This window comes from Aromatoleum evansii (genome assembly GCF_045689615.1).
Classification (GTDB): Bacteria; Pseudomonadota; Gammaproteobacteria; order Burkholderiales; family Rhodocyclaceae; genus Aromatoleum; species Aromatoleum evansii.
Genome location: NZ_CP141259.1, coordinates 4431261 through 4488931, shown reverse-complemented (window position 1 = coordinate 4488931; position 57671 = coordinate 4431261). Strand labels below are relative to the sequence as shown.

48 protein-coding genes and 1 tRNA gene (2 of these 49 cut by a window edge) are annotated in these 57671 nt (G+C 67.5%); 32 read left to right on the top strand and 17 right to left on the bottom strand.

Features of this window, described 5'->3' with window-relative positions:
* The 4 genes from secA to U5817_RS20990 all read left to right on the top strand — a co-directional run.
* Positions 1–732, top strand: partial view of a preprotein translocase subunit SecA gene (gene secA / locus U5817_RS21005; RefSeq protein WP_407278695.1) — the 3' portion only. 1992 nt of this gene lie to the left of the window's left edge; only the last 732 of its 2724 coding nucleotides appear in the window; its start codon lies beyond the left edge, outside the window; its stop codon occupies positions 730–732.
* Between the two features lie 92 nt (positions 733–824).
* Positions 825–2372 (top strand): HDOD domain-containing protein, encoded by a 1548-nt coding sequence (locus tag U5817_RS21000; RefSeq protein ID WP_407278694.1) that lies wholly within the window; start codon positions 825–827, stop codon positions 2370–2372.
* An 84-nt stretch (positions 2373–2456) separates the two neighbouring features.
* Positions 2457–3695 (top strand): bifunctional glutamate N-acetyltransferase/amino-acid acetyltransferase ArgJ, encoded by a 1239-nt coding sequence (argJ, locus tag U5817_RS20995; protein WP_169126758.1) that lies wholly within the window; start codon positions 2457–2459, stop codon positions 3693–3695.
* Between the two features lie 99 nt (positions 3696–3794).
* Complete coding sequence (locus tag U5817_RS20990; RefSeq protein WP_407278693.1) at positions 3795–5360, top strand: PAS domain S-box protein; 1566 nt, start codon at positions 3795–3797, stop codon at positions 5358–5360.
* A gap of 9 nt (positions 5361–5369) precedes the next feature.
* On the opposite strand, the gene apaG is transcribed toward U5817_RS20990, so the two are convergent.
* On the bottom strand, positions 5370–5753 hold the full coding sequence (gene apaG / locus U5817_RS20985) for a Co2+/Mg2+ efflux protein ApaG (RefSeq protein WP_169126756.1): 384 nt from the start codon (positions 5751–5753) through the stop codon (positions 5370–5372).
* A 108-nt stretch (positions 5754–5861) separates the two neighbouring features.
* Between apaG and purB the strand changes: the two genes are divergently transcribed.
* Positions 5862–7229: an adenylosuccinate lyase gene (gene purB, locus U5817_RS20980; RefSeq protein ID WP_169126755.1), complete on the top strand. Its 1368-nt coding sequence runs from the start codon at positions 5862–5864 to the stop codon at positions 7227–7229.
* Between the two features lie 89 nt (positions 7230–7318).
* Entirely contained in the window at positions 7319–7636 is a 318-nt protein-coding gene (locus U5817_RS20975) for a DUF2322 family protein (protein ID WP_407278692.1), read from the top strand.
* A gap of 125 nt (positions 7637–7761) precedes the next feature.
* Here U5817_RS20975 and U5817_RS20970 read toward each other — a convergent pair whose 3' ends face one another.
* From U5817_RS20970 to queA, 6 genes are all read right to left on the bottom strand, one after another.
* Positions 7762–8382: a MarC family protein gene (locus U5817_RS20970; protein ID WP_169126753.1), complete on the bottom strand. Its 621-nt coding sequence runs from the start codon at positions 8380–8382 to the stop codon at positions 7762–7764.
* A gap of 19 nt (positions 8383–8401) precedes the next feature.
* Entirely contained in the window at positions 8402–9331 is a 930-nt protein-coding gene (gene secF / locus U5817_RS20965; protein ID WP_169126752.1) for a protein translocase subunit SecF, read from the bottom strand.
* A 38-nt stretch (positions 9332–9369) separates the two neighbouring features.
* A complete protein-coding gene (secD, locus tag U5817_RS20960; protein WP_407278691.1) occupies positions 9370–11229 on the bottom strand; it encodes a protein translocase subunit SecD in 1860 nt (619 codons plus the stop codon).
* Positions 11230–11313: 84 nt separating this feature from the next.
* Positions 11314–11640 carry a preprotein translocase subunit YajC gene (gene yajC, locus U5817_RS20955; protein ID WP_169126748.1) on the bottom strand — a complete coding sequence of 109 codons (327 nt, stop codon included), beginning with the start codon at positions 11638–11640 and terminating at the stop codon, positions 11314–11316.
* A 235-nt stretch (positions 11641–11875) separates the two neighbouring features.
* Positions 11876–12988 (bottom strand): tRNA guanosine(34) transglycosylase Tgt, encoded by a 1113-nt coding sequence (gene tgt / locus U5817_RS20950; protein ID WP_169126746.1) that lies wholly within the window; start codon positions 12986–12988, stop codon positions 11876–11878.
* Entirely contained in the window at positions 12978–14015 is a 1038-nt protein-coding gene (gene queA / locus U5817_RS20945; RefSeq protein ID WP_169126744.1) for a tRNA preQ1(34) S-adenosylmethionine ribosyltransferase-isomerase QueA, read from the bottom strand. Before queA ends, tgt begins: the two co-directional genes overlap by 11 nt.
* 48 nt (positions 14016–14063) lie before the next feature.
* Between queA and U5817_RS20940 the strand changes: the two genes are divergently transcribed.
* The 3 genes from U5817_RS20940 to U5817_RS20930 all read left to right on the top strand — a co-directional run bounded on the left by U5817_RS20940 (position 14064) and on the right by U5817_RS20930 (position 15521).
* Positions 14064–14148 (top strand) — tRNA-Leu (locus U5817_RS20940).
* A gap of 318 nt (positions 14149–14466) precedes the next feature.
* Positions 14467–14814, top strand: a complete 348-nt coding sequence (locus U5817_RS20935) for an HPF/RaiA family ribosome-associated protein (RefSeq protein WP_169126742.1) — start codon at positions 14467–14469, stop codon at positions 14812–14814.
* Between the two features lie 41 nt (positions 14815–14855).
* On the top strand, positions 14856–15521 hold the full coding sequence (locus U5817_RS20930) for a Bax inhibitor-1/YccA family protein (RefSeq protein ID WP_169126740.1): 666 nt from the start codon (positions 14856–14858) through the stop codon (positions 15519–15521).
* A gap of 154 nt (positions 15522–15675) precedes the next feature.
* On the opposite strand, the gene U5817_RS20925 is transcribed toward U5817_RS20930, so the two are convergent.
* Positions 15676–18366, bottom strand: a complete 2691-nt coding sequence (locus U5817_RS20925) for a cation-translocating P-type ATPase (RefSeq protein ID WP_407278690.1) — start codon at positions 18364–18366, stop codon at positions 15676–15678.
* 45 nt (positions 18367–18411) lie between these two features.
* Positions 18412–19746 carry a hemolysin family protein gene (locus tag U5817_RS20920; RefSeq protein WP_407278689.1) on the bottom strand — a complete coding sequence of 445 codons (1335 nt, stop codon included), beginning with the start codon at positions 19744–19746 and terminating at the stop codon, positions 18412–18414.
* Between the two features lie 450 nt (positions 19747–20196).
* Here U5817_RS20920 and U5817_RS20915 point away from each other — a divergent pair, with 450 nt between their 5' ends.
* Together U5817_RS20915 and tilS are read left to right on the top strand one after the other, a co-directional pair.
* The gene (locus tag U5817_RS20915; RefSeq protein WP_169126734.1) at positions 20197–21165 is read left to right on the top strand and encodes an acetyl-CoA carboxylase carboxyltransferase subunit alpha; all 969 of its coding nucleotides are present in this window, start codon (positions 20197–20199) and stop codon (positions 21163–21165) included.
* The gene (gene tilS / locus U5817_RS20910) at positions 21134–22468 is read left to right on the top strand and encodes a tRNA lysidine(34) synthetase TilS (RefSeq protein ID WP_407278688.1); all 1335 of its coding nucleotides are present in this window, start codon (positions 21134–21136) and stop codon (positions 22466–22468) included. Before U5817_RS20915 ends, tilS begins: the two co-directional genes overlap by 32 nt.
* Before the next feature lie 27 nt (positions 22469–22495).
* On the opposite strand, the gene U5817_RS20905 is transcribed toward tilS, so the two are convergent.
* The 3 genes from U5817_RS20905 to U5817_RS20895 form a co-directional block, all read right to left on the bottom strand.
* Positions 22496–22867 carry an RNA-binding S4 domain-containing protein gene (locus U5817_RS20905; RefSeq protein ID WP_407281116.1) on the bottom strand — a complete coding sequence of 124 codons (372 nt, stop codon included), beginning with the start codon at positions 22865–22867 and terminating at the stop codon, positions 22496–22498.
* Between the two features lie 81 nt (positions 22868–22948).
* Positions 22949–23566: a response regulator transcription factor gene (locus U5817_RS20900; protein ID WP_407278687.1), complete on the bottom strand. Its 618-nt coding sequence runs from the start codon at positions 23564–23566 to the stop codon at positions 22949–22951.
* Positions 23563–25533 (bottom strand): two-component system sensor histidine kinase NtrB, encoded by a 1971-nt coding sequence (locus U5817_RS20895; protein ID WP_407278686.1) that lies wholly within the window; start codon positions 25531–25533, stop codon positions 23563–23565. Before U5817_RS20895 ends, U5817_RS20900 begins: the two co-directional genes overlap by 4 nt.
* 158 nt (positions 25534–25691) lie before the next feature.
* Here U5817_RS20895 and U5817_RS20890 point away from each other — a divergent pair, with 158 nt between their 5' ends.
* The 18 genes from U5817_RS20890 (at position 25692) to U5817_RS20805 (ending at position 45959) form a co-directional block, all read left to right on the top strand.
* A complete protein-coding gene (locus tag U5817_RS20890; protein WP_407278685.1) occupies positions 25692–26696 on the top strand; it encodes a TRAP transporter substrate-binding protein in 1005 nt (334 codons plus the stop codon).
* Between the two features lie 94 nt (positions 26697–26790).
* On the top strand, positions 26791–27492 hold the full coding sequence (locus U5817_RS20885) for a TRAP transporter small permease (RefSeq protein ID WP_407278684.1): 702 nt from the start codon (positions 26791–26793) through the stop codon (positions 27490–27492).
* Positions 27489–28772, top strand: coding sequence for a TRAP transporter large permease (locus U5817_RS20880; protein WP_407278683.1), 1284 nt, complete (start codon positions 27489–27491; stop codon positions 28770–28772). Before U5817_RS20885 ends, U5817_RS20880 begins: the two co-directional genes overlap by 4 nt.
* Positions 28773–28896: 124 nt before the next feature.
* Positions 28897–29850, top strand: coding sequence for an ornithine cyclodeaminase family protein (locus U5817_RS20875; protein WP_169126710.1), 954 nt, complete (start codon positions 28897–28899; stop codon positions 29848–29850).
* 25 nt (positions 29851–29875) lie between these two features.
* A complete protein-coding gene (locus U5817_RS20870; RefSeq protein ID WP_407278682.1) occupies positions 29876–30646 on the top strand; it encodes a PP2C family protein-serine/threonine phosphatase in 771 nt (256 codons plus the stop codon).
* Positions 30647–30673: 27 nt separating this feature from the next.
* Entirely contained in the window at positions 30674–31375 is a 702-nt protein-coding gene (locus U5817_RS20865) for an FHA domain-containing protein (RefSeq protein ID WP_407278681.1), read from the top strand.
* 115 nt (positions 31376–31490) lie between these two features.
* The gene (locus U5817_RS20860) at positions 31491–32258 is read left to right on the top strand and encodes a 3',5'-cyclic-nucleotide phosphodiesterase (protein WP_407281114.1); all 768 of its coding nucleotides are present in this window, start codon (positions 31491–31493) and stop codon (positions 32256–32258) included.
* Between the two features lie 80 nt (positions 32259–32338).
* Entirely contained in the window at positions 32339–34696 is a 2358-nt protein-coding gene (locus U5817_RS20855) for a GspE/PulE family protein (RefSeq protein ID WP_211166998.1), read from the top strand.
* 146 nt (positions 34697–34842) lie between these two features.
* Entirely contained in the window at positions 34843–35538 is a 696-nt protein-coding gene (rpe, locus tag U5817_RS20850) for a ribulose-phosphate 3-epimerase (RefSeq protein ID WP_407278680.1), read from the top strand.
* Positions 35535–36212 carry a phosphoglycolate phosphatase gene (locus tag U5817_RS20845; RefSeq protein WP_169126702.1) on the top strand — a complete coding sequence of 226 codons (678 nt, stop codon included), beginning with the start codon at positions 35535–35537 and terminating at the stop codon, positions 36210–36212. The genes rpe and U5817_RS20845 overlap by 4 nt, the downstream gene beginning before the upstream one ends.
* A gap of 216 nt (positions 36213–36428) precedes the next feature.
* Complete coding sequence (trpE, locus tag U5817_RS20840; RefSeq protein ID WP_169126700.1) at positions 36429–37916, top strand: anthranilate synthase component I; 1488 nt, start codon at positions 36429–36431, stop codon at positions 37914–37916.
* A 10-nt stretch (positions 37917–37926) separates the two neighbouring features.
* Entirely contained in the window at positions 37927–38502 is a 576-nt protein-coding gene (locus U5817_RS20835) for an aminodeoxychorismate/anthranilate synthase component II (protein ID WP_169126698.1), read from the top strand.
* A gap of 13 nt (positions 38503–38515) precedes the next feature.
* Positions 38516–39547 (top strand): anthranilate phosphoribosyltransferase, encoded by a 1032-nt coding sequence (trpD, locus tag U5817_RS20830; protein WP_407278678.1) that lies wholly within the window; start codon positions 38516–38518, stop codon positions 39545–39547.
* Positions 39548–39560: 13 nt separating this feature from the next.
* Positions 39561–40349, top strand: coding sequence for an indole-3-glycerol phosphate synthase TrpC (trpC, locus tag U5817_RS20825; protein ID WP_407278677.1), 789 nt, complete (start codon positions 39561–39563; stop codon positions 40347–40349).
* 12 nt (positions 40350–40361) lie between these two features.
* Positions 40362–44366, top strand: coding sequence for a translocation/assembly module TamB domain-containing protein (locus tag U5817_RS20820; RefSeq protein WP_407278676.1), 4005 nt, complete (start codon positions 40362–40364; stop codon positions 44364–44366).
* 57 nt (positions 44367–44423) lie between these two features.
* Positions 44424–44987 carry a peptide-methionine (S)-S-oxide reductase MsrA gene (gene msrA, locus U5817_RS20815; RefSeq protein ID WP_407278675.1) on the top strand — a complete coding sequence of 188 codons (564 nt, stop codon included), beginning with the start codon at positions 44424–44426 and terminating at the stop codon, positions 44985–44987.
* Between the two features lie 32 nt (positions 44988–45019).
* Positions 45020–45364, top strand: coding sequence for an FKBP-type peptidyl-prolyl cis-trans isomerase (locus tag U5817_RS20810; RefSeq protein WP_169126688.1), 345 nt, complete (start codon positions 45020–45022; stop codon positions 45362–45364).
* A gap of 136 nt (positions 45365–45500) precedes the next feature.
* Positions 45501–45959: an Lrp/AsnC family transcriptional regulator gene (locus tag U5817_RS20805; RefSeq protein WP_169126686.1), complete on the top strand. Its 459-nt coding sequence runs from the start codon at positions 45501–45503 to the stop codon at positions 45957–45959.
* Positions 45960–45994: 35 nt separating this feature from the next.
* Here U5817_RS20805 and U5817_RS20800 read toward each other — a convergent pair whose 3' ends face one another.
* The 5 genes from U5817_RS20800 to U5817_RS20780 all read right to left on the bottom strand — a co-directional run bounded on the left by U5817_RS20800 (position 45995) and on the right by U5817_RS20780 (position 50836).
* Positions 45995–46744, bottom strand: a complete 750-nt coding sequence (locus U5817_RS20800; protein WP_169126684.1) for an ABC transporter ATP-binding protein — start codon at positions 46742–46744, stop codon at positions 45995–45997.
* Complete coding sequence (locus U5817_RS20795; protein ID WP_407278674.1) at positions 46734–47504, bottom strand: ABC transporter ATP-binding protein; 771 nt, start codon at positions 47502–47504, stop codon at positions 46734–46736. Before U5817_RS20795 ends, U5817_RS20800 begins: the two co-directional genes overlap by 11 nt.
* Positions 47501–48589 carry an ABC transporter permease subunit gene (locus tag U5817_RS20790; protein WP_407278673.1) on the bottom strand — a complete coding sequence of 363 codons (1089 nt, stop codon included), beginning with the start codon at positions 48587–48589 and terminating at the stop codon, positions 47501–47503. Before U5817_RS20790 ends, U5817_RS20795 begins: the two co-directional genes overlap by 4 nt.
* A gap of 18 nt (positions 48590–48607) precedes the next feature.
* Complete coding sequence (locus tag U5817_RS20785) at positions 48608–49540, bottom strand: branched-chain amino acid ABC transporter permease (RefSeq protein ID WP_407278672.1); 933 nt, start codon at positions 49538–49540, stop codon at positions 48608–48610.
* A gap of 162 nt (positions 49541–49702) precedes the next feature.
* Positions 49703–50836, bottom strand: coding sequence for a branched-chain amino acid ABC transporter substrate-binding protein (locus U5817_RS20780; protein ID WP_407278671.1), 1134 nt, complete (start codon positions 50834–50836; stop codon positions 49703–49705).
* Between the two features lie 385 nt (positions 50837–51221).
* On the opposite strand from U5817_RS20780, the gene U5817_RS20775 reads away from it, so the two are divergent.
* From U5817_RS20775 to U5817_RS20765, 3 genes are all read left to right on the top strand, one after another.
* Positions 51222–52493: an Hsp70 family protein gene (locus U5817_RS20775; protein ID WP_407278670.1), complete on the top strand. Its 1272-nt coding sequence runs from the start codon at positions 51222–51224 to the stop codon at positions 52491–52493.
* 332 nt (positions 52494–52825) lie between these two features.
* Positions 52826–56428: an indolepyruvate ferredoxin oxidoreductase family protein gene (locus U5817_RS20770; protein ID WP_407278669.1), complete on the top strand. Its 3603-nt coding sequence runs from the start codon at positions 52826–52828 to the stop codon at positions 56426–56428.
* Positions 56429–56769: 341 nt separating this feature from the next.
* Positions 56770–57671 carry the 5' portion of a Glu/Leu/Phe/Val dehydrogenase dimerization domain-containing protein gene (locus U5817_RS20765; RefSeq protein ID WP_407278668.1) on the top strand. It continues 151 nt past the right edge of the window, so the window shows 902 of its 1053 coding nt (coding positions 1–902); the start codon lies at positions 56770–56772; its stop codon lies off the right edge, out of view.

Here is a 57671-nt window from a genome sequence, read left to right as displayed (position 1 = left end):
ATCTACCAGCAGCGCAACGAGCTGCTCGAGAGCGAGGACATCTCCGACACCATCCACGCCATGCGCCAGGGCGTGCTGCACGACGCCTTCCGCATCTACGTGCCGGTCGACAGCGTCGAGGAGCAGTGGGACATTCCCGCGCTGGAGCAGGCCCTCGCGGCGGAATTCCAGCTCCGCCTCCCGGTGGGCGAGTGGCTGAAGGCGGAGTCGAATCTCGACGACGAGACCATCCTCAAGCGCATCCTCGGCGCGGCCGACGAGGCCTACGCAGCGAAGATCGCGCAGGTTGACGCGGGGGCGTGGCACAAGTTCGAGCGCGACGTGATGCTGCAGAGCCTCGACACGCACTGGCGCGAGCACCTGGCAGCGCTCGACCATCTGCGGCAGGGCATCCATCTGCGCGGCTACGCGCAGAAGAACCCGAAGCAGGAATACAAGCGCGAGGCCTTCGAGCTTTTCGAAGGCCTGCTCGAGTCCGTGCGCAGCGAAGTCTCCAAGCTGCTGATGACGGTACAGGTCCGCACCGAGTCGCAGCTTGAGGAGGCAGAGCGTCCGCCCGAGCTGGACAACGTCCAGTATCACCACGCCGACTACGACGAGGCGCTTGGCGCCGGCGCGCAGGCGCAGGAGGGCGGCACTGCCGTTGCGCAAGCACCGAAGGTCGGGCGCAACGATCCCTGCCCCTGCGGCTCCGGCAAGAAGTACAAGCACTGCCACGGCAAGCTGAGCTGAGGCAGGATGGGCGGCCCGACGACCCTTTTCCGCCGCATCCCTGAACGGCCCCGCGCGGGCCGTTCTTGGCTTTGCGTGGAGCGTTTTCGCGCATGACCGGGCCGGCTGATCCCAAGGGCAGGCGCCCCGGCGAGTCCGTGCTGTTTCCCGAGCTGCAACTCGGCGTTCCGGCCGATGCCGCCGCGCCGTCGGAGCGCGAGCCGCGCGGACTCGGGGAGTGGGTCGCTTTCATCCGCGACCAGGAGATGCCCGCCCTCGGTGCGACGGTGGCCTTGATCCATTCCGTCACCGAGGATGAAAAATCCCCGACAGGCAAGCTCGCCCAGGCCATCCTGCAGGACGCGGCAATGACCGCAAAGGTGCTCAAGCTCGCCAACAGCGTCTTGTACAACCCTTCGCGCCAGGCGGTGAGCACCATCAGCCGCGCCATTGTCGTGCTCGGCTTCAATGCCGTCGCCGAGATCGCGGTTGCGATCCGCGTGATCGATGCCCTGTTGACCGGCGGCATCCGGCAGCGTGTCGTGACCGAGATGGCGCGCGTGTTCCATGCGGCGGTTCAGGCGCGCGCTCTGGCCGCGCTGCGACGTGACGGACGCAGCGAAGAAGTCTTCATCGCCGCGCTGCTGTCCCGGGTTGGCGAGATGGCGTTCTGGTGCTTCGGCGGCAAGCTCGCACAGCGGCTGGACGAGGCTCTCGCCGCCGGGCAGTCCGACGACGAGGCGCAGATGAGCGTGCTCGGCTTTCGCTTGCGCCAGCTCTCGCAGGGGCTGGCGCGCGAGTGGAAGCTCGGTCCGCTGCTTCAGTCCGTGCTCGATGGCAGCACTCGCGCAAGCGTGCCCGAGCAGGCCATCCACTTTGCCCACCGCTTTGCGGCAGAAGTCGAGAACGGGTGGGACAGCCCGGGCCTTGAAAAAATCGTTCGCGGCCTGGCGACCTTTGCCGGACTTTCGTCCGAGGCGATGCGCGAGGAGCTTGCCGCGAATAGTGTCGAGGCGGCACGCATCGCCGGATATTTCGGTGCTGCCGAAGTGGGCGAGCTGATTCCGCGACCGACGCCCGCTGCAGGAGTCGTGGAGCCCGTCGAGCCCGAGGTGGTCGAAATCCTCGCGATGGAGCCCGACCCCCATCTCCAGCTCAGGATCCTGCGCGAGATCTCCGGCCGCATCGCAGCGGGTGCGAACCTCAACGAAATCCTGCAACTCGTTCTCGAAGGGATCTATCGCGGCGTGGGCTTCGACCGCGTGCTGTTCGCGCTGTTGTCGCCGAACCGGCTGCAACTCATCGGCAAGACGGCGCTCGGTGGCAGTGCAGAGGGATTGCGGCAGGCGTTCATCTTCTCGCTCGACGGCACCCCCGGCGATCTGTTCAACGAATTCTTCCGCAACCCGCGCGCGATGCGCTTCGGCCCCGGCCAGACGCCGCCCGGGATCCGCCTCGATCGCCTGCAGCAGGTGGCCGATGCCGCCAACGCCTGCATCGCGCCCATCCTCGCGCAGGGTCGCCCGATCGGCCTCTTCTATGCCGACCGCACCCACGCCGCGGAAGGGGTCGATGACGAACGTTTCGAAGCTTTCCAGCTGTTTGCGCAGCAAGTCTCGCTCGCCGTCACGGCAGCCTCGTCGTCCCGCCAGAACGGATGATGCGTGGCCTCGCTGCCGATGAGCTTGCCGACATCCGATTAACCAAGGGCGGTACCCGCCGCCTGTGCCCGATGGAGACCCGTCATGCCCGTTAACCTCTCGACCCCGGTTGCCGCTGAACTGCGCCCGGTCGCAGGCGTCCGCCTCGGGGTTGCCGAAGCCGCGATCCGCAAGCAGAACCGTCGCGACCTGACCCTCATCGAAGTGGCCCCTGGCAGCCGTGTGGCGGGGGTGTTCACGCTCAACCGCTTCTGCGCCGCGCCGGTGCAGGTATGCAAGGATCACCTGCCGGGCGGCGACATGCGTGCGCTCGTCATCAATACCGGCGTCGCGAACGCGGGGACGGGCGAAGAGGGGCTGGCGAACGCGAGAGCCACCTGCGCCGCCGTGGCCGGGCTGCTCGGCATCGCTGCCGAGCAGGTGCTGCCGTTCTCGACCGGCGTGATTCTCGAGCCGCTGCCGGTCGATCGCCTGGTGGCCGGGCTTCCCGCCGCGCAGGCCGATCTGCGTGCCGATGGATGGTTCGACGCCGCGCATGCGATCATGACGACCGACACCATCGCCAAGGCTGTGTCGCGCCAGGTGACGATCGCGGGGCGCACGGTCACGCTGACCGGTATCAGCAAGGGGGCGGGCATGATCAAGCCGAACATGGCGACGATGCTCGGCTTCCTCGCCTGCGACGCGGCGATCTCGCAGTCGCTGCTGGACGCGCTTGCGCGTGAGGCGGCGGACCTGTCGTTCAACAGCATCACCGTCGACGGCGACACCTCGACCAACGACTCCTTCATCATCATCGCGACCGGCAAGGCCGGTAACGCCGAGATCAACGACCCCCTGGGCGAGGACTTCCGCGTGCTGCGCGAAGCGATCGTCGACGTGTCGATCCGGCTCGCCCAGGCGATCGTGCGCGACGGCGAAGGGGCCACCAAGTTCATGACGATCGCCGTCGAAGGCGGCAAGGACCGTGCGGAATGCCGCAAGGTCGCCTATGCGATCGGCCACTCGCCGCTGGTCAAGACCGCCTTCTTCGCCTCCGACCCCAACCTCGGGCGCATCCTCGCCGCGATCGGTTATGCCGGCATCGACGACCTGGACGTGAGCGGACTGCGCGTATGGCTCGCCAGCGCCAGCGAGGAGGTGTTGGTCGCCGAGGACGGCGGTCGGGCGGCGACGTACCGCGAGGAAGCGGGAGCGCGGGTGATGAAGGAAGCGGAGATCACCGTACGCGTCGATCTCGGGCGCGGCCTCGAGCGCGCCACGGTGTGGACCTGCGATTTTTCCTACGACTACGTGAAGATCAACGCCGACTACCGCAGCTGATGTTCGGCCGCAAATCGCGCACTGGCTGCATTGCTATGCTGTACGTATAATCCGGAGAGCGGCTCGACCCGGATCAAGATGGCAGACTATCAGCAGTCAATGCGCGAATCGCGGGGTCAGGAAGACCTCTCGCCCCTGTTCGACATCATGCTCGAAGGGGTGGTCGTGCGCGACGGCGCAGGCCGCATCACCGCGTGCAATCGCACGGCGCAGCAGATCTACGGCCTGTCCGCCGCCGAGCTCGAAGGGCATACCCCCGAGAACCTGCCGGTCGACTTCCTGTACGAGGATGGTTCTCCCTGTCCGCCGGAGCAGCATCCGGCGATGGTCACGCTGCGCACCGGCCTGCCGCAGCGTGGCGTCGTAATGGGGATTGCCCATCCGGGACAGGACCCGGTGTGGATCCAGGTCAATAGCCAGCCGATTGCCGACGCGGCGGGGCGGATCGCGTCGGTGATCACCAGCTTTGCCGACATCACGCCGATCAAGCGTGCGGAAGACGCGCTGCGGGCGAGCGAGGCGCGCAACCGGACGCTTGCCGAAGCGATCGCGCAGTCAGGCTGCTCGGTCATCATCACCGACGGCGACGGGCGTATCGAATACGTGAATCCCGCCTGCTGCCGGGCCTACGGTTACTCCGAAGCGGAGCTGATCGGCGCGCGCCCGAGCATCTTCAAGTCCGGCGAAACGACCGAGGAGGAATACGCGGGTCTGTGGCGCACGATTCTCGCCGGCGAGACCTGGCGTGGCGAGATGTCCAATCGCAGTCGCGACGGCCGGCTCATCCGCGAGGCGGTTTCCGTGTCGCCGGTGCGCGACGAGAGCGGTGAAGTGCGGCATTTCGTTGCGCTGAAGGAAGACATCACCCAGCTGCGCGAAGACGAGCGCCGGCGGCACGAATTGTTCGAACGCGTTGCGCGCCTCGAGCGCATGGAGCTCGTCGCCACGCTGGCCGGCGGCATCGCGCACGACTTCAACAACGTGCTCGCCGCGATCCTCGGCTATTCGCAGCTTGCGGCCACACAGCTCAAGCAGGAAGGCGGCCAGGCACGCGTGGTGAAGTACATCGAGGAGATCCGCGCGGCCGGCCAGCGCGCGCGCGAATTGATCCAGCAGCTGCTCAGCTTCCGCCGCGGCGGCGCGGTGCAGCCGGGTAGCGCCGAGCTCGCCGCGATCGGTCGCGAGGCCGTCGGCCTGCTGCGCGCGACGCTTCCCGACACGCTCGCGGTGGTTGCCGATCTCGATGCCGGCCTGCCGCGCCTGTCCGTCGATCCGGCGCATCTTCATCAGATCATGATGAATCTGCTGATCAATGCGCGCGACGCGATCGCGGGCATCGGCACCATCCGGCTGACGGCCCGCCGCGAGTCCTTCGCCGGCGTGCAGCGTTGCGACTCCTGTGGCCACGAGTTCCGTGGCGATTTTGTCGCGATCACGGTCACCGACGTCGGCGTCGGCATTGCGCCCGAGCACCGCGAAAAACTGTTCGAACCCTTCTTCACGACCAAGGATGTCGGGCAAGGCACCGGCATGGGGCTGGCGGTCGTGCACACCATGACCCACCTCTACGATGGTCATGTCCGCGTGGAATCGGAGCCCGGCAAGGGCACCGCGGTGCAGGTCGTCCTGCCGGTGCGGCTGCTCCAGGAGGGCGCTGCCGCGTAGCGGCGTGCCTCAGTGCAGCACGCGCGGCATCGCAAGCACGAAGGTCGGAATCTCGGCGTCGAAGCGGTGCCCGTCCGCAGCCACCATCTGGTAGCTGCCCTGCATCGTCCCGACCGGGGTTTCCAGAACCGAGCCGCTCGAATAGCTGAACTGCTCTCCGGGGGCTAGCGCCGGCTGTTCGCCGATCACGCCCTGGCCGCGCACTTCCTGCACCTTGCCGGCGCCGTCGGTGATGATCCAGTGGCGGCTCAGGAGTTGTGCGCCGACCGTGCCTACGTTGGTGATCGTGATGTGGTAGGCGAACACGTAGCGGTCTTCTTCCGGCGCGGACTGGCCGGGGACGTATTCCGCCACCGCGGTCACCTTGATACGGTATTTTTCCGATTCGCTCATTGACGGGTCTCTCTGGTGGGCGCCGTCGTCCGGGGCACGTTCGGGACCGTGGAACACGCGAAGGCGGCGCAGGAGGTTAAAATAGCACTTTTGTCCGGAAATACCGCCATGTCCGTTTCGCCCCTGACCGCTCTTTCCCCGCTCGACGGCCGTTACCACGAAAAGGTCGCAGCTCTGCGCGAGCACTTCTCCGAGCATGGTCTGATCCGCAATCGCGTGCGCGTGGAGATCGAATGGCTCAAGGCCCTGGCGGGCGAGCCGGGGCTGGCGGAGATCGCGCCGTTCTCGGCCGCGACGGTGGCGGAACTCGATGGTGTCGTCGCGAAGTTTTCGCCGGCTGACAGCGCCGCGGTGAAGGCCATCGAGGCGACCACCAACCATGACGTGAAGGCGATGGAATACTGGCTCAAGGAGCGTCTGGGCCACAACGCCGAAGTCACCAAGGTGTCCGAGTTCATCCACTTCGCCTGCACCTCGGAAGACATCAACAACACCTCGCACGCGCTGATGCTGCGCGAAGGCCGCGACGCGGTGCTGCTGCCCGTGCTCGACAAGGTGATCGCGCGCTTCCGCGAACTCGCGCACCTGCTCGCCGACCTGCCGATGCTCTCGCGCACGCACGGACAGCCGGCCAGCCCGACCACGCTGGGCAAGGAGATGGCCAACATCGCCGCACGCCTGTTGCGTGCGCGCGCCGCCATCGCCGCGGTGTCGCTGACGGCCAAGTTCAATGGCGCGGTCGGCAACTACAACGCGCACCTGTCGGCCTGGCCGGCCTTCGACTGGGAAGGTTTCAACCGCCGCTTCATCGAATCGCTGGGTCTGGAGTTCAACCACTACACCATTCAGATCGAACCGCACGACGCGATGGCCGAGCTCTTCGATGCCATCGCGCGCACCAACACGATCCTCATCGACGCGTGCCGCGACATCTGGATGTACATCTCCTTCGGCTACTTCAAGCAGAAGCTCAAGGAGGGCGAGGTCGGCTCGTCGACGATGCCGCACAAGGTCAATCCGATCGACTTCGAGAACGCGGAGGGCAACCTCGGAATCGCCAACGGCGTGCTGCGCCACTTCACCGAAAAGCTGCCGGTGTCGCGCATGCAGCGCGACCTCACCGATTCGACCGTGCTGCGCAACATGGGCGTCGGCTTCGGCCACACGGTGCTGGCGCTCGATTCCTGCCTGCGCGGACTGAACAAGCTGGAAGCCGATCCGGCACGCCTCGCGGCCGATCTCGACGGCGCGTGGGAAGTGCTCGCCGAGCCGGTGCAGACGGTGATGCGGCGCTTCGGCATCGAGAACCCGTACGAGCAGCTGAAGGCGATGACCCGCGGCAAGGGCATCACGCGCGAGGCGCTGCAGGATTTCGTTCGTACCCTGGCGATTCCCGAGGCGGACCGCCAGCGCCTGCTCGACATGACCCCCGCGAGCTACGTCGGCAAGGCTGCCGAACTCGCGAAGCGCATCTGAGCGCCGGCCGGCCGCGGCCGGCACGGACTGCGACAACGAACGCCACCTGCGGGTGGCGTTTCCATTGCAATACTGGAAAGGAAACAGGAATGGCGTTTGCCGACAATCTCAAGCAACTGCCCAAGATATCGCACCTCGCAGCCCTCAATCTTCTCGATGCCGAGGGCGCGACCGTTGCCACCATCGAGAACAAGCCGGGGCAGGCAGGCTCCCTGGCGGTGTACAACCACCTTGCCCAGCTCTATGGCTCGATCAACGGCGAAGCGGCGAAGAAGGGGCTGGAACTGTATGCGGAGCACACCGACGACGCACGCCTGAATCCGGGCAAGCATCCGAACATCGACCGGCTGATCGGGGTCATCGAGCGCGGCGAGGCGCTGCGCGTGAAGCAGGTGTTCGCGGTGTGAATCGTCGCTAAGCCACTGCAGTTCGGGCGGAGCCTCGCGAAGCCCGGCAGACGCCCCCCCCCGACAGGCCTGTCCTGCGCTGGTCGAAGGGCTCAGGGCGGACGGGGGTTGTTTCCCCGTCTCGTTCAGGCGCCGCCCAGGCCGAAGAAATCGCGGATGCCCAGCATGCCGATCTGGAAACCGATGGCGACCAGGATCAGGCCCATGAAGCGGGTGAAGATGCGCTCGACGCGCGGCGTGGCCAGACGCTGGCGCACGAGCGCGAGGCGCAGCGTCGCCCACAGCACAGCCGCGGTGGCGACCGACGCGAGCAGCGCGACGACCGGCAGGTAGAGGCGGGACGGGTAGGCGACCGACAACGTGATCGCGGTCGTGATCGCGCCCGGGCCTGCGACCAGCGGCATCGCGAAGGGCACGACGATGCGGTCCTCGGCGTCCTCGGGCGAAGCCTCGTCGCGCTGGATGCCGCTCGGGCTGCCGCGCAGCATGTCGAGGCCGACGAGGATGATGACGAGCCCACCTGCGGTGCGGAAGGCGTCGAGCGAGATGCCGAAGAGTTCGAGGATGTAGCGGCCGCCGATGGCAGCCCCGGCGAGGATGGCCAGCACGGCCATCGCCGCCTGGCCGGCCGCGCGGCGTCGTGCGGCGACGGACATGCCGGCGACGATGCCGAGGAACATCGGTGCGGCGATGATCGGGTTCGTGATCGCCAGAAGGCTGACGAAGGCCTGCAGGAACTCGTTCATCGCCGGGCAGGGGAAGAGGTCAGACGACCGCCTCTTCCTTTTCCTTCTTGGGCTTGATGAACTGCTCGCGCGAGACGCCCAGCCACATCACCAGCGGGGCGGCGACCAGCACCGAGGAATAGATGCCGAACAGGATGCCGATGGTCAGCGCCATCGCGAAGTAGTGCAGGGTCTCGCCGCCGAACAGCAGCATCGCCAGCACCATCATCTGCGTGCTGCCGTGGGTGATGACGGTACGCGAGATCGTCGACGTGATGGCGTGGTCGAGCACTTCCGGCGTGGTCATGCCGCGCTTCTTCTTGAAGGTCTCGCGCACGCGGTCGAAGACGACGACCGACTCGTTGACCGAGTAGCCGAGCACCGCTAGCACCGCTGCCAGCACCGGCAGCGAGAATTCCCACTGGAAGAAGGCGAAGAAGCCCAGGATGATCACGACGTCGTGCAGGTTGGCGATGATTGCGGACACCGCGAAGCGCCACTCGAAGCGCATCGCGAGGTACACCACGATACCGAAGATCACCAGCAGCAGCGCCATCGCGCCATCGGACGCGAGCTCCTTGCCGACCTGCGGGCCGACGAATTCGACGCGCCGCAACTCGGGGGCGCCGCCCACGGCCTGCAGCGTCGCCATCGTGCGCTCGGACACCTTGGTGGTGTCGAGATCCTCGCGGTTCGGCAGGCGGATCAGCACGTCGCGCGAACTGCCGAAGTTCTGCACCTGCGCGTCCGGGTAGCCGCTGGTGGCGAGCGCGCTGCGGATCGGCTCCAGTTGCGGCGCTTCGGCGTAGGCAACCTCAACCAGCGTGCCGCCGGTGAATTCCACCGACAGGTGCAGGCCGCGCGTCGCGAGGAAGAACACCGCCAGCACGAACGTGATCAACGAGATGATGTTGAACGTCAGCGCATGGCGCATGAACGGGATGTCTTTCTTGATGCGGAAGAATTCCATGATTCAGCCTTCTATTCAGCCTTGTGCGTGCGCGGCGGTCAGTTGCCCGGCTTCCAGATCTGCCCGATGGATACCGATTCGAGCTTGCGGCGGCGGCCGTAGAGGAGGTTCACCAGCATGCGCGAGATCAGGATCGCGCTGAACATCGAGGTCAGGATGCCCAGGCAATGCACCACCGCGAACCCGCGCACCGGCCCGGAGCCGAACACCAGCAGCGCGATGCCGGCGATGAGCGTCGTGATGTTGGAGTCGAGAATCGTGTCGAAGGCGCGCTCGTAGCCGGCGTGGATGGCCGCCTGCGGCGAGACGCCGTTGCGCAGTTCCTCGCGGATGCGTTCGTTGATCAGCACGTTCGCGTCGATCGCCATGCCCAGGGTCAGCGCCATCGCCGCGATGCCGGGCAGCGTCAACGTCGCCTGCAGCAGCGACAGCAGGGCGACGAGCAGGAGCAGGTTGGCGGCGAGCGCGATCACCGACACCAGGCCGAACAGCATGTAATACACGCTCATGAAGATCGCGATCGCGACGAAGCCCCACAGCGTCGAGTGGAAGCCCTTGGCGATGTTCTCGGCACCGAGGCTGGGGCCGACGGTGCGTTCCTCGATGATCTCCATCGGGGCGGCGAGGCTGCCGGCGCGCAGCAGCAGCGCGACGTCGCTCGCTTCCTGGGTCGTCATGCGGCCCGAGATCTGCACGCGCCCGCCGCCGATCTCGGTGCGGATCACCGGCGCGGTCACGACCTCGCCCTTGCCCTTCTCGATCAGCAGGATGGCCATGCGCTTGCCCACGTTCTCGCGCGTGACGTCGCGGAAGATGCGGCTGCCGGCGGCGTCCAGCGTGAGGTGCACGGCGGGCTCGTTGGTCTGGCCGTCGAAACCGGGCTGGGCGTCGGTGAGACGGTCGCCGGTGAGCACGACCTGGTTGCGCACCAGGATGGGCGAGCCGCCGCGTTCGTTGTAGAGCTCGGTGCCGAGCGGGACGCTGCCGGCAAGGGCGCCTTCGAGCGCCCCCGGGGTCTCGTCGACGAGGCGCACTTCGAGGGTTGCGGTGCGGCCGAGGATGTCCTTGGCCTTGGCGACGTCCTGCACGCCGGGCAGCTGCACGACGATGCGGTCGAGGCCCTGCTGCTGGATCACCGGCTCGGCGACGCCCAGCTCGTTGATGCGGTTGTGCAGCGTGGTGATGTTCTGCTTGATCGCGAAGTCGCGGATGTTCTTCTGCGCGTTCTGGCCCAGGGTCGCGACCAGCTTCAGGTCGTCCGATGCGTCGTCGCGATCGGTGAGCTGCAGGTCCGCGGTGCTGGCGGAGATCGCCTTGCGGGCGGCTTCGCGCTGCTCGGCGTCGCGGAAGCGCAGCAGCACGTTGTTGCCTTCGCGTGTGATGCCGGCGTGGCGAACGTTCTTGTCGCGCATCAGCGTGCGCAGGTCGGCGGCGGTCGCGTCGAGGCGCTTGGTGATCGCGCCGGGCATGTCGACCTGGAGCAGGAAGTGCACGCCGCCGCGCAGGTCGAGGCCGAGGTACATCGGCAGCGCATTGATCGAGGTGAGCCAGTTCGGCGAGGCGGACAGGAGGTTCAGCGCGACGACATAGGAGGGGTCGCGCGGATCGGGGTTAAGGCGCTTCTCGATGGCGTCCTTCGCGCGCAGCTGGACGTCCGTGCTGGCGACGCGCACGCGGACGCTGTTGGCGTCGCTGAACAGGCCGGTGTGCTCGATGCCCGCGTCCCGTAGCGCCTGCTCGATCGTGCCGTTGAGGGACGCGTCGAGCTTGAGGGTGGCTTTGCCGCTGGAGACCTGAACTGCGGGCACTTCACCGTAGAAGTTGGGAAGGGTGTAGATCAGGCCGAAGAACAGGACCAGACCGATGAGAATGTTCTTCCAGAGCGGATAGCGGTTCATGACTTGGATGGGCTGGAAAGGGGATGCGGCAGGTCATTGCTGCGCGGGGCGGGCAAGCGGCCGGTACGCCCCGCGCGAGGAACCTCAGAGGGTCTTCAGCGTGCCCTTCGGCAGCACGGTGGCGACGGCCTGGCTCTGCACGAGGATATTGACGTTGTCCGCGACCTCGATGCGCAGGAAGTTGTCGCCGACCTGGGTCACGCGGCCGGCGATGCCGCCCTGGGTGACGACCTCGTCACCCTTCGCGAGCGCGGAAACCATCGCCTTGTGTTCCTTCGCGCGCTTCATCTGCGGGCGGATCATCAGGAACCACAGGACGATGAACATCAGGATCAGCGGCAGCATGCCCATTAGGCCGCCGGTGGGGTCGCCGCCGGCCGCGGCCTGGGCGTATGCGTTGGAAATGAACACGGGTGAGACTCCGGGTGGTTGCTTAAAGCGGTCGATTATAGCAGCAGGGCTTCGCGCGCCTGTGGCAAGCGGAAGCGGGCGCAGCGCGAGCGCACGAACTGCCGGGCGCGGTCTAGTGCGGGAGCGGCTTCAGCCGCGAATGGGCCACGCTGCGTGCGATACCGCCGATTCGCGGCTGAAGCCGCTCCCACGGGGAAGTTGCCACCCGCGGGCAAGCAGGCGGGCGCCCGGTCCGTCACTGCGTGCCGGTGCTGCGCTCGCTGCGGAAGCGTCCGCGGTAGGCGTCGAATTCGCCCGCGGCGATCGCTGCGCGCAGCTCCGCCGTGAGGACCTGGTAGTAGCGCAGGTTGTGGATCGTGTTGAGCATGCTGCCGAGGATCTCGCCGGCACGGTGCAGGTGGTGCAGGTAGGCGCGGCTGAAGTTGCGGCAGGTGTAGCAGTCGCACGAGGGGTCCAGCGGGCGGGTGTCCTGCTTGTGGATGGCGTTCTTGATCTTGATGTCGCCGAAGCGCGTGAACAGCCAGCCGTTTCTCGCGTTGCGCGTGGGCATCACGCAGTCGAACATGTCGATGCCGGCCGCGACGCCCGCGACGATGTCCTCGGGGGTGCCGACGCCCATCAGGTAGCGCGGCTTGTGCTGCGGCAGGCGCGGGGCGGTGTGGGCGAGGATGCGCTCCATGTCTTCCTTGGGCTCGCCGACCGACAGGCCGCCGATCGCGTAGCCGTGGAAGCCGATGTCCTCGAGCGCGGCCAGCGACTCGTCGCGCAGGTCCTCGTACATGCCGCCCTGCACGATGCCGAACAGCGCGTTGGCGTTGCCAAGGCGGTCGAACTCGTCGCGCGAGCGCCGCGCCCAGCGTTGCGACAGGCGCATCGACCTGGCCGCCTCGTCGCGCGTCGCGGGATAGGGCGTGCATTCGTCGAAGATCATCACGATGTCGGAGTTCAGCGTGTGCTGGATCTGCATCGAGATCTCGGGCGTGAGCAGCAGCTTCGCGCCGTCGATCGGCGAGGCGAACTTCACGCCCTCCTCGCTGATCTTGCGCAGTGCGCCCAGGCTGAACACCTGGAAGCCGCCCGAGTCGGTGAGGATGGGCTTGTTCCAGCCCATGAAACCGTGCAGGCCGCCGTGTGCGGCCACGACTTCGAGGCCGGGACGCAGCCATAGGTGGAAGGTGTTGCCGAGGCAGATCTGCGCGCCGATGTCGTCGAGCGCGGCCGGCGTCATCGCCTTGACCGTGCCGTAGGTGCCGACCGGCATGAAGACGGGCGTCTCGACGACGCCGTGGGCGAGGGTGAGGCGGCCGCGGCGGGCGGCGCCATCCTGGGTGATCAGGTCAAATTGCATCGTTGCGGCGGGTGATGAACATGGCATCCCCGTAACTGAAGAATCGGTAGCCTTCGCGCACCGCGTGGGCGTAGGCGCGACGGATGGGCTCCATGCCGGCGAAGGCGGACACGAGCATCAGCAGCGTCGACTTCGGCAGGTGGAAGTTGGTGATCAGGGCGTCGGCGACGCGGAAGCGGTAGCCGGGCAGGATGAAAAGCTCGGTCTCGCCCACGCCGGGGCCGAGATCGCCGTCCTGTGCGGCGCCTTCGAGCGCGCGCAGGCTGGTGGTGCCGACGGCGATGACGCGCTTGCCGGCGGCCTTCGTCCTCGCGATCGCATCGACCGTTTCCTGCGGGATCACGTAGCGTTCCCGGTGCATGTGGTGCTCGCCGAGGTCGTTCACGCGTACCGGCTGGAAGGTGCCGGCGCCGACGTGCAGGGTGACCCAGGCGCCGTTCACGCCCTGGCGCGCAAGATCGGCGAGCATCTGCTGGTCGAAGTGCAATCCGGCGGTCGGTGCCGCGACCGAGCCGGGCTCGCGCGCATAGACGGTCTGGTAGCGCGATTCGTCGTGGTCGTCCGCGGCGCGGTCGATATAGGGGGGCAGGGGCAGCTTGCCGTGCTTTTCCAGCAGTTCGTGGAGGTCTTCGTCCTCGGGGAAGCGCAGATGGAAGAACTCCCCGGCGCGGCCGAGCACCGTGACGTCGAAGGCGTCGGCCAGGCGCAGGCGCGCGCCGGCGCGCGGCGACTTGCTCGAGCGCACCTGGGCGAGCGCCTCGTGCGGGCCGATCGCGCGTTCGATCAGCACTTCGATCTGGCCGCCGGTCTCCTTGACGCCGTAGAGGCGCGCATGGATCACGCGCGTGTCATTGAAGACGAGCAGGTCGCCGGGCTCGACGAGCGATGGCAGGTCGCAGAAGCCGCGGTCGGCGAGGTCATCGCCGGCGAGCACGAGCAGGCGGCTCGCGCAGCGTTCCGCAAGCGGCGCCTGGGCGATCTGTTCGGGGGGGAGCAGGTAGTCGAAGTCGTCGAGAGTAAGTGACATGCGCTTGCCGCTGGCTGGGGCTTTCATGGATAATGCGGCGCTTCCCGTGCCGGGATGGCGGAATCGGTAGACGCAGCGGATTCAAAATCCGCCGCCGCAAGGTGTGTGGGTTCGAGTCCCACTCCCGGCACCAGTCTTTCTTCAGCGGAAAGCGCAGCAAGGTCGCGGATTCTAGCAGAGTTCGCCGGTCGCCAAAGTCCGCCGCGAGCCCCCTCCCCGTAGCTTCCGATCCGCCACCCCGTCCGTGCGGCGCAGTTGCGTCGGGATCTCTTCGAGCGCATTCCCTGCGCGCCACATTGCGGCCGCGCAGCCTCGGCAGCCCGGGCGGATAATTTCAAGTTCGAAAAAAACTGAGCATCGTTCATTTCGGATCTTCTTTTTCGGAAGCTGTGGCGTGTCCATACTTCATTTGCGGGCTGGTATGCCGGCTCATCACGAAGGAGATGGTGCAATGCGAATCGATCTGCAATGTAACGGTGTCGAACCCCCTGCCGGTCTGCGCGAGTACGTCGCACGGCGGATGAAATTCGCAATCGGCCGCTTCCGCGACCAGATCAAGTGGGCGCGGATCAAGGTGGCGGACGTGAATGGGCCGCGGGGCGGCGTGGATAAGCGTTGCGTGGTACAACTACGCCTGCGCAACCTGCCCGACGTGATCTTCGCGATCACCGAAGTCGAGGCACGTTCCGCGATCGACCGCGCGGCCGACCGCGTATCGCAGGTGCTGGCGCGCCGGCTCGAACGCCAGCGTCGCATCGTGCGTGACTTCCTGCCCGACGCGGTGCCGGCCGGCGCCTGATGGATTTCACTCAAAATTCGAACAAAGGAGGTAATCGCTCGATGGAAAACCGTATCGCAACAATGACCCGCTCGGAGGCCTCGGTCCTCTCGACCAATCGGGTCATCCGCAACACCTACATGCTCCTGTCGATGACGCTGGCGTTCTCCGCCGCGACCGCGGGGCTTTCGATGGCGCTCGGCCTGCCGCATCCGGGGCTGATCATCACGCTGGTGGGCTACTTCGGCCTGCTGTTCCTGACGACCAAGTTCCGCGACAGCGGCCTGGGCGTGCTGTTCGTGTTCGCGCTGACCGGCTTCATGGGCTACACGCTGGGGCCGATCGTGTCGAAGTACCTGGCGCTGCCCAACGGTCACCAGATCGTGATGCAGGCGATGGGCGGCACGGCGGCGATCTTCCTCGGCCTGTCGGCCTATGCGGTGACGACGCGCAAGGACTTCTCGTTCATGGGCGGCTTCCTGACCGTCGGCATCCTCGTCGCTTTCCTCGCCGGCCTCGGCGCGGTGTTCTTCGAGATGCCGGGCCTCTCGCTGGCCGTGTCCGCGATGTTCGTGCTGCTGATGTCGGGGCTGATCCTGTACGAGACCAGCAACATCATCCACGGCGGTGAAACGAACTACGTGATGGCGACGGTGACGCTGTATGTGTCGATCTACAACCTCTTCACCAGCCTGCTGCACCTGCTGGGGGTGATGAACGACGACTGATCCCTTGCGCCCAGGCAGGGCTCGGGCAAGGAGAACGGGGCGGCCTGCGGGTCGCCCCGTTTTTTTGTGGGAGCGGCTTCAGCCGCGAATCGGCGGTGTCGCAAGTGGGGCGGCCCCTTCGCGGCTGAAGCCGCTTCCACGGGGATGTCTCGGGCTACGCCGAACGCGTTCTTCGCGAGATTCGCAGCAGCAGCTTGCGCGCTTCGTCGAGCAGCAGGACGCTGGAGGCGACCAGTGCGGAGCGCAGCCAGTCCTCGGTTGCGAGCGCGGTGGTGCCGAAGATCTGTTGCGCCGGCGGCCAGTTGACGACGATGAGCTGGAGTGCGAGGACGCCGCAGAGCGCCAGCCACAGCCTGGCATTGCGCAGGAACTGGCGGTTGAAGGCGCTGCCGTATTCGCTGCGGGCGTTGAAGACGTTGAAGAACTGGTACAGCACGAAGGTCGTGAAGGCCAGCGTGAGCGCGTATTGCTCGCCGTGCGTGTCGAGTGCGGAGTGGAACAACCACAGCGTGCCGGCCATCATCGTGGCGCCGTAGAGGGCGAGGCGGCCGAGGCGGTGTGCCGTCAGGATATGGGCGGCCTGCGGGCGCGGCGGCGCGCGCATGATGCCGGGGCGCGCGGGCTCGACGCCGAGCGTCATCGCCGGGGGGCCGTCCATGATGATGTTGATCCACAGCAGCTGGATCGCCGTGAAGGGCGAGGGCAGGCCGGCGAGTGTGGCCGCGAGCACGGTGAGGATGGCGCCAATGTTGGTCGACAGCTGGAAGCGCACGAACTTGACGATGTTGTCGAAGATCACGCGGCCTTCCTCGACGGCGCGCACGATGGTGGCGAAGTTGTCGTCGGTGAGCACCATCGTCGCCGCTTCGCGCGTGACCGCGGTGCCGGTGATGCCCATCGCGATGCCGATGTCGGCGGCCTTGAGCGCGGGCGCGTCGTTCACGCCGTCGCCGGTCATGGCGACGACGTGGCCGTCGGCCTTGAGCACCTTGACGATGCGCACCTTGTGGGCCGGCGAGACGCGCGCGAAGACCGCGATGGCGTCGATGCGGCGGGCCAGCGCAGCATCGTCCATCGCGTCGAGTTCGGCGCCGCTTACGACCTCGCCCTGCAGGCCCAGTTCGCGTCCGATCGCGGCGGCGGTGGCCTTGTGGTCGCCGGTGATCATCTTGACGCGGATGCCGGCCTGGCGGCAACGCCGGATCGCTGCCGCGGCTTCGGCGCGCGGCGGATCCATCAGGCCGGCGAGCCCGACGAAGGTCCAGTCGCGCGCCCAGACCCACAGGTCGCCGGCCGGGTCGAAGTCGCGAGCGGGGATGTCCCGTCGTGCGACCGCGAGCACGCGCAGCGCCTGACCGGCGAGGCGCTCGTTCTCGGCGGCGATCGTGGCGCGCATTTCGTCGTCGAGCGGGAGGGCGCCTGTGTCCTCCGCAGCGCCCGCGGCCCACGCGGAAGAGCGTGCGAGCAGTACGTCCGGGGCGCCCTTGATGCACATCTCCACGCGATCGCCGCGGTGGTGGAAGGTCGCCATGAACTTGTGCGCCGAGTCGAAGGGGATCTCGGCGATGCGCGGGATGCGTTCGCGCTCGGCCTGCGGATCGACGCCGCCCTTCTGCGCCAATACCCACAGCGCGCCTTCGGTGGGGTCGCCGACGAGGGTCGCCTCGCGCACGCTGGAGTCGGAGCACAGCGCCATCGGCATGAGGAGGGGGCGCAGATCGGCCAGCCCTTCGCCGCAGATGCGGCCGGCGGCGTGATAGCCCTCGCCGTCCACGGTGAAGCGGCAGCCGGCGAACCAGCCGGCGCGGGCGGTCATCTGGTTGAGCGTGAGGGTGCCGGTCTTGTCCGAGCAGATGACGGTGGTCGAGCCCAGGGTTTCGACCGCGGCGAGCTTCTTCAGGATGGCGCCGTTCTGCGCCATGCGCCACATGCCGATGGCGAGGGTGACGGTGACGACCGCAGGTAGTCCTTCGGGGATGGCGGCGACGGCGAGGGCGACGGCCGTCATCGTCGCCTGCACCCAGGGCAGGCCGCGCGCGGCATCGAGCGCGAAGATCACGGCGACGACGATGCCGGCGATCAGCGCGAGGCGCTTGCCGAGGACGTCGAGCTGGCGCTGCAGGGGGGTCTCGCTGTTGGTGGTGGTGGCGATCATGCCGGCAAGCTTGCCCATCTCGGTCGCCATGCCGGTCGTGACGACCAGCATTTCCGCGCGGCCGCGGGTGACGACGGTGTTCATGTAGAGCATGTTCACGCGGTCGCCGAGGGCGAGCTCGGGGGTGTCCAGCGTGTCGGTGATCTTGCCGACGGCCTGGGATTCGCCCGTCAGTGCCGCTTCGTCGACCTCGAGGTTGTGGGCGGCGATCAGGCGTCCGTCGGCGGGAACGCGGTCGCCGGCCTCGAGCAGGACGACGTCCCCGGGCACGAGGCTCGTCGCGTCGACCTCCATCTGCCGGCCGTCGCGGCGCACGCGGGCGCGTGCGGCGAGCATGTCCTTGAGCGCCGAGAGCGTGCGTTCGGCGCGGTGCTCCTGCCAGAAGCCGAGGCTGGCGTTCAGGACGACGACGGTCAGGATGACGAGCGCGTCCTTGAGCTCGCCGATCGCCCAGGCCAGTCCCGCGGCGAAGATCAGCACGACGATGAGGAAGCTGCGGAACTGGTCGAGGAACTTGAGCCAGGCGGGCCGTGGCGGTGCCTCGACGAGGCGGTTCTCGCCCGTGCGCGCGAGGCGCTCGGCGGCATCCGTGCCAGAGAGGCCGTGCTCAGGGGCGACTTCGAGGGCGGCCGCGGTGGCGGCCTGGCCGAGGGTGTGCCACCGGGTGTGCCAGGGCGTTTCAGTGTTCATCGCCGGAGTATCCTCGCGCGGAGCGCGGCGGGCGCCGCGCTGCCGTCATTCGGAGGGCGGCGTGTCGGCCTGCGAGGGGGTTTCCTGTTCGGCGGAGATCTCGACGAGGCGCGTCGCGAGCACCTTGTCGATGCGCTTGCCGTCGAGGTCGACGACTTCAAGTCGCCAGTCTTCCCAGGTCGTCACGTCGCCGGTGTGGGGGATGCGGCCGAGCAGCCACATGACCATGCCGCTGAGCGTGTGGTAGCGGCCCTTGTCTTCTTCGGGGACGGCCTTGATCTCGAGGCGGTCCTTGAGCTCGGGGATCGGGATCATGCCGTCGAGCAGCCACGAGCCGTCCTCGCGCTGCACTGCCCATGCCTCGTCGAGGCTGGACGGGCGGAACTCGCCGGTGACGGCTTCGAGCACGTCCTGCAGCGTGACCACCCCCTGGATCTCGCCGTACTCGTCGATCACGAACACCATGTGGGTGCTGGAGGCGCGGAACTGGTCGAGGAGTTCCATGCCGGTGAGCGACTCGGGCACGTAGATCGCAGGTTCGAGCTGCTTGGTGAGGTCGGGCGTGCCGCCCTTGAGGGTCTGGTTGAAGAGCTGTTTCGACGAGATGATGCCGAGGATGTCGTCGAGGCCGCCGCGACACACGGGGAAGCGCGAGTGCTCGGATTCGGCCATGCGCGCGAGGTTGTCGTCGAGCGGCAGGTTGATGTCCAGCCACACGACGTCGGAGCGCGGGACCATCAGCGAGGCGATCTGGCGCTCGTCGAGGCGGAAGACGTTGCGCACCATCTCGTGTTCGTTCTTCTCGATGACGCCGGCTTCGGAACCTTCCTCCAGCAGGGCGTGGATTTCCTCTTCCGTGACGCCGGGGGCGGCCTCGTCGCGCTTGCCCATCAACGTGAGCAGCAGCGCGGTGGACCAGCTCAGCAGGCGCACGAAGGGGCGCGATGCGACGGAGAGCGCGTTCATCGGGCGCGCGACGAGGCGCGCGATCCCTTCGGGATTGATCTGTCCGATGCGTTTCGGGACGAGTTCGCCAACCACGATGGAGACGTAGGTGATGACGACGACGACCAGCACGGTCGCGCCGATCTCGCTTGGGCGCTGCGCGAGGCCCAGTTCCTGCAGCCACATCGCGAGCGGCGCGGCGAGGGCGGCTTCGCCGACGATGCCGTTGAGGATGCCGATCGAGGTGATGCCGATCTGGATCGTCGACAGGAAGCGCGTTGGTTCCTCGCCGAGCTTGATCGCGACGACCGCGGCGGCGTCGCCATCTTCGGCGAGGCGTGCCAGACGTGCACGGCGTGCCGTGACGAGGGCAATCTCGGACATGGCGAAGACCCCGTTAAGCAGGATCAGGGCAACGAGTACGATGATTTCCATTTTCGCGGGCTATGCGTGACAGGGGCGCGCGCTGCGTGCCGGCACGGACGCCGGATGTGCGCGGAAGACCGATTGGTGCGCCGGCGCCCCGGCAGGGCGCGCGCGAACAGTGGTCGGGAGGGAGTGCCGGCGGTGCGCAGGGCTGGCGGGCAGCGGGAGCGCCCGGGCGAGTCGGATGGCAGGGGGCGCAGGGCAACATCGACCCGGCGAGGTGCGGGCGCAGGTGCCCGGATTGCTCGCCAGGCGGGGCCTGTGGCGCGGATGAGGCGAAATTCGACTACCCATAGCGCGGAGTTCATGCAGACCCCGCTACTCCTTCCTTGTGTGCTGGATTTCAGCATGATGCATCACTGATGCAGTCGCTGTCACGCGCCCCTGATGAAGGCCGCGATGCGACGGCGGCGTACGAAGCGTTACAATGGCGCGTTTTGGTTACTTGGAACGGGTCGGATGAAGACCACCTTTCTGGATTTCGAACAGCCGATTGCCGATCTCGAAGAGAAGATCGAGAAGCTGCGATTCGTGCAGGACGACTCGGCGGTGGATATCTCCGAGGAAATCGCTCGCCTCGAAGCCAAGAGCGAATCGCTGACCAAGGATCTGTACGGCAAGCTGACGCCTTGGCAGATCGCCCAGGTCGCGCGTCACCCGCAGCGCCCCTACACGTTGGACTACGTGCGCCACATCTTCACCGATTTCCAGGAACTGCATGGTGATCGCGCGTTCGCCGACGACAAGGCGATCGTCGGCGGGCTGGCGCGCTTCAACGGCCAGAGCTGCGTCGTGATCGGCCACCAGAAAGGGCGTGACACGAAGGAAAAGATCCTGCGCAACTTCGGCATGCCGCGCCCCGAGGGCTACCGCAAGGCGCTGCGCCTGATGCGCACGGCGGAGAAGTTCGGGCTGCCGGTGTTCACCTTCGTCGATACGCCGGGCGCCTATCCGGGCATCGGCGCGGAGGAGCGTGGCCAGTCCGAGGCGATCGGCCGCAATCTGTACGTGATGGCCGAGCTGAAGGTGCCGATCATCGCGACGGTGATCGGCGAAGGCGGTTCGGGCGGCGCGCTGGCGATCGCGGTGGGCGACCAGGTGATGATGCTGCAGTATTCGACCTATTCGGTGATCTCGCCGGAAGGCTGCGCGTCCATCCTGTGGAAGAGCGCCGAGAAGGCCTCCGAGGCCGCCGAGACGATGGGCATCACGGCCGCGCGGCTGAAGTCGCTGGGCCTGATCGACCGTGTGGTCAACGAGCCGGTGGGCGGCGCGCACCGCGACCACCGTGCGATGTCGCAGTCGCTCAAGCGGGCGCTGCAGGATGCGCTGCGCCAGGTCGCGGACCTGTCGCCGGCCGAACTCGTCGAGAAGCGTTTCGAGCGACTGATGAGTTATGGCCGCTACAAGGAACAGAACGCCGCCTGATGCGGTAGTCGAAGAGGCCGTTGCCGGGGTGCTGGCGGCGGCCGGCGTTGCGCCGGGCGAGACCGTGTGCGTGGCGCTGAGCGGCGGGGTCGATTCGACCGTGCTGCTGCATAGCCTGGCGCGTCTGCGCGGGCGCGGTGGTTTCACGCTTGCGGCCGCGCATGTTCACCATGGCCTCAGTCTCCACGCCGACGCGTGGCTGGAGGCATGTCGCACATTGTGTGACGCCCTGGGCGTCGTCTTCCATCCCTTTCATGTGCAGGTGCGGCGCGACGACCCGGCCGGTCTCGAGGCGGCCGCCCGCGCCGCACGCCATGCGGCGCTTGCGCGTGTGCCGTGCGACTGGCTGGCCTTCGGGCACCATCAGGACGATCAGGCCGAGACGCTGCTGTTCCGCCTGCTGCGGGGGGCCGGCGTGCGCGGGGCGGCCGGGATGAGGGAGATCGAGGCGGGGACGCCGGGGCGGCTGCGGCCGCTGCTGGGCTTGCGGCGCGCGCAGGTCCTCGCCTATGCGCGGGCGCAGGGGCTGGCGTGGATCGAGGACGAGAGCAACGCCGACCAGCGCTTCGCGCGCAACCTGCTGCGGCACCGGGTGATGCCGGTGCTGGAGGGCGCTTTCCCCGCCGCGGTGCCGGTGCTAGCGCGCGCGAGCGCGCAGTTCCGTGAGGCGGACGAGCTGCTCGGGGAACTGGCGCAGCTCGACGAGACGGCCTGTGGCGGGGCGACGCTGGAGCGCCAAAAGCTGTTGCGCCTCTCCGACGAGCGCGTGCGCAACCTGTTGCGTTGGCGCATCCGCGCGATGGGCCTGGAGGCTCCGGCGCGTGCGCGGCTGGTCGAGGCGGTGCGGCAGTTGCGCGTTGCATCGGGGGAGCCGTTGCGGCTGTCGCTGGGGGGTGTCGTCTGCTGCGCCTATCGCGACCGGTTGTGGCTGGAGGCGGGGGATGAAATCCCGGTCCGCCAGGCGACGGTGTGGCAGGGCGAAATGGAGTTGTCGTGGGGGACGGGCAAGGTGGTGCTCGTCGAGGCGGTCGGCGAAGGGCTGAGCCGGGCTGCGCTCGAGCGTGCGCAGGAGGTGATGCTGGGGTCGCGCTGGGCGGGGCTCGCGCTGCGTGAGGGCACCGGCCGGCCGCGCCGCAGCTTCAAGAACCTGTGCCAGGAGGCCGGGATTCCGGCGTGGCTGCGGGACACCCTGCCGGTGTTGCGGGTGGATGGTGTGGCAGCGTGGGTGGGAGAGATCGGCATCGCGGCGGAGTTCCGCTGCGCGCCGGGCGAGCCCGGCGTCGTGCCCGAGTGGCTGCGCTGAAGGCGCTTCGCGGCGCTTGGTGCGCGATCAGTAGCCTTCGCTGAAGCCGCGCATCTGGCGGCGGGCTTTCTTGGTCGGGCGGCCGCGCAGGTCGCTGCCGGGCACCGGGGCAAGCTGGCGTTCTTCCTTTTCAAGCGCGCGGCGGGCGCTGCTTTCGGGCGTTTCCTCGTACAGCTGTTGCGCCTCGACGGCGGGGCGGCGCTGTTCGTTGAGGCCGCGCACGGTTACGGTCCAGTGTGCGCCGCCGGCGACGATGTCGAGGCTGTCGCCGATACGCAGTTCGCGTGCGGGCTTGACCGCCTGGCCGTTGAGCTTGACGTGACCGCCTTCGATGGCCTGGTTGGCGAGCGAGCGGGTCTTGAAGAAGCGCGCGGCCCACAGCCATTTGTCGATGCGCATGCGTCCGGCGTCGTGATGTGCGGGGGCGTTCCCGGTGTGCGACACGGTGCGGCGGCTCCTGCGCGGGATTCAGTGGGGGTTTCAGTGCGGGGCGCGATTGCGCACCAGGTTCACGAGCTGCGCGAGCTCGACGGCCGAGCGCACCTCCATCTTCTCGAAGACCTTGGAGCGGTGGGCTTCGACGGTGCGCATCGAGATGCACAGTTCGTCGGCGATGACCTTGTTGAACTTGCCTGCGAGGATCAGTTCCATCACTTCCTGCTCGCGCGCGGTGAGCGTGGCGAGGCGCGCCTCGACCGTTTCGCGTGTGGTTTCGGCGCGGTGGTTGTTCGCGTCGATCTCCAGTGCACGCATGACGATGTCTACCAGATCGCTGTCGTTGAAGGGTTTTTCGATGAAGTCGAATGCACCTTTCTTCAGCGCGGCCACGGCCATCGGGACGTCGCCGTGGCCGGTGATGAAGATGACGGGGAGTTGGTTGCCGCGCTGGCGCAGCACGTCGAAACATTCGAGGCCGCTCATGCCTTCCATGCGAATGTCGAGCACGACGCAACCGCGCCAGCCGGGCTGCAGGGCCTCGAGGAAGCTCTCGGCGCTCGGCCAGGTGGCGCACGCGACGTCGCGCGTCTTGAACAGCCACTGCAGGGCGTCGCGGATCGCTTCGTCGTCGTCGATGATGTGGGCGCAAGGCTGGGTCATGGGGTTTCCACGGGTAGCGACAGGGTGAAGATGGTACCGCCGTCGGGGTTGGTTTCGAAACCGAGCCGGCCATGGTGCAGTTCGGCGATGGAGCGGCAGATGTTGAGGCCCATGCCCATGCCTTCGGCCTTGGTGGTGAAGAAGGGCTCGAACAGGCGGCGGCCGGTTTCCGCGTCGATGCCGGTGCCGTTGTCGGCGACGCGCACGACGAGGGTATCGCCTTCGCGTCGCGTGCTGACGCGCACCGTGCGGCGTGCGGGCGGGTTGTCGCGCATTGCGTCCATGCCGTTGCGCACGAGATTCACGATGACCTGCTCGATCATCACGGGGTCGGCGGCGACGCTCGGCAGCGCTTCCTCGAGATCGGTTTCGATGCGCATGCCGCGCTTGGTGGAGTCGGCTTCGATGAGGCCGATCGCCTCGCGGATCATCAGGTTGATGTCGAGGCGCTCGCGCTTGGGCTCGGAGCGGCGCACGAAGTCGTGCACGCGGCGGATGATGTCGCCGGCGCGGCGGGCCTGGCGGCCGATGCGGTCGAAGATGTCCTTCAGTTCGCTGCGGTCGATTTCCGGCTGCTCGAGGCGGTTGAGGCAGCCGGTGTTGTAGCTGGCGATCGCGGCGAGTGGCTGGTTGAGTTCGTGCGCGAGCGTCGAGGCCATCTCGCCCATCGTTATCAGGCGCGAGGTGGCCTGGAGGCGTTCTTCCTGTTGGCGCGCGAGCTCTTCGGCGTGTTTCTGCGCGGTGATGTCGAGCATCGAGCCCATCCATCCGGTCTGCCGGCCCGCGGCGTCGATGAGCGGTGCCTCGAAGATCAGCGCGTCGAAGCGTTCCCCGTTCTTGCGCCGCAGGCGCAGCTCGAAGCCTTCCGGCGAGGCGTCTCCGGCGAGGATGCGGTCGTGGATCTCCTGCGTCTGCTGCAGGAACTCGGGATCCCAGTAGGGCATGGGCGGGGTGCGCCCGACGAGTTCTTCGGCGCTGTAGCCGACCATTCTGCAGAAGGCGGGGTTGACATAGGTGATGCGTCCGTCGAGGTCGCGCGCGCGCAGGCCGGTGAGCATGGAGTCTTCCATGGCTCGCCGGAACAGGGATTCGCTGCGCAGCGCCTGCTCGGCCCGGTGGCGGCGCTGCAGTTCGCGGCGCAGCTGCAGCACGCTCCACACGAGGATGCCGCCGAGCAGCAGGATGGAACCGATCAGCAGCACCTGCACCCAGCGCGTCTCGCCCTGGTAGGCGGTGACCTGCAGGGTGAGCCCGCCGCCGGGCGGGTCGAAGGCCATCGAGTAGCTTTGGCGGTCGGACAGCGGGGCGACCTTGGATTTCGCGACGAGCTCGCGTCCGTCGCTGTCGTGCACGCTCACGCGGTAGCGCTCGGCAAACCACCATGGCAGTTCGTGGGTGACGAGGTCGTGGAGCGAATAGACGCCGATCATCGCGCCGACAAAGCCGTTTTCGGCGTAGATCGGGACGTGCACCTCGAATTGCTGGCGGTCGCCGGCTGCGGCGTACACCGGGCCATAGACACGCCGTTCGAGGGCCTGGGCCAGGCGCAGGTTGGCGGCGGACTGCTCGCCAAGTTGCTCGCCGAGCATCTCGCCGTCGCCGATGGGCGGCAGGGCGCCCTGCAGGCGGCCCGTCGCGTCGAGCCACATCACCCGCACGAGGCCGTTCTCGGCGCGCACGAGCTGCCGCAGCGCGGCAGACGCCTGGGGCTGGTGGCGGTCGGCGGCGAGGATTTCCTGGCCGATCTGGGCGAGCTGCGCGGCGTTGCGTTCGAGCTTGAACTGCAGGTTCTGCTCCATCCAAAGCACGTCGTTGATGAGCGTGGCGCGCTGCTCTTCCTCGTCGTAGCTGCGCGTGAACCAGACGAGCGCGGCGATGACGGCGAGGAACAGCAGCACCGTCAGGTAGGGCACGGCGGTGAGCCAGCGCTGTCGGACGGAGAGGGCGGTCGTCTGCGGGGGGCTCATGGACGGGGGTAGGTGCGGGGTGTTGTGGATGTCCACAATGTAATAGATACGCGCAGCTTCATAGACTGGTGAAAGTGTCCGGCGCCTCTGGTTGCTGCACGGCACCCGCCCGGACATGGGTCAGGTAAATAACTATGCAATTTGGAGGAGATAGTGGAATGAAGATCCGCGCCCTTTTCATCGGTCTTGTCGCCATGGGGCTGTCCGCCGCTGCGGTCGCCGCCGATCCCGTCGTAATCAAGTTCAGCCACGTCGTTGCCAACGACACGCCCAAGGGCAAGGCTGCCGACAAGTTCAAGGAACTTGCCGAGAAGTACACCAAGGGTGCCGTCAAGGTCGAAGTCTACCCGAACAGCACGCTGTACAAGGACAAGGAAGAGATGGAGGCGCTGCAGCTGGGCGCCGTGCAGATGCTCGCTCCGTCGCTGGCGAAGTTCGGCCCGCTGGGCGTGAAGGAATTCGAGGTCTTCGATCTGCCCTACATCTTCGACAACTACGACGACCTGCACAAGGTGACGATGGGGCCGGTCGGCCAGAAGCTCCTCGGCAAGCTCGAGGGGCGTGGCATCAAGGGCCTGGCGTTCTGGGACAACGGCTTCAAGTCGCTGTCGGCAAATACGCCGATCAAGGCGCCGGACGACATCAAGGGCAAGAAGCTGCGCGTGCAGTCGTCCAAGGTGCTCGAGGAGCAGATGCGTGCGCTCGGCGCGATCCCGCAGGTGATGGCCTTCTCCGAGGTGTACCAGGCGCTGCAGACGGGCGTCGTGGACGGCACCGAGAACCCGCACTCGAACCTCTACACGCAGAAGATGCATGAGGTGCAGAAGCACATGACCCTGACCGACCACGGTTACCTGGGTTACGCGGTGATCACCAACAAGAAGTTCTGGGACGGCCTGCCGGCCGAGGTGCGTGGGCAGCTCGAGCAGGCGATGAAGGAGTCGACCGAGTTCGCGAACAAGATCGCGCGCGAGGAGAACGACAAGGCACTCGAGGCGGTGCGCGCATCGGGCAAGACCGCGATCTACAAGCCGACCGACGCCGAGAAGCTGGCGTTCAAGAAGGCGCTCGTGCCGGTGCACAAGAAGATGGAATCGCGCATCGGTGCCGAGACCATCCAGTCCATCTACAAGGACACCGGGTTCGACCCGTCGAAGCTGTAACTCGCCGTCGTAACGTCACCATCGATAACTGACACGGCAGGGACCCCGCTGCGCGCAGGCGTGGCGGGGGCTTGTCGTGCGGCGGGAGAATCCCATGCTAAAAGTGCTCGATCACCTCGAGGAATGGCTCATCACCTTCCTCATGGGCGCGGCCACGCTGATCATCTTCGTGTCCGTCGTCCACCGCTACGGCTCCGGCCTGTCCATTCCGGGCGTGCAGGATTGGCTGCTGTCCCTGCATTTCGGCTGGGCGCAGGAGCTCACCATCATCATGTTCGTGTGGATGGCCAAGTTCGGCGCCGCATACGGCGTGCGCACCGGCATCCACGTCGGCGTCGATGTGCTGATCAACCGCCTGTCGGACGCCAACCGCGCCAAGTTCGTCGTCATCGGCCTCGGCGCCGGGGCGCTGTTCACCGGCATCGTCGGCACGCTGGGCCTCACCTTCGTGCTCGAAAACGGCGCGCATTACCAGTTCCTGACCTGGTTCGGCATGGACGTCGGCGACCTGTATGAAGGACCGACGACACCCGACCTCGAATGGCCGACCTGGATCGTGTATTCGGCGATTCCGCTCGGCTCCTACCTGATGTGCTTCCGCTTCTTGCAGGTGATGGTGTCCTTCATCCGCACGGGCGAGCTGCCGCACCACGATCACGGCCACGTCGACGGCATTGACGAGGAGCACCTGCCGGTGGATGCCAACTACCTCGACATGGGTGACAACCTGCATCCGCACGACCTGAAGCACAAACAGATCGGCGAAGACCGCGACGTCAAGGGAGGCAAGCAATGAGCGCCGCAATCATCTTCGTCATCCTGCTGGTGCTGATGCTCACCGGCATGCCGATCTCGATCTCGCTGGGTCTGACGGTCCTGACCTTCCTGTTCACGATGACCCAGGTGCCGATCGAGTCGGTCGCGCTGAAGCTCTTCACCGGCATCGAGAAGTTCGAGATCATGGCGATCCCGTTCTTCATCCTCGCCGGCAATTTCCTCACCCACGGTGGGGTGGCGCGGCGGATGATCAACTTCGCCACCTCGATGGTCGGGCACTGGTACGGCGGCCTGGGCCTCGGCGGCGTCATGGCGTGCGCGCTGTTCGCCGCGGTGTCGGGCTCGAGCCCCGCGACGGTGGTCGCGATCGGCGCGATCCTGCTGCCGGCGATGGTCAAGCAGGGCTTCCCCAACAAGTTCGGCGCCGGCGTCATCACGACCTCCGGCGCGCTGGGCATCCTGATCCCGCCGTCGATCGTGATGGTCATGTACTCGGTGTCGACCAACACCTCGGTCGGTGCGCTGTTCATGGCGGGCGTCGTGCCGGGCCTGATGCTCGCGGTCTTCCTGGGTTTCACGACCTGGTACCGCGCGCGCAAGTTCGACTACCCGCGTCAGCCGAAGGCGAGCGCCATGGAGCGGCTGAAGGCGTTCAAGGAGTCGGCCTGGGGCCTGTTCCTGATCGTGGTCGTGATGGGCGGCATCTACTCGGGCATCTTCACGCCGACCGAGGCGGCTGCGATGAGTGCGGTGTATGCGTTCTTCGTCGCGGTGTTCGTGTACAAGGACCTGGGCCTGAAGGACGTGCCCAAGGTGCTGCTGAACTCCGCCAACATGAGCGCGATGCTGCTCTACATCATCACCAACGCGGTGCTGTTCTCCTTCCTGCTCACGCACGAGAACATCCCGCAGGAGATGGCGGACTTCATGATCGGCACCGGCGTGGGCGTGATCGGCTTCCTGATCATGGCCAACATCCTGATGCTGATCGCGGGCAACTTCATGGAGCCGTCGTCGATCGTGCTGATCCTGGCGCCGATCCTGTTCCCGATCGCGATCAAGCTGGGCATCGACCCGGTGCACTTCGGCATCATCATGGTGGTGAACATGGAAGTCGGCATGTGCCATCCGCCGGTGGGCCTGAACCTCTACGTCGCCTCGGGCATCACCAAGATGGGCATCACGGAACTCACCGTCGCCGTCTGGCCGTGGCTGGTGTCGATGCTGGTCTTCCTCGTGCTCGTGACCTACGTGCCGTGGATCTCGCTGGCCCTGCCCAGGGCGCTCGGCATGATGTAATCGGCCGCGTTGCGCGCAAGAGCCCGCCTATTCCGACGGGCTTTTTTTCGTCGCTGCAAAGCTGGAGTAGACTGGTTCATCGGCCGTGCGCGGCCCCAACGTTTTGACGGACGACTTCGCGCCCATGACGATCTACCTGAAGGAAGAAGAGGTCGGCAGCCTGCTGGACATGCCGATGGTGCTGGACGCCGTGGAGCAGGTGATGGCCGCACAGGGGCGCGGCGAGACGGTGGACTTCCCGCGCCAGCGCGTGCGTCTGCCGGCGTCGATCACGCACCTGCTGCAGGGCGGCGTGCCGGATCTGAATCTCACCGGCATCAAGGTGTATACGTCCGCGGGCGGGCGCAACCGCTTCTGGGTCCATCTCTTCGACGCGACGAGCGGCGATCCCGTCGCGGTGCTGGAAGCGGACCGCCTCGGCATGATGCGCACGGGCGCGGCCGGCGGCGTCGCGACGAAGTGGCTGGCACGTGCCGACGCGCGCGTGGCCGGCGTGTTCGGCTCGGGCTGGCAGGCGCAGGGGCAGGTGCTGGCGCTGTGCGCGGTGCGGCCGATCGAGCGCGTCAAGGTGTTCGCGCGCAACCCGGAGCGGCTGGCGGCCTTCTGTGCGCAGATGAGCCGGGAGACCGGGCGCGAGGTCGTGCCGGCGGCCAGCGCCGAGGACACCGTGCGCGGGTCGGACGTGGTCGTGACGATCACCACCTCGCCCAAGCCGCTGTTCGATGCGAACTGGCTCGCGGAGGGGGCGCACATCACCGCGGCGGGCTCGAACAGCCTGGCTCGCCAGGAGCTGTCCGAGGCGGCGGTGCGGCGCGCCGACGTGATCTGCGTCGATTCGCGCGAGGTCGCGGTGCGCGAGGCGGGCGACCTGATGCCGCTGCTGGAGAAGGGGCGCACCCAGCCGGGGCGTTGGGTGGAGCTGGGCGAAGTGATCGCCGGCGTACGGCCGGGGCGCATCGCCGCCGGCCAGATCACGCTGTTCGAGTCGCAGGGCATGGCGATCCAGGACATCGCGGTCGCGGCCCGTGTCGTGGCACTCGCACGCGAGCGTGGCCTCGGCTGCGAATTGCCGTACTGAGGGCGTAGCGGCGCGCCATCTGACCATGTCCTCCGAATCGCCGATCCGCCTCGAGTTCTGTGCATGCAGCGATGTGGGGAGGGTGCGCAAGCGCAACGAGGATTCGCTGGCGGTCGACGAAGGTCGCGGGTGGGCGGTGCTGGCCGACGGCATGGGCGGCTATCGCGGCGGCGACGTCGCGTCGCGGATGGCCGTGGAGGTGACGCTGCAGTGCCTGGAACGCGAACTCGTCGCGCCGGATGACAACGAGGCGGAGCGCGTCGCGGCGGTGCTCGAGGTCGCCGTGCGCGAAGCGAATGCCGAGATCCGTGCCGCCGCGGCGCGCGATTCCGCACTCTCCGGCATGGGCTCGACGCTGGTCGTCGCCGCATTTCTCGCCGACCGCGTGCTGACGGCGCATGTCGGCGATTCGCGCATGTACCGGTTGCGCGGCGGCGTGCTGGAGCAGCTGACGCGCGACCACACGATGCTGCAGCAACTGGTCGATGCCGGCATCCTCGCGCCCGAGGAAGTCGCGCACTCGCAGTTCCGTGGTCTGCTGACCCGCGGCCTGGGCGTTTCGCCCGTGGTGCTGCCCGAGTCGGGAAGCCATTCTGCCTTTCCCCGTGACGTCTTCCTGTTGTGCTCCGACGGGCTGACCGACATGCTCGACGACGTCGCGATCGCCGCGGTGCTGGAGCCTGTCGAATCGGGGGTGACGCGTCTTGAAGAAGCCGCCGACCGTCTGGTGGCGCTGGCCAACGAGCGGGGCGGGCGCGACAATATCTCCGTGATTCTGGTGCGTATGGCGGCATGAGCGCCGCATGGACTAAGGAAAGGAACGATGCCGAAGCTCATCCTCAGCATGGACGGTCTGGTGCTCAAGGAAATCGCCCTCGACAAGGAGAAGGTCTCGATCGGACGGAAGCCCAACAACGACATCCAGATCGACAATCTCGCGATCAGCGGCCAGCACGCGCTGATCACGACCATCCTCGACGACTCCTTCCTCGAGGACCAGAACAGCACGAATGGCACCTACCTGAATGGCCAGCCGGTGAAGAAGTCCGTGCTGCGCAACAATGACGTGATCGAGCTCGGCAAGTACCGGCTCAAGTTCCTCGCCGACGTGAAGCGGCGTCCGCGCGGCGATCGCGTGGAGCCATCGGATGCGCTGCGCTCCTCTGCAGGGGCATTCGCCGATCAGCGCAGCGACGCGACGCAGATGCTGCCCCCGGAAGTGCTTGCGAGCGTCACGGCCGAACAGGAGGATGCCGATCTGCGGCTCGGGATCATCAAGGTCTTGACCGGCCCCACCGCCGGCCGCGAGTTGCGGCTGGCGAAGGCGATGGTCACGCTCGGCAAGCCCGGCGTGCAGGTCGCCGTGATCACGCGGCGTCCCCAGGGTTATTTCATTGCCCATGCCGAAGGCGGCACCTTCCCGCAGGTGAATAACCGCCCGATAGAGGCCGGAGCCCATCCGCTCGGCGACGGGGACATCCTCGAGATCGCCGGCGTGCGCATGGCGTTCTCGCTCGCCGACTGAAGCTGGTCGTGTGTCTTAGTGCACGACGTTTCCCGAGGGGGGGTGCTAGCGTATTGCAGACGAGAAACGAGCTGCTGAGCCATCGGGTCGGGCGGCGCTGCACGCGCGGGGGATGATGAGGCTGAAGGTGCTGGGCTGCAGTGGAGGCATTGGCGGACCCGAGGCCCGCACGACCGCCTTCCTCGCCGACGATGACATGCTGATCGATTGCGGCACCGGGGTGGGCGACCTGGCGCTGGAGGAACTCGCGGCCATCGATCACATCTTCGTCACGCACTCGCACATGGACCACATCGCGGCGATTCCGCTGATCGTCGACGCGGTCGGGGAAATGCGTGGCGCGCCGATCACCGTGTATGCGATCCCCGAGGTGCTGCGCATCCTGCGCGCCCACGTCTTCAACTGGCTGATCTGGCCCGATTTCACCGCGATCCCCGATCGTCGCCGGCCCTTTCTCAGGATGCAGCCGATCAAGGTCGGCGAGGAAATCCGCCTCGGCGATCGCTCCATCACGCCACTGCCCGCGCTGCACAGCGTGCCGGCCGTGGCCTACTGCCTCGACGGCGGGACGGGGCAGCTCGTGTATTCGGGGGATACGACCTACTCGCCCGAGCTCGTGACTGCCATCAATGCCTGCCGCGACCTGCGCCACCTGATCATCGAGTCCGCGTTTCCCGACGAGCAGCACGGACTCGCGCTCGCTTCCCGCCACCTCAGCCCCACGATGGTGGCGGCCTTCCTCGACGAAATCGCGGGCAACCCCCAGGTGCATATCAGCCACATCAAGCCGGGCCAGGGCGAGCGCGTCATGGCACAGATCGCGGCAGCGGGGGCGCGTCTGCACGCGTCCGCCCTGCGTCAGGGGCAGGTCATCGAGTTCTGATTCTCCCGCTGCGCGGCTGCCGCTAGAATGGCCGGCTCAGATTGTTTGTCATCCAAACGTCCCGCACAGCAGGTACCCGCATGACCATGAGCACGACGCAAGCAAAACCTGGAGGGGGGGAGGTCGCAACGCGGCTGGCCTTCTTCAAGGGCCTTCAGGCGATCACGGCACGCATCCATGCGAGCAAGGATATCGACGAGATCGTGTCCGAGTTGTCGTCCGAGCTGTGCTCCCTGTTTGCTGCGGAGCGCCTGTCCTTCTTCGTCGTCAATCAGGGCGGCACGCACCTGGTGGCCCGGGTGAAGACCGGCCGCGGAGCGGCGCCGGGGGCGCGCCTGCCGATCGACGAGAGCAGCATCGCGGGCTATGTTGCAATGACGGGCGAAGCGCTGAACCTGCACGACGTCTACGATGCCGCGGAGCTCGCGGCGATCTCGCCGAAACTGCGCTTCCGCACGATCAGCGACAGTCTCGCAGGCGCGCGGACGCGGCAGATGCTGTGCGCGCCGATCGTCGATCCGAACAGTGGCAAGCTGCATGGCATCATCCAGGTGATGAATCCCAGGGACGGTGCGGATTTCTCGCCCGTGGCCAAGGAAGGGCTGCTGGGGCTGGCGCAAACCCTCGGGGTGGCATTCGCGCAGCGCAGCAATGCGCCCGCGGCCCTGCGTTCGCGTTATGACGCTCTGATTGCCGACGGGCGCATCGCCACAGGCGAGATGGATGATGCAACGCGCATCTCGCGCGAGACCGGCGCCCATGTCGAGGACGTCCTGGTGGAAAAATATGGACTTCCCCTGGCGCAGATCGGCGATGCGGCGGCGCGCTTCTTCAACGTCGCATACGAGCCGTTCCGCTCCGATCGCGTCAAGCAGATGGACCTGCTGCGCAACATCAAGCGCGAATACGTGCAGCAGAACCAGTGGCTGCCGCTCGAGGAGACCAACGAGGGGGTCGTGCTGCTCACCTACGACCCCGAGCAGGTGCGCGTGTCGCGCGTCGCCGAGAACGTGTTCCCGCGGAAGAAGCTCGCCTACCGCGTGACGACGCACTGCGAGTTCGAGCAGACGGTCGACCACTACTTCGAGCCGACGATCGAGAGCGGCTCGGTCGACGACCTGCTGCACGACCTCATGGACGACGAGCAGGACGGCTCGGTTGCGGACGACGTCTCCGCCGCGGCCGACAACGAGCTCGTCAAGCTCGTGAACAAGATCATCATCGACGCGCACCGCCAGGGAGCGTCCGACATCCACATCGAGCCGCGTCCGGGCAAGGAAAAGACGCTGATCCGCTTCCGCAAGGACGGCACGCTGGTGCCCTACATCCAGATCCCGGCGAGCTACCGCAATCCGCTCGTGACGCGCATCAAGATCATGTGCGACCTGGATATTTCCGAGCGTCGCCGGCCGCAGGACGGCAAGATCAAGTTCCGCAAGTTCGCGCCGCTCGACATCGAGTTGCGCGTCGCCACCGTGCCGACCGCGGGCGGAATGGAAGACGTCGTGATGCGCCTGCTCGCCAACAGCGAGCCGCTGCCGCTCGACAAGCTGGGCCTCAGTCCGCACAACCTCGCGCGCCTGAAATCGGTGATCGTGAAGCCCTACGGCCTGTTCTTCGTGTGCGGCCCGACCGGCTCGGGCAAGACGACCACGCTGCACTCCATCCTCGGCCACATCAACACGCCCGAGACGAAGATCTGGACCGCCGAAGATCCGGTCGAAATCACGCAGAAGGGCCTGCGCCAGGTGCAGGTGAACCGCAAGGCGGGGCTGGATTTCGCGACCATGATGCGCTCCTTCCTGCGTGCCGACCCGGACGTGATCATGGTCGGCGAGATGCGCGACAAGGAGACGGTGTCGGTCGGCATCGAGGCCTCGCTCACCGGCCACCTCGTGTTCTCGACCCTGCACACCAACAGCGCGCCCGAATCCATCGTGCGCCTGCTCGACATGGGCATGGACCCGTTCAACTTCGGCGACGCGCTGCTCGGCGTGCTCGCGCAGCGCCTCACCAAGCGCCTGTGCAAGTGCAAGGAGGCCTATCGCCCGGATGACGGCGAAGTGCAGCAGATCCTCGACGAGTACTGCGAGGACATGATCGCGACGCCCGACTTCCAGGCCGACCCGGCGGCCGCGCGCGCGTCGGTGCTGGCCCGGCTGAAGGCTGAGCACGGCGGTGCGGACGGCCAATTCACGCTGTATCGCCCGGTGGGCTGCACGGAGTGCAACGGCGGCTACCGCGGGCGCGTCGGCCTGCACGAGCTGATGGTCGCCTCGAACGAGGTCAAGCGCCTGATCCAGGAGCGCGCGCGCGTCGCCCAGCTCCTCGCGCTGGCGCTGGCCGAAGGCCTGCGCACGCTGCGCCAGGACGGCATCGAGAAGGTGTTCGCGGGCGTCACGGACATGGAGCAGGTGCGGCGCGTGTGCGTGCGCTGAGGGGGCGGCGCGATTTTCACTGTGGGAGCGGCTTCAGCCGCGAATGGGCGCCGATTCGCGGCTGAAGCCGCTCCCACATAGCCCGCTCCACAGGGGACAGGATTCGCGCGCTAAAATGGCGCTCCGGCCCCCTGGAGAACATAACAATGTACCGCATTGCCCCCAGCCTGCTCTCGGCCGACTTCGCCCGCCTCGGCGAGGAAGTGCGCAACGTCATTGCCGCCGGCGCCGACTGGATCCATTTCGACGTGATGGACAACCATTACGTGCCCAACCTCACGATCGGTCCCCTGGTGTGCGAGGCGATCCGCCCGCATACCGAGGCGCCGATCGACGTACACCTGATGGTGAAGCCGGTCGACCGCATCATCCCGGACTTCGCCAAGGCCGGCGCGAACGTGATCACCTTCCATCCGGAGGCGTCCGACCACATCCACCGCACCCTCGCGCTGATCCGTGATCATGGCTGCAAGGCGGGGCTGGTGTTCAATCCCGCCACGCCCCTGCACTACCTCGATCACGCGCTCGACGATATCGACATGGTGCTGCTGATGAGCGTGAACCCCGGCTTCGGCGGGCAGAAGTTCATTCCCGGCACGCTCGGGAAACTGCGTGCGACGCGCGAGCGGCTCGATGCCTACGAGGCGGCCACCGGGCGCCATATCCTGCTGCAGATCGATGGTGGCGTGAAGGTCGACAACATCGCCGAGATCGCCGCCGCGGGCGCCGACACCTTCGTCGCCGGCTCGGCGGTGTTCGGCGCCGGGCGCGACGCCGACCCCCACCGCTACGACAGCGTGATCGCCGCGATGCGCGCGGAACTGGCGAAGGTGAAGCAGTGAGCCTCGCGCGCTTCCCGGTGCGGGCGGTGCTGTTCGACCTCGACGGAACGCTGCTCGACACGATCCATGACCTCGCCGACGCGGCCAACCTGATGCTCGCCGAGATGGGCCGTGCGGCCCGCCCGCTCGAACAGATACATTCCTTCGTCGGCAAGGGCATCCCCAACCTCGTGCGCCGCTGCATGACCGAGGACTCTCACGCGGGCGAGGACGAGATCGAGCAGGCCGTCATCGTGTTCCGGCGCCACTACGCGATCGTCAATGGCCGCAGCACGCGTATCTACCCCGGCGTCGTCGAGACGCTGGAGGCGATGCGCGCGATGGAGCTGCGGCTTGCCTGCGTCACCAACAAGGCGGAGGCCTTCACGCTGCCGCTGCTCGAGCGCATGGGCCTGACATCCTATTTCAACGCGGTGGTGAGCGGCGACACGCTGCCGGTGAAGAAGCCCGATCCGGCCGTGCTGCACCACGCCTGCGAGCTGCTGGGCGTGCCGTCGCCGCACGCGCTGATGATCGGCGATTCGGCCAACGACGCACTCGCCGCCCGCGGCGCGGGCATGCCGGTGCTGCTCGTGACCTATGGATATAGCGAAGGCATGCCGGTGGACACCATCGAATGCGATGGGCTACTATCGGTCGCTACCGGGGCGCTCGACCGCATCGAAGCGGCGTGAAGGCCCGGCGCATATCCGCAAGACTCCATCTCCGATCGAGACATCGTGACCTACAGGAACCGGGATTCGGTAAAGGAAAGCACCCAGTTTGTCGCCGCGCAACTGCGCTGGCGCGGCTGGCGCTCGTGGCCTGCGGGCCACTGATACGCGACTGCTTCGCGGGCCACGACGCGCCCGCACCCCTTGCCGAATCGAACCGTTTTCCGTGGAGTCTCCATGCTTGAGCAGGAATTCAACGCGCTGGCCGCGCAGGGCTACAACCGCATCCCGGTCACGCTCGAAACCTTCGCCGACCTCGACACGCCGCTGTCGATCTACCTGAAGCTCGCCAACGAACCGTATTCCTACCTGCTCGAATCGGTGCAGGGCGGCGAGCGCTTCGGCCGCTATTCGATGATCGGGCTGGCGGCCTCGACGCGCATCGAAGTGTATGGACGCTCCGCGCTGCTGCTGACCGGCAACCGCCTCGTCGAGCGGCGCGACTACGGCGATCCGCTGAACTACGTCGCCGAGTTCATGGAGCGCATCAAGGTGCCGCCGCGCGACGGTCTGCCGCGCTTCGCGGGCGGCCTGGTGGGCTGCTTCGGCTACGACACCGTGCGCTACATCGAGCCGCGCCTCGCCCACGCGCAGAAGACGGACACGATCGGCACCCCCGACATCCTGCTGCTGCTGTCCGAGGAAATCGCGATCGTCGACAACCTCTCGGGCAAGCTCACGCTGGTCGTGTATGCCGAACCCGAAGTGCCGGGCGCCTTCAAGCGCGCGAAAAAGCGCCTGCGCGAGCTGCTCGCGCGGCTGCGTGCGCCGGTGCAGATCCCCGAGGACAACCATGCCGAGCCGCAGCCGGCGGTGTCGAGCTTCGGCGAGGAAGCCTTCAAGGCCGCGGTGAATCGCGCCAAGCAGTACATCGTCGACGGGGACATCATGCAGGTCGTGCTGTCGCAGCGCATGAGCAAGCCCTACGCGGCCAGCCCGATGGCGCTGTACCGCGCGATCCGCTCGCTGAACCCCTCGCCCTACATGTTCTACTTCAACTTCGAGGACTTCCACGTCGTCGGCGCGTCCCCCGAGATCCTCGTGCGCCTTGACGAGGACGGGCAGGGCAAGCGCGTCACGGTGCGCCCGATCGCCGGCACGCGCCCGCGCGGCGCCACCCCGGCCGAGGACGAAGCGCTGGAAGCCGACCTGCTCGCCGACGAGAAGGAGCGCGCCGAACACCTGCAGCTGCTGGACCTCGGGCGCAACGACGCGGGCCGCGTCGCGGAGACCGGCAGCGTCCGGGTGACCGACCAGTTCACGATCGAGCGCTACTCGCACGTGATGCACATCGTCTCCAACGTCGAGGCGCGCCTCAAGGACGACCTCAACGCGCTGGCGGTGCTGCGCGCGACTTTCCCGGCCGGCACCGTGTCGGGGGCGCCGAAGCTGCGCGCGATGGAGATCATCGACGAGCTGGAGCCGGTCAAGCGCGGCATCTACGCCGGCGCCGTGGGCTACATCGGTTTCCACGGCGACATGGATCTGGCCATCGCGATCCGCACGGCGGTGATCAAGGACGGTCACATCCATGTGCAGGCGGGCGCCGGCATCGTCGCCGACTCCAACCCCGATTCCGAATGGGCGGAGACGCAGAACAAGGCGCGCGCGATGCTGCGCGCCGCGGAAATGGCCGAGTCCGGCCTCGACACCCGGATCGACTGAGGAACGCACCATGCTGCTGATGATCGACAACTACGACAGCTTCACCTACAACCTCGTGCAGTACTTCGGCGAACTCGGCGCGCAGGTGAAGGTGTATCGCAACGATGAAATCACCCTGGAACAGATCGCGCTGATGAAACCCGACCAGCTGGTGATCTCGCCGGGGCCGTGCACGCCGGCCGAGGCGGGCATCTCGGTGCCGGCGATCCGCGAGTTCGCGGGCAGGATCCCCATCCTCGGCGTGTGCCTCGGCCACCAGAGCATCGGCGCGGCCTTCGGCGGCAGGATCGTGCACGCCAAGCGCCTGATGCACGGCAAGACCTCGCCGGTCCATCATCTGGACATCGGCGTATTCAAGGGGCTGCCCAATCCGGTGACCTGCACGCGCTACCATTCGCTGGCGATCGAGCGCGAGAGCCTGCCCGACTGCCTGGAGGTGACTGCCTGGACCGAGGACGGCGAGATCATGGGCGTGCGCCACAAGACGCTCGCGGTCGAGGGCGTGCAGTTCCACCCCGAGTCGATCCTGACCGAACACGGCCACACGATGCTGCGGAACTTCCTCGACCAGCACCGCGCGAACTGACCAAGGACTTGCCATGACCATTACTGCCCAGGAAGCGCTCCAGCGCACGATCGACCACCGCGAGATCTTCTACGACGAGATGCTGTCGCTGATGCGCCAGATCATGGAGGGCGAGATCTCGCCGGTGATGACCGCCGCGATCCTCACCGGCCTGCGCGTGAAGAAGGAGACGATCGGCGAGATCACCGCCGCGGCGACGGTGATGCGCGAGCTGTCGACCAAGGTCGTCGTCGCCGGCCCGGACCAGAACTTCCTCGACATCGTCGGCACCGGTGGCGACGGGGCGAACACCTTCAACATCTCGACGACCACCATCTTCGTTGCCGCGGCGGCCGGCGCACGCGTCGCCAAGCACGGCGGGCGCAGCGTGTCGTCGAAGAGCGGCGCGGCCGACGTGCTCGAGGCGCTGGGGGTGAAACTCGGCGTGACGCCCGAGCAGGTCGCGGCCTCGATCGAGGCGACCGGCATCGGCTTCATGTTCGCGCCGGCGCATCACAGCGCGATGAAGAACGTCGCGCCGGTGCGCCGCGAGATGGGCGTGCGCACGATCTTCAATATCCTCGGGCCGCTGACGAATCCGGCCGGCGCGCCGAACACGCTGATGGGGGTGTTCCATCCGGACCTCGTCGGCATCCAGACGCGCGTGATGCAGCGTCTGGGCGCGAAGCATGTGCTGACTGTCTACGGCATGGACGGCATGGACGAGGTGAGCCTCGGGGCGGCGACGATGGTCGGCGAACTGAAGGACGGCGAGGTCCGCGAGTACCAGATCCATCCCGAGGACTTCGGCATGGCGATGGCGGGCACGCGCAACCTGCAGGTGCAGAGCGCCGAGGAGTCGAAGGCGGTGCTGCTGGGGGTGCTCGACAACAAGTCCGGCCCGGCGCGCGACATCGTGATCCTGAACGCTGGCGTGGCGCTGTACACGGCCAACCTCGTCGATTCGATCGCCGACGGCATCGTGCGGGCGCGCGAGATCGTCGCCAGCGGCGCGGCGCGGGCAAAGCTCGAGGAGTTCGTGGCTTTCAACCGCCAGTTCGCGTGAGGCAGACAGAAGTATGAGCGACATCCTGAACAAGATCCTCGCCGTCAAGGTCGAGGAAGTGGCTGCAGGCAAGGCCGTCCGCCCGCTCGAGCGCGTGCGCGCGGAGGCGGGGAGGGCGCCCGCGGCGCGCGATTTCGTCGGCGCGATGCGCGCGAAAATCGCTGCCGGCGACGCGGCCGTGATCGCCGAGGTGAAGAAGGCGAGCCCGTCCAAGGGCGTGATCCGCGCCGACTTCCGCCCGGCCGAGATCGCCGTGCAGTACGAGCGCGCGGGGGCGGCCTGCCTGTCGGTGCTTACCGACCGGCAGTTCTTCCAGGGCGCCCCCGAGTATTTGCAGGCGGCGCGTGCGGCATGCGCGCTGCCGGCGCTGCGCAAGGACTTCCTCGTCGATGCGTGGCAGGTGTATGAGGCGCGTGCGATGGGCGCGGACGCGATCCTGCTGATCGCGGCGGCGCTGGATCTCGCGCAGATGCAGGAGATGGAGGCGATCGCGACGAGCCTGGGCATGGCCGTGCTGGTCGAGGTGCATGACGCGGCTGAGCTCGACGTCGCATTGCAGCTCGCGACGCCGCTGGTCGGCATCAACAACCGCAACCTGCGCAGCTTCGAGGTCAGCCTGCAGACGACGCTGGACCTGTTGCCGCGCATCCCCGCCGGACGCATCGTCGTCACCGAGTCCGGCATCCTCAAGCCGCAGGACGTGGCGCTGATGCGGTCGAACGCCGTGCACGCCTTCCTCGTCGGCGAAGCCTTCATGCGTGCGCCGGATCCGGGCGAGGAGCTGCGCGCGTTGTTCGCCTGAGCGGGGCGACGCATGACGTCGCCGCCGACCACGGAAGGGTCCTCTCGTCGGCGCGCCAGGCGTGTGGCCGCGTGGCTCGCGCTGCCGGCGCTGGCCGCCCTCGTGTCGGCGTGGCTGGTGCTGAGCGAATCGGGCCTGAGGGCGGCGGCCGCCCTCGTGGGGGTCGCGAGTGGCGGGCAGGTGGTGCTGGAGTCCCCCTCCGGTCGCTTGGCGGGAGCGCTGCGCGTCGGCGTGCTGCGCATCGATACGCCCGACCTGCGCCTGCGGGTCGAGGGCCTTGCGCTGGCCTGGCGTCCGCGGGCCCTGCTTGACGCCGACATCGCCATCGACGAGCTCGCGGCCGAGCGGGTCGATTTCGCCACGCGTCCGCAGGATGAGGCTCCGCAGCGCACGCCACCCGAGTCCCTCGTGCTGCCGCTTTCCCTTGCGGCGCAATCGCTGAGCGTCGGCCGGCTCGTGCTGCGCGATTGGGCGGAGGGCGACCTCGCCGCGGCCGGGGCCGTCTTCGACATTGCTGACCTTGCCGCCCGCGCACGCAGCGACGGCGGTCACCATCGCATCGAATCCCTTGCGGCGACCTTGCCTTTCGGGCGCGCCGAATTGTCGGGCGAGATCGACGGGCGCGCGCCGTTCGCGCTGTCTGCGAACGCGACGCTGAGCGGTGCGAACGGCGGGCACGAATACCGGATCCGGCTTGCCGCGGCGGGCGATCTGCTTGCGCCGCAATTGCGGATCGAGGCCGAAGGGGCGGGGCTGAGCGGCGACGGCGAAGTGCGGGCGTCGCCGTTCGAAGCGGTGCCCGTGCGCAGCCTGCGTCTCGCGTTGGGCGATCTCGATCCGGCAATGTTCGCGCCCTCCGCGCCGCGCGCGGCGCTGCGCATCGCGGCCGACCTGTCGGCGCAGGAACTGGCGCAGGGTGCCTGGGAACTGGCGGGGCCGGTCAGGGTGGAGAATCTCGCGCCCGATGCGATCGACCGGCAGGGCCTGCCTTTCACGACGCTTGCCGCACGACTGCGGTGGACGCCCGAGCGCGTGCAGGTGGCAGAACTGATCCTGCGCCTGGCGGGAACCGGGCGGGTCACCGGCGACGTGGATTGGTGGCCGGGGGAGAGTGGGGCCGCTCCGGGGGAAGACGCGAACGAGGCGGCAATGGCACCTCCCGCGGCCGACCCGCTCGGCCGCCTGAGTGCCTCGCTGCAACTGGCGGGCGTCGAGTTGCAGCGCCTGGACGGGCGCCTGCCGCCCTCGGTGCTCGTCGGCGGGCTGCGTGCGGAGGGTGACCGCGGGCGTCAGAGCGCGGAATTCGACCTGAAGGTGAAGGAGACGCGCATGCGTGCCCGGGCGGTGCTGACCTCACTGGGGGAGTCCGGGGTGCGCAGCCTCTCGGCGAGCGGCGAGGTGTCATCCTTCGATCCCCGCCTTTTCATCGCCGACGTCCCGGAGGCGAAGCTGAATCTGGATTTCCGCCTCGCAGCGTCGCTGGGCGATGTGTCCCGCTACGAGACCGCTATCGACTTGCGCTCCGGACAACTGCGCGGCAAGCCCGTGCGCGGGACGCTGCGCGCGGTCGTGGAAGGGGAGCGCCTCGCCGACGGGGACCTGGATGCGGATCTCGCCGGCAACCGTGTTCGCGCGCGAGGTGCCTGGGGCGCACCCCGGGACGTGCTGAAGGTGGACGTGGACGCCCCGGCGCTCGCGGCGCTCGATCCGCGGCTCGGCGGCCGGCTGAAGTTTGCGGGAAGCCTCTCCGGGGGCGCGGCCCAGCCGGCCGGCAGCCTGAAGTTCGCCGCGGAGGCACTGCGCCTGCCGGGCGACGTCCGCATCGCTTCGGCCGACGGCGAGGGCCTGCTCGCCGCGGGTGCGGACGGCGAGGTCCGGCTTGCAATGGCGCTACGGGGGATGAAGTCGGTTGCCCGTGAAGCGCAGAAGGCGGCGGCCGCGGGGCGGGCCGCCGACGAGCCGGACTGGGTGACGCAGGCGAGCCTGCGGCTTGGCGGGACCCGTCGTGCTCATACCGTCGATGTTGCCGCTTCCGGTCTGGAGGGCGACAGCCTGCGGCTGCGGCTGGAAGGCGGCCTCGAGGGCGACGCGCCGGCTGCGGGCACGGCGGACGCACGCGGCGCATGGCGTGGACGTCTGGCCGCCCTGGACACGGCGGGGCGCTGGCCCGTGCGCCTGCGCGCGTCCGCTCCGCTGGAGCTGGGGCCACAGCGCGTGGCGCTGGGCGCGGCCGCGCTCGATGCCGGCGAACGCGGCCGTATCCGGCTGGACGAAACGAGCTGGTCGCCGCAGCGCATCGTCGCCCGCGGCTCCCTCACCGGGCTGGCCTTCGGCCTGATCTCGCGTCCCGACGGACGTCCGCGTCGCGGCCCGGGTCCGCTGGTGCTTGGGGCGGAATGGGATCTGACTCTGGGTGAAGTGGCGCAGGGCTCAGCGCGCGTGTTCCGCGAGGCGGGCGACCTGACCGTGACCGGCGAAATTCCGGCGCGCCTGGGACTGGAGCATCTGGAGGCGCGCCTTGGCGCCCACGACAACCGTCTTGCGCTGGCGCTGGAGGCGCGTGGCAGCGAACTGGGCGAACTGGCCGGCGCCGCGACCGCACAGGCGGAGCGCACGCCGGGTGGCGGGTGGCGGCTTGCGCCCGATGCGGCGCTGCTCGGCTCGGCGCACCTCGCGATGCCGTCGATCGCCTGGGTCGGTCGGCTGATGCAGGAGAACGTTGTCACCGGCGGCAGCCTCGGCGCGAGCCTGGCGCTCGCCGGCACGCCGGCCGCGCCGCGCGCGAGCGGCACGATCACGGGGCGGGAGCTGTCGCTGGCACTGGTCGATCAGGGACTGCATCTGTCGGGGGGAGAAGTGCTCGCGCAATTCGATCGCGACCGGCTGCGGCTCGAACGCCTGGAGTTCTCGTCGCCCAACCGCGTGCGCCCGCGCGACTCCCGCCCCCCGGTGGCGCGCCTGACGGCCACGCCGGGGCGTCTCCGCGCGAGCGGCGAGATCGCGCTGGATAGCGGCAAGGGCCATTTCGATTTCGCCGCCGAGCGCCTGCCGATCCTGCAGCGCAGCGACCGCTGGCTGATCCTGACCGGCGTCGGTGCGGCCAACAGCACCTGGACGCACGTGGATCTTGCGGCAAACCTGAGCGCCGACGCCGGTTATGTCGAACTGGCGGAAACCCCGGCGCCGAGCCTCTCCGACGACGTCGTGATCCTGGGGCGCGAGCGGCGCGCCAACGGCGGAGTGCGGGTCGCCGCGGATGTTGCGGTCGCACTGGGGGATCATTTCTACCTGTCGGCACTGGGCGTCGATACGCGCCTGACCGGCGGCTTGCGCCTGCGCCTGCGCGACGGGGTGCCGCCGAGCGCGATCGGCACGATCGCGACGGCCGGGGGCACGTATCGTGGCTACGGACAGTTGCTGGCGATCGAGCGGGGCCTGATCAACTTTCAGGGCGCGCCCGACAATCCCGGCCTCAACGTCGTTGCGCTGCGCAAGGGCTTGCCGGTCGAGGCGGGCATCGAGATCGCCGGCAGCGCGCGGCGTCCCCGCATCCGCCTGGTGTCCGAGCCGAACGTGCCGGATCCCGAGAAACTGTCGTGGATCGTGCTCGGGCGTGCGCCGAGCGCGGGCGGTGGCGGGGACATGGGCCTGCTGCTGCCGGCGGCGCAGGCCCTGCTGGGCGGTCCGGGCGGCGGGATGACCGAGCAGCTGTCGCGCAGCCTGGGATTCGACGAATTTTCGATCGGGCAGGGAGAAGTTGGCGGCGTCACCCGAAGTGCCACCAGCCGCGTTGTGGGAGAAGGTACCATCGTACGTGGTGGCGACAGCGTCGGTGGTCAGGTCCTGACGCTGGGCAAGCGCCTCTCGTCGGATCTGGTCCTGTCCTTCGAGCAGAGCCTGGGCGGCGCCGAAAGCCTCGTCAAGCTGACCTACCAGCTCAGCCGCAGGGTTTCGCTGGTGGCGCGCGGCGGCAGCGACAATGCCGCGGATATCTATTACACGATCTCGTTCGAATGACGGGAATCGCGGCCCGACGATGCTGTCTTAATCGCGGGCGTCAACGGAGACACATGCATGACGAAGAACGAAACACCCGCAGTACGCGAGACCGCCATTCTCGCGGGGGGATGTTTTTGGTGCCTGGAGGCCGTCTTCAAGGAAGTCGATGGTGTGGAGTCGGTGAGCTCGGGCTACATCGGCGGGCGTGTCGAGGCGCCCACCTACCGGCAAGTCTGCGACGGTGGCACCGGCCATGCCGAGGCGGTGCAGATCGTCTTCGACCCGGCGGTGGTGAGCTATCGCGAGCTGCTCGAGATCTTCTTCGTCATCCACGACCCCACCAGCCTGAATCGCCAGGGCAACGACATCGGTACGCAGTACCGCTCGGCAATCTTCGCGGTGAGCGACGAGCAGCTGCACACGGCCCTGGACCTCATCGAATACATGGGGGAGGCGCGCGTGTATCCGAGCGCGATCGTCACCAAGGTCGAGCGCGCCGGTACCTTCTGGCCGGCCGAGGACTACCACCGCGACTACTACGCGAACAACTCCGACCAGCCCTACTGCCAGTACATCGTTGCGCCGAAGGTCGCGAAGTTCCGCGAGAAGTTCGCCAACCGGCGCAGGCGGGGCGGGTAGAATCGGGGTTTTAACCCCGCAGGAGAGTTCCGATGTCCCAAACCACCACCGCCAGCGGCCTCGTCATCGAGGATCTGGAAGTCGGCAGCGGTGCCACCGCCGCCGCGGGCAAGCGCGTGTCGGTGCATTACACCGGCTGGCTGACCGACGGCAAGAAGTTCGATTCGAGCAAGGATCGCAACGACCCGTTCGACTTCCCGCTGGGCGCGGGTCACGTGATCCGCGGCTGGGACGAAGGCGTGCAGGGCATGCAGGAAGGCGGCAAGCGCAAGCTGACGATCCCGCCGCAACTCGGCTATGGTGCGCGCGGCGCCGGCGGCGTGATCCCGCCGAACGCGACCCTGGTGTTCGAAGTCGAGCTGCTTAAGGTTTTCTGACCCGGTCTGACCCGGATCAGCCTTGTGGGAGCGGCTTCAGCCGCGAATGCGCCGTGCCTGGCCGTGGCACTGCTACGCGGCTGAAGCCGCTCCCGCATCGGGCTCTGACGGCGCGATTACAAGAAAAAGGGGAGACATGAAACTCGACCCGGTTCAGCGGCGCATCCTCGCGCTGCTGCAGAAGGACTCGACGATCAGCACGCAGAATCTCGCCGAGAAGGTGGGCCTGTCGTCGTCGCCGTGCTGGCGGCGCGTGCGCGAGCTGGAAGAGGCGGGGCTGATCCGCGGCTATGTCGCGCTGCTGGATCGCAGGAAGCTCGGGCTGGAAACCTGTGTGTGGGTGCGCGTGAAGCTGAAGAAGCACAGCGCCGATGTGCTCGACCGCTTCGAGCAGGCGGTGAAGGGCTGCGACGAGGTGGTCGAGTGCTACGAGCTGCTCGGCGAGACCGACTGCCTGCTGAAGCTCTACCTGCCGAACCTGGAGGCGCTGTCCTCCTTCATGCACAACTTCCTGCTGAAGATTCCCGAGGTCGACGTGACGAACTCCAGCGTCGCGCTGCGCGAGATCAAGAACGAGACGGCGCTGCCGCTTTAGGGCGGGCAGCGCCTTCGTCGTGACGCCGGCCCGGTTCAGGCCGCGAGTTCCCCGATCTCCTCGCCCAGGTACGCGCTGCGGACCTTCGGGTCGTCGAGGAGCGCCTTGCCGGTGCCTTCCAGCGTGACGCGTCCGCCTTCCATCACGTAGGCGCGTTCGGACACTTCGAGCGCGAGGTTGGCGTTCTGCTCGACCAGCAACACGCCCATGCCTTCGCGCGTGATCGAGTGGATCACCTCGAAGATCTTCTCGACGACCAGCGGCGCGAGACCCATCGACGGCTCATCCAGCAGCAGCACCTGCGGACGCGACAGCAGCGCGCGGCCGATCGCGACCATCTGCTGCTCGCCGCCCGACAGCGTGCCGGCGACCTGGCTGAGGCGCTCCTTCACGCGCGGCAGCAGCGTGAACACCTTCTCCATATCGGCGGCGATGCCGTCGGTGTCGCGGCGCGTGTAGGCGCCGGTCTGCAGGTTCTCCGCGACGGTGAGGCGGGTGAAGATGCCGCGCCCTTCCGGCACCAGCGCGAGCCCCTTGCGCAGGCGCAGGTGCGAGGGCAGCTTGCCGATGTCCGCGCCGGCGTAGCGGATCTCGCCGCCGCTGTGCGGCACGACGCCGGCGAGCGTGTTGAGCGTCGTGGTCTTGCCGGCGCCGTTCGCGCCGATCAGCGATACGAGTTCGCCCTCGCGCACCTGCAGGTCGATGCCCTTGACGGCCTGAATGCCGCCGTAGGCGACCTTGAGGCCGCGGACTTCGAGGATGGGGGTGGTGTTCTCAGTGCGCACGGTGGCCTCCCAGGTAAGCCTTGATGACGTCGGGGCAACGCTGGACCTCGGCCGGCGTGCCTTCGGCGATTTTCTTGCCGAAGTCGAGGACGGCGACGCGGTCGCACAGTCCCATGATGAGTTTCACGTCGTGCTCGATCAGCAGCACGGTGATGCCGTCGCCGCGGATCGTCTCGACGAGCGTGCGCAGCCCTGCGGTCTCGGTCGCGTTCATGCCGGCGGCCGGCTCGTCGAGCGCGAGGAGCTGCGGCTCGGTCGCCAGCGCGCGGGCGATCTCGAGGCGGCGCTGGTCGCCGTAGGAGAGGTTCCTGGCGACGGTGTCGGCGTGGCGGCCGATGCCGACGTAGTCGAGGATCTCCAGCGCGCGTTCCTGCATCAGGCGCTCTTCCTCGCGGGCGGCGCGGCTCTGCGTGAGGATGCCCCACACGCCCGACGACGAGCGGATGTGGTGGCCGGCCATCACGTTTTCCAGCGCGGTGAGTTCGCGGAACAGGCGGATGTTCTGGAAGGTGCGCGCGATGCCGTGCTGCACGACCAGGTGCGGTTTGGCCGAGGGCAGTTCGGCGCCGTTCATGACGAACTCGCCGCCGTCGATGGCGTAGGCGCCCGTGAGCACGTTGAAGAAGGTGGTCTTGCCGGCGCCGTTCGGGCCGATGAGGCCGTACACCTCGCCCCTGCGGATCGTCAGCGAGACGTCGGTGAGCGCCTTCAGGCCGCCGAAGCGTTTATTCACGGCGCGCGATTCGAGCAGGGTGATCATGCGTTCCTCCGGTCACGGTGGGCATAGCGGGTACGGGCGGGCAGCAGGCCGGCGGGGCGGACGAGCATCATCACGATCATCGCCAGCGACAGCAGCAGCATGCGCAGCACCTCGGGGTCGAGCAGGGTCTTGCCGAACAGCGCCATCTGCATCGGCACCGCGAAGTGGCGCAGCAACTCGGGGAGCGCGGTCAGCAGGATCGCGCCGACGATGACGCCGGCGAGGTTGCCCATCCCGCCCAGCACGATCATCGTCAGCACGACGATCGACTCCATCAGGCTGAAGCTCTCCGGGCTGACGAAGCCCTGGAAGGCCGCGAACAGGCCGCCCGAGACGCCGCCGAAGGTGGCGCCCATCGCGAAGGCCAGCAGCTTCATCATGCGCGTGTCGATGCCGATCGCCTTGGCAGCGAGCTCGTCGTCGCGGATCGCTGCCCAGGCACGACCGATGCGCGAGATCTGCAGGCGGCGCACGAGGATGATCGCCAGCACGACGCAGGCGAGGAAGGCGTAGTAGTACAGCAGCAACGAGGAGATCTGGAAGCCGAAGAGCTCGAGATCCTTCGACAGGTCGAGCCCGGCGATCGTCAGCGGGTCGATCGAATCGATGCCTTGCGGGCCGTTGGTGATGTTGATCGGCTGGTTCAGGTTGTTCATGAAGATGCGGATGATCTCGCCGAAGCCCAGCGTCACGATGGCGAGGTAGTCGCCGCGCAATCGCAAGGTCGGGAAGCCCAGCGCGATGCCCGCGAGTGCCGCGAAGGCCGCGCCCAGCGGCAGCACGATCCAGAACGGCAGGTGGATGCCGAAGTGCGGTGATGCGAGGAAGGCCCAGGTGTAGGCGCCGACCGCATAGAACGCGATGTAGCCGAGGTCGAGCAGGCCGGCGAAGCCGACGACGAGGTTGAGGCCGATCGCGAGCAGCACGTACAGCAGCGCGAAGTCGAGCACGCGCACCCAGCTCTTGCCCATCGCCAGGGCGATAAGGGGCGCGGCGAGCGCGAGCAGGATGACGAGGGGGAGTTGCAGCCGTCGGTCGAGTGCGAAGCTCGCCGGCAGCGGAAGGGCGGTGGAGTTCGTGGTCATGGTCTCTTTCCTGTGGGGTCAGGCACGGTCCGCGACGCGTTCGCCGAGCAGGCCCGACGGGCGGAAGATCAGGACGACGCCGAGGATCATGAAGGCGAAGATGTCCTGGTAGCTCGAATTGAGGAAACCGAAGGTCAGGTGCTCGATGTACCCGGCGCCGAAGCTCTCGACGAGGCCCAGCACCAGGCCGCCGACCATCGCGCCCGGCAGGTTGCCGATGCCCCCCAGCACCGCCGCGGTGAAGGCCTTCAGGCCCGGCGTGAAGCCCATCGCGTAGTGCGCGATCGCGTAGTTCGACGCGAACAGCACGCCGGCCAGCGCCGCAAGGCCCGAACCGATGATGAAGGTCGCGGCGATCACGCCGTTGGCGTTGATACCCATCAGGCCGGCGACGCGGTGGTTCTCGGCCGTGGCGCGCATCGCGCGGCCGAGGCGGCTCTTGTTCACCAGCAGCATCAGTCCGCCCATCAGCGCGAAGGCGACGACGATGGTGAAGATCTGCAGCGGCGACACGACGACGCCGGCGACCGGTTCCATCGGGCTCGTCGACACCAGCTGCGGGAAGACGTGAAACTCGCGGCCCCAGATGATCATCGCCAGCGTCTGCAGCAGGAAGGACACGCCGATCGCGGTGATCAGCGGCGCCAGGCGCGGCGCGTTGCGCAGGCGACGGTAGCCGATGCGCTCGATCAGGTAGCCGACGGCCATGCACACCGGTACCGCCACCGCCACGCCGGCGGCGAGCAGCACCACCGGATGCAGGCCGGGGACCGCGGCGTTGAGGAGGCTGACGGTCTGCAGCGCGACCAGCGCGCCGACCATCAGCAGGTCGCCATGGGCGAAGTTGATCAGGCCCAGGATGCCATAGACCATCGTGTAGCCGAGGGCGACGAGCGCGTAGATGCTGCCCGACACCAGGCCGTTGAGTGTTTGTTGCAGGAAGGTTTCCATCGATTCACCCTTGGTGTTGTGCACACCGCGACGGCGGGCGCCGCCGGATTGCCGGACGAGCGCTGCCGCTGCGTCCGCTGGTGCGCGGACGCAGGGCGAGCGTCGTGATCTGGGGAAGAGGTGCGCCGACCGCGGTACTGCCGGCCGGCGCGAGGAGAACTGTTACTGGATGGTCTGCAGCGGCGCCCACTTGCCGGCGTCGAAGTTATAGACGGTGATCGAACCGCCCTTGATGTCGCCCTTGTCGTCGAACGCGACCGGGCCGGTGACGCCCTGGTAGGCGAGGGCGCGCAGTGCGGGCTGGTACTTCGCCGGTTCGACCGAGTTGGCCGTCTTCATCGCCTCGATCACGGACATCATCGCGTCGTAGGCATACGGGGCATAGACGTGGATGTCGTTGCCGTAACGCTGCTTGAACTGGGTACGGAAGGCCGCGCCGCCGGGCATCTTGTCGAGGGGGATGCCGGCTTGGGTGCAGAAGGTGGTTGCCGACAGCGCGTCGCCCGCCATCTTGATCATCTCGCCGGTGCAGCCGCCGTCGCCGGTCAGCAACTTGGCGGTCATGCCGAGCTGCTTCATCTGGCGCGCGAGCGGGGCGGCCTGGGCGTCCATGCCGCCGTAGAACACGGCGTCGGGGTTCAGGGCCTTGATCTTGGTGAGGATCGCCATGAAGTCGGTCGCCTTGTCGTTCGTGAATTCGCGTCCGGCGATCTGGCCGCCGGAAGTCTTCACCGAGTTCGCAAAGGCGTCGGCGAGGCCCTGGCCGTAGGCGGTGCGGTCGTCGATCACGGCGATCTTCTTCGCCTTGAGCTGATCGACCGCGTACTTGCCGAGCGCGTTGCCCTGCTGCAGGTCGTTGGCGATGACGCGGAAGGTCATCTTGTAGCCCTGCTGGGTGAGCTTGGGGCTGGTCGAGGAGGGGGTGATCACCGGGATGCCGGCCTGCTCGTAGATGCGCGAGGCGGGAATCGAGGCGCCGGAGGTGACGTGGCCGACCACGCCCTTCACGCCGGAGTCGGTCAGGCGCTGCGCGACGGTGGTCGCGGTGCGCGGGTCGGCCTGGTCGTCCTCGCTGACGAGCTCGAACTTGACCGTGTCGCCGCCGATCTTGATGCCCTTCGCGTTGGCGTCCTCGATCGCGAGGCGCGCGCCGTTCTCGCCGTCCTTGCCGAAGGCCGCGGCCGGTCCGGTCAGCGGGCCGGCGTGGCCGATGCGCACGACGACTTCCTTGGCGTGGACGGCACCGGCGGCGAGGCTGGCGGCGGCGAGGGCGAAAATCAGTTTGTTCTGCTTCATGGGTGTCTCCTCCTTGTGGGCGGTGCGCGGGTGCTGCTGCACAGGCGGCGGAGACGAAGGGACACCGGCCGCTCGCGCGGCAACCGGTAGATCCACGATGGTTTGTCTCCTGCCTGTATTTGTTTCGCAACCGCTCGTGGGTTCGATTGCGTGGGGATGAATGGTACGGAGGGTGGTGCGGAATTGTTTTGCGGCTTTTGCGGGATTCACGGATGCCGCAAGGAAAATTTTGCCGGCTTCGATGTGCTTTTGGCGGGATTCGTGTCGAAAGGGTGTTGCGCGGTGCAACAAGCACCCCTTTCCGGCGCCCGTTTCCCTGTCAGAAAGTTCCCGCCGGCCCGGCGCTCCGGTAGCATCGCGAACCCTTCCCCCGCATACTTGTTTCATGGACCAACCCGCCCGCGCCTGCGGCATCGATTTCGGCACCTCCAACTCCACGGTCGGCTGGGTACGGCCGGGCGCGACGACCCTGCTCGCGCTCGAGGACGGCAAGCCCACGCTGCCCTCGGCGGTGTTCTTCAACGCCGACGAGGAGACGACCGCGTTCGGTCGGACTGCGCTGGCGAAGTATCTCGAAGGATACGAAGGCCGCCTGATGCGTGCGCTGAAGAGCCTGCTCGGCAGCAGCCTGATCGACGGTCAGACCGAGGTGCAGGGGCGGGCGCTGCGCTTTCGCGACCTGCTCGCGGGCTTTATCGGCGAACTCAAGGCGCGCGCCGAGGCGCAGGCCGGGCGCAGCTTCGACAAGGCGGTGTTCGGGCGCCCGGTGCGCTTCGTCGACGACGACGATGACGCCGACCGCAAGGCACAGCAGACGCTCGCCGAGATCGCCGCGCAGGTCGGCTTCCGCGACGTGAGCTTCCAGTTCGAGCCGATCGGCGCGGCGCTGCACTATGAACTGTCGCTCGCGCGCGAGGAGCTGGTGCTGATTGCCGACATCGGCGGCGGCACGGCGGACTTCTCGCTGGTGCGCCTGTCGCCCGAACGCGCGCGCCGTTCGCACGACGAGCACGACCGCCGCGAGGATCTGCTCGGCAACGGCGGCGTGCATATCGGCGGCACCGATTTCGATCGCGCGCTGAGCCTGGAATGCGTGATGCCGCTGCTGGGCTATCGCAGCCGCATGAAGAGCGGCGCCGAGATTCCCGCCAGCGTCTATTTCCAGCTCGCGACCTGGCACACGATCAACTTCGCGTACACGCGTCAGGCCTGGGCGGACCTGCAGAATGTCTATCGCGATGCCGCCGCGCGCACCGAGCTCGACCGCCTGGCGAAGCTGATCAATCGCCGCGAGGGGCACTGGCTAGCGCTGCAGGTGGAGCAGGCGAAGATCGACCTGTCTGCGGCGCCAGCGGCGGTCATGGACCTCGACCGCCTGGAGGACGGCCTCGGCCACACGATCACCGAGGGCGATTTCGCATCGGCCACGCTCAACCTCGTCGACCGTGTCGCGGCGTGCGTGCGCGCGCTGCTCGACGAGGCCGGCGTGCGGCGCGAGCAGGTCGATACGATCTATTTCACCGGCGGCGGTAGCGCGGTGCCGCAGCTGCGTGCGCGCATCGCTGCCGAGCTGCCGCAGGCGCGCAGCGTCGAGGGCGACCTGTACGGCAGCATCGGTGCGGGGCTGGCGGTGGAGGCCGCCCGGCGCTACGGCTGAGTGCGGGTGGGCGTTCCCGGCCGCGTTCGGGATAAAGTGCGGTAGGACAATTTTCGCCCCGTGGCACGGTTGCAGGGCCGCGATGCTGCGGTGCACAGCCTGCTAATCGGGCGGTATTTCCGAAAATCGTCCGTTCGGGAAAATTTTTTCCTGTGGTGCGTGATTTCGCTCGCAACGAGAAAAAACTCCCCGACTCCATCTCCTTACGATGCTCACTCGCGTTCGATGCCGCGGACGCACACAACAGCAACCATACAGGAGACAACGTCGGCAGGCCGGACACGGGCGTCACGAGCGCCGCGCGTCCAGGGGCTTGCGACGGATCACGCGCCATGTCGAATACCCACTCCCCGCAGGCTCTCGCCCCCCTTGCACCTGTTTCGCTCGACGACAAGTACACGCTGACCTCCGGTCGCGCCTACATGACCGGCATCCAGGCACTGGTCCGCCTGCCGATCATGCAGCGTCTGCGCGACCAGGCCGCGGGGCTCAACACCGCCGGCTTCGTCACCGGCTACCGCGGCTCGCCGCTCGGTAACGTCGACCAGGAGTTCTGGAAGGCGAAGAAATACCTCGAGCCGCATCACGTCCGCTTCCAGCCGGGTCTGAACGAAGACCTCGCCGCGACCGCCGTGTGGGGCACGCAGCAGGTGAATCTCGACCCGAACGCGCTGTACGACGGCGTGTTCTCGATCTGGTACGGCAAGGGCCCGGGCGTGGATCGCACCGGTGACGTCTTCCGCCACGCCAATGCCGCAGGCACCTCGAAGCACGGCGGCGTGCTCGTGATCGCAGGCGACGACCATGGCGCCAAGTCCTCGACGCTGCCGCACCAGACCGAGCACATCTTCAAGTCGATGATGATGCCGGTGCTCGCGCCCGCGGGCATCCAGGACTACCTCGAATACGGCCTGCACGGCTTCGCGCTGTCGCGCTACTCGGGCTGCTGGGTCGCGTTCAAGGCGCTGACCGACACCGTCGAGACCTCGGCCTCGGTTGATATCGATCCGTTCAAGGTCCAAACGGTCATCCCGGCGGACTTCCCGATCCCCGCCGACGGCCTCAACCTGCGCTGGCCCGATCCGCCGCTGGTGCAGGAAAAGCGTCTCGTGCATCACAAGCTGTACGCCGCGCTCGCCTACTGCCGCGCCAACGGGCTCAACAAGACGATCATCGACAGCCCGAACGCCAAGCTCGGCATCATCACCGCCGGCAAGAGCTACCTCGACGTGCGCCAGGCGCTCGAAGACCTCGGCATCGACGACAAGGTCGCTGCCGAGATCGGTATCCGCCTCTACAAGGTCGGCATGGTGTGGCCGCTCGAAGCCGAAGGCGTGCGCGAGTTCGCCAACGGCCTCGACGAGATCCTCGTGATCGAGGAGAAGCGCCAGTTCCTCGAGTACCAGCTGAAAGAAGAGCTCTACAACTGGAACGAGAACGTCCGTCCGCGCGTCATCGGCAAGTTCGACGAGAAGGGCGAATGGGCGCTGCCGCACAGCGACTGGATGCTGCCCGCCGCCGGCGACCTGACCCCGGCGATGATTGCCCGCGTGATTGCCGCGCGCATCGCGCGCTTCTACACCTCGGACAGGATCAAGGCGCGCCTCGCCTTCTTCGACGCCAAGGAAGCCGCGCTCGCCAAGCCCCGCCTGTCGATCCAGCGCGTCCCGCACTACTGTTCGGGCTGCCCGCACAACACCTCGACCAAGGTCCCGGCAGGTTCGCGCGCGATCGCCGGCATCGGCTGCCACTATATGGCCACCTGGCTGTCGCCCGAAACGACGCAGACCTTCTGCCAGATGGGCGGCGAAGGCGTGCCCTGGGTCGGCCAGGCGCCCTTCACGAAGACCCCGCACGTCTTCGCGAACCTCGGCGACGGCACCTACATGCACTCGGGGATACTGGCGATCCGCGCGGCGGTCGCCGCCAAGGTGAACATCACCTACAAGATCCTCTACAACGACGCCGTCGCGATGACCGGCGGCCAGCCGCACGACGGCACGCTTTCGGTGCCGATCATCGCTCGCCAGCTCCAGGCCGAAGGCATCGGCAACATCATCGTCGTCAATGACGGCCCGCGCGCCTACGGCCCGGCGGACCTGCCGCACGGCGTGCCGATCCGCCACCGCGACGAGCTCGACGCCGTGCAGCGCGAACTGCGCGAAGTGCCGGGCGTCACCGCCATCATCTACGATCAGACCTGCGCCGCCGAGAAGCGCCGCCGCAGGAAGCGCGGCAAGTTCCCGGATCCCGCAATGCGCGTCGTCATCAACGACCTCGTCTGCGAAGGCTGTGGCGACTGCAGCGAGAAGTCGAACTGCATGTCGGTGGCCGCCGTCGAGACCGAGTTCGGCAGGAAGCGCACCATCGACCAGTCCTCGTGCAACAAGGACTTCTCGTGCGTGAAGGGTTTCTGCCCGAGCTTCGTCACGATCGAAGGCGGCAAGCTCCGTAAGGGTAAGGCCGCAACGGCCGCCGCGGACGTCTTCGCGTCGCTGCCCGAACCGATGCTGCCGGCGACCAACGCCCCGTGGGGCATCCTCATCACCGGTGTCGGCGGCACCGGGGTCGTCACGATCGGCGCGCTGCTCGGCATGGCGGCGCACCTCGAAGGCAAGGGCGTGTCCATCCTCGACATGGCCGGCCTCGCGCAGAAGGGCGGGGCGGTGTGGTCGCACGTCAAGATCGCCAACCGGCCCGAGGACATCTTCGCTGCGCGCGTCGCCGCCGGCGAAGCCAACGTCGTCATCGGCTGCGATCTGGTGGTGTCCGCAAGCGATGAATCGCTCGCGAAGATGCGCACCAATCACACCCGCGTCGTCATCAACCGCGACCAGACCAATACCAGCGAATTCGTCCGCGGCTTCGCGGCGCAGGCGCGCAGCGGCAACGTCATGAAGCACCCGGACCCGCAGTTCCCGGCCGGCTCGATGGAAAACCAGATCGTCGACGCCGTCGGCAGCCAGAACGTCGAGTTCCTTGAGGCCTCGCGTCTGGCGACCGCGATCCTCGGCGATTCGATCGCGACCAACCTCTTCATGCTCGGTTTCGCGTGGCAGCGCGGCCTCGTGCCGCTGACGCGCGATGCGATCATGCGCGCGATCGAACTGAACGGCGCCGCGATCGAGGCCAACAAGTCCGCCTTCCAGTGGGGCCGCCGCGCCGCGGTCGATCCGGATGCGGTCGAGAAGGCCGCCAAGCCGCAACACGGCACGCCGGAGCATCACAAGCTGTCGGCCTCGGTCGACGAAGTGATCGCCCGCCGCAAGGCTTTCCTGGCCGACTACCAGGACGCCGCCTACGCCGAGCGCTACGCGAAGCTCGTCGAGCGCGTGCGCGCCGCCGAAGCCAAGGTCCAGCCCGGCGTGACGCTGCTGACCGAGGCGGTCGCACGCGGCTACCACAAGCTGCTCGCCTACAAGGACGAGTACGAAGTGGCGCGCCTCTACACCGACAGCGATTTCCTCAAGCGCGTCGAGGAGCAGTTCGAAGGCGACTACAAGCTCGTCTTCCACCTCGCACCGCCGACGCTTGCCGACAAGGACCCGCAGACCGGCGAGCTGCAGAAGAAGAAGTACGGCCCGTGGATGCTCAAGGCGATGCGCCAGCTCGCGAAGATGAAGGGCCTGCGCGGCTCGATGCTCGACCCCTTCGCACGCACGCACGACCGCAAGCTCGACCGCCAGTTGATCGCCGACTACGAAAGTGTCGTCGAGGAGATCCTCGCCGGCCTCGAGAAGGCGAACTTCGAGACCGCCGTCGAACTCGCGAGCCTGCCCGAGCAGATCCGCGGCTTCGGCCACATCCGCGAGCGCTACCTGCGCAACGCGCGGATGCGCGAAGCGGAACTCCTCGCGGCCTTCCGCCGCAAGGAGCGCCCGGCGGAAGCGGGTGGTGCGAAGGTCCGCAAGACCATCGCGGTCATCCCGGGCTAATTCCCGACGCGGCGATCAAGCATGTGAGGTTGGTTCGGGCACCGTGTTCCTCCCCCTTCAAGGGGGAGGTTAGGAGGGGGATGGGTTTCGGCGACGTTGGCTAAACCCATCCCCAACCCAACCCAGGAGTCTCCGCTTCGCTCTGCCGTTCCGCAGGCGCGGAGCGGTGCTCCCCGAAACCCCTGCTCCACCCCCTTGAAGGGGGAGGAACAAGGTGCCCGAACCAGCCGATTGCCGGACTACTAAGACCAGTTCCCCCTCCCGCAGCAAACCTTCCGCCACGGCCACGAGCCGTGGCGGAGGGGGCGTTGCACCCTTTCCAGACCAATGAAGGAGACATCATGAGCGTTTTCAATCTGAGCGATTTCGCCGACCACGAACAGGTCGTGTTCTGCAGTGACGAGAAGAGCGGCCTCAAGGCCATCATCGCGGTGCATAACTCCAACCTCGGCCCGGCCCTCGGTGGCTGCCGCATGTGGCCCTATGCCTCCGAAGAGGAAGCGATCCGCGACGTGCTGCGCCTGTCGCGCGGCATGACCTACAAGTCGGCGATGGCCAACCTCAAGCTCGGTGGCGGCAAGTCCGTGATCATCGGCAACCCGCGCACCGACAAGACCCCCGAGCTGCTGACGGCATTCGCCCAGGCCGTCGAGCGCGTCAACGGACGCTACATTGCAGCGGAAGACTCCGGCACCGGCGTCGACGACATGAAGTTCATGTCGCAGTTCACCCGGCACGTCGCGGGTATCGTCGACAAACCCTCCGAGAACGGCACCCGCAGCGGCGACCCCTCGCCCGCGACCGCCTACGGCACCTTCGTCGGCATCAAGGCTGCGGTCAAGGAGCGCCTCGGCCGTGACTCGCTCGAAGGGCTGAAGATCGCCGTGCAGGGCCTCGGCAACGTCGGCTTCGACCTTGCCCGCCAGCTGAAGGCCGCGGGGGCGCAACTGTGGGTCACCGACATCCATCGCGAACCGCTGCTGCGCGCCGCCAAGGAGTTCGAGGCGACCGTCGTCGCGCCGGAAGAGATCTTCGGCCTCGACGTCGACGTCTTCGCCCCCTGCGCGATGGGCGCGATCATCAACGACCAGACGCTGCCGCAGCTCAAGGCGAAGATCGTCGCCGGCGCCGCCAACAACCAGCTCGCCGAGCCGCGCCACGGCCTTGCGCTGATGCACAAGGGCATCCTGTACGCCCCCGACTACGTCATCAACGCCGGCGGCATCATCGACGTGTACTACGA

Bases quoted from the DNA above. Each gene is read 5' to 3' on its own strand.
- U5817_RS20770 (WP_407278669.1), top strand. From the start codon at position 52,826: ATGTCGAATACCCACTCCCCGCAGGCTCTCGCCCCCCTTGCACCTGTT.
- U5817_RS20890 (WP_407278685.1), top strand. From the start codon at position 25,692: ATGAAGATCCGCGCCCTTTTCATCGGTCTTGTCGCCATGGGGCTGTCC.
- U5817_RS20875 (WP_169126710.1), top strand. From the start codon at position 28,897: ATGACGATCTACCTGAAGGAAGAAGAGGTCGGCAGCCTGCTGGACATG.
- apaG (WP_169126756.1), bottom strand. From the start codon at position 5,753: ATGAGCGAATCGGAAAAATACCGTATCAAGGTGACCGCGGTGGCGGAA.
- U5817_RS20820 (WP_407278676.1), top strand. From the start codon at position 40,362: ATGACGTCGCCGCCGACCACGGAAGGGTCCTCTCGTCGGCGCGCCAGG.
- U5817_RS20835 (WP_169126698.1), top strand. From the start codon at position 37,927: ATGCTGCTGATGATCGACAACTACGACAGCTTCACCTACAACCTCGTG.
- U5817_RS20935 (WP_169126742.1), top strand. From the start codon at position 14,467: ATGCGAATCGATCTGCAATGTAACGGTGTCGAACCCCCTGCCGGTCTG.
- purB (WP_169126755.1), top strand. From the start codon at position 5,862: ATGTCCGTTTCGCCCCTGACCGCTCTTTCCCCGCTCGACGGCCGTTAC.
- U5817_RS20970 (WP_169126753.1), bottom strand. From the start codon at position 8,382: ATGAACGAGTTCCTGCAGGCCTTCGTCAGCCTTCTGGCGATCACGAAC.
- U5817_RS20855 (WP_211166998.1), top strand. From the start codon at position 32,339: ATGACCATGAGCACGACGCAAGCAAAACCTGGAGGGGGGGAGGTCGCA.
- U5817_RS20880 (WP_407278683.1), top strand. From the start codon at position 27,489: ATGAGCGCCGCAATCATCTTCGTCATCCTGCTGGTGCTGATGCTCACC.
- U5817_RS20870 (WP_407278682.1), top strand. From the start codon at position 29,876: ATGTCCTCCGAATCGCCGATCCGCCTCGAGTTCTGTGCATGCAGCGAT.
- U5817_RS20810 (WP_169126688.1), top strand. From the start codon at position 45,020: ATGTCCCAAACCACCACCGCCAGCGGCCTCGTCATCGAGGATCTGGAA.
- queA (WP_169126744.1), bottom strand. From the start codon at position 14,015: ATGTCACTTACTCTCGACGACTTCGACTACCTGCTCCCCCCCGAACAG.
- U5817_RS20805 (WP_169126686.1), top strand. From the start codon at position 45,501: ATGAAACTCGACCCGGTTCAGCGGCGCATCCTCGCGCTGCTGCAGAAG.
- secF (WP_169126752.1), bottom strand. From the start codon at position 9,331: ATGGAATTCTTCCGCATCAAGAAAGACATCCCGTTCATGCGCCATGCG.
- U5817_RS20990 (WP_407278693.1), top strand. From the start codon at position 3,795: ATGCGCGAATCGCGGGGTCAGGAAGACCTCTCGCCCCTGTTCGACATC.
- tilS (WP_407278688.1), top strand. From the start codon at position 21,134: ATGGCCGCTACAAGGAACAGAACGCCGCCTGATGCGGTAGTCGAAGAG.
- U5817_RS20975 (WP_407278692.1), top strand. From the start codon at position 7,319: ATGGCGTTTGCCGACAATCTCAAGCAACTGCCCAAGATATCGCACCTC.
- secD (WP_407278691.1), bottom strand. From the start codon at position 11,229: ATGAACCGCTATCCGCTCTGGAAGAACATTCTCATCGGTCTGGTCCTG.
- U5817_RS20885 (WP_407278684.1), top strand. From the start codon at position 26,791: ATGCTAAAAGTGCTCGATCACCTCGAGGAATGGCTCATCACCTTCCTC.
- U5817_RS20895 (WP_407278686.1), bottom strand. From the start codon at position 25,533: ATGAGCCCCCCGCAGACGACCGCCCTCTCCGTCCGACAGCGCTGGCTC.
- tgt (WP_169126746.1), bottom strand. From the start codon at position 12,988: ATGCAATTTGACCTGATCACCCAGGATGGCGCCGCCCGCCGCGGCCGC.
- msrA (WP_407278675.1), top strand. From the start codon at position 44,424: ATGACGAAGAACGAAACACCCGCAGTACGCGAGACCGCCATTCTCGCG.
- U5817_RS20920 (WP_407278689.1), bottom strand. From the start codon at position 19,746: ATGGAAATCATCGTACTCGTTGCCCTGATCCTGCTTAACGGGGTCTTC.
- U5817_RS20930 (WP_169126740.1), top strand. From the start codon at position 14,856: ATGGAAAACCGTATCGCAACAATGACCCGCTCGGAGGCCTCGGTCCTC.
- U5817_RS20775 (WP_407278670.1), top strand. From the start codon at position 51,222: ATGGACCAACCCGCCCGCGCCTGCGGCATCGATTTCGGCACCTCCAAC.
- U5817_RS21000 (WP_407278694.1), top strand. From the start codon at position 825: ATGACCGGGCCGGCTGATCCCAAGGGCAGGCGCCCCGGCGAGTCCGTG.
- U5817_RS20790 (WP_407278673.1), bottom strand. From the start codon at position 48,589: ATGACCACGAACTCCACCGCCCTTCCGCTGCCGGCGAGCTTCGCACTC.
- U5817_RS20785 (WP_407278672.1), bottom strand. From the start codon at position 49,540: ATGGAAACCTTCCTGCAACAAACACTCAACGGCCTGGTGTCGGGCAGC.
- trpC (WP_407278677.1), top strand. From the start codon at position 39,561: ATGAGCGACATCCTGAACAAGATCCTCGCCGTCAAGGTCGAGGAAGTG.
- U5817_RS20795 (WP_407278674.1), bottom strand. From the start codon at position 47,504: ATGATCACCCTGCTCGAATCGCGCGCCGTGAATAAACGCTTCGGCGGC.
- U5817_RS20780 (WP_407278671.1), bottom strand. From the start codon at position 50,836: ATGAAGCAGAACAAACTGATTTTCGCCCTCGCCGCCGCCAGCCTCGCC.
- trpE (WP_169126700.1), top strand. From the start codon at position 36,429: ATGCTTGAGCAGGAATTCAACGCGCTGGCCGCGCAGGGCTACAACCGC.
- U5817_RS20900 (WP_407278687.1), bottom strand. From the start codon at position 23,566: ATGACCCAGCCTTGCGCCCACATCATCGACGACGACGAAGCGATCCGC.
- U5817_RS20925 (WP_407278690.1), bottom strand. From the start codon at position 18,366: ATGAACACTGAAACGCCCTGGCACACCCGGTGGCACACCCTCGGCCAG.
- U5817_RS20915 (WP_169126734.1), top strand. From the start codon at position 20,197: ATGAAGACCACCTTTCTGGATTTCGAACAGCCGATTGCCGATCTCGAA.
- U5817_RS20865 (WP_407278681.1), top strand. From the start codon at position 30,674: ATGCCGAAGCTCATCCTCAGCATGGACGGTCTGGTGCTCAAGGAAATC.
- trpD (WP_407278678.1), top strand. From the start codon at position 38,516: ATGACCATTACTGCCCAGGAAGCGCTCCAGCGCACGATCGACCACCGC.
- U5817_RS20860 (WP_407281114.1), top strand. From the start codon at position 31,491: ATGAGGCTGAAGGTGCTGGGCTGCAGTGGAGGCATTGGCGGACCCGAG.
- U5817_RS20905 (WP_407281116.1), bottom strand. From the start codon at position 22,867: ATGCGCATCGACAAATGGCTGTGGGCCGCGCGCTTCTTCAAGACCCGC.
- argJ (WP_169126758.1), top strand. From the start codon at position 2,457: ATGCCCGTTAACCTCTCGACCCCGGTTGCCGCTGAACTGCGCCCGGTC.
- rpe (WP_407278680.1), top strand. From the start codon at position 34,843: ATGTACCGCATTGCCCCCAGCCTGCTCTCGGCCGACTTCGCCCGCCTC.